The sequence below is a fragment of the Chryseobacterium sp. genome, assembly GCF_029240215.1.
Taxonomy (GTDB): Bacteria; Bacteroidota; Bacteroidia; order Flavobacteriales; family Weeksellaceae; genus Chryseobacterium.
Window position 1 is genome coordinate 288,357 of record NZ_JARBTK010000003.1, and the last position, 57,671, is coordinate 346,027.

At 33.8% G+C, this 57,671-nt stretch carries 54 protein-coding genes, 3 tRNA genes and 1 riboswitch (1 of these 58 only partly in view); of the genes, 30 read left to right on the top strand and 27 right to left on the bottom strand.

Going from position 1 to position 57,671, the window contains the following annotated elements; all coding sequences use genetic code 11:
- Positions 1-18: 18 nt before the first annotated feature.
- Positions 19-1,167, bottom strand: coding sequence for a methionine aminotransferase (locus K0R77_RS08470; protein WP_300351106.1), 1,149 nt, complete (start codon positions 1,165-1,167; stop codon positions 19-21).
- 193 nt (positions 1,168-1,360) lie between these two features.
- On the opposite strand from K0R77_RS08470, the gene K0R77_RS08475 reads away from it, so the two are divergent.
- Genes K0R77_RS08475 through K0R77_RS08490 form a run of 4 tightly spaced genes read left to right on the top strand, consistent with a single transcriptional unit; the run spans position 1,361 to position 7,017 of the window.
- Entirely contained in the window at positions 1,361-3,241 is a 1,881-nt protein-coding gene (locus K0R77_RS08475; protein ID WP_300351109.1) for a DNA topoisomerase IV subunit B, read from the top strand.
- Positions 3,242-3,281: 40 nt separating this feature from the next.
- Entirely contained in the window at positions 3,282-3,761 is a 480-nt protein-coding gene (locus K0R77_RS08480) for a hypothetical protein (protein WP_300351111.1), read from the top strand.
- 10 nt (positions 3,762-3,771) lie between these two features.
- Positions 3,772-6,351: a DNA gyrase/topoisomerase IV subunit A gene (locus tag K0R77_RS08485; protein WP_300351724.1), complete on the top strand. Its 2,580-nt coding sequence runs from the start codon at positions 3,772-3,774 to the stop codon at positions 6,349-6,351.
- A 12-nt stretch (positions 6,352-6,363) separates the two neighbouring features.
- A complete protein-coding gene (locus tag K0R77_RS08490) occupies positions 6,364-7,017 on the top strand; it encodes a rhomboid family intramembrane serine protease (protein WP_300351113.1) in 654 nt (217 codons plus the stop codon).
- Positions 7,018-7,058: 41 nt separating this feature from the next.
- On the opposite strand, the gene prmC is transcribed toward K0R77_RS08490, so the two are convergent.
- The 4 genes from prmC to K0R77_RS08510 are packed head-to-tail and all read right to left on the bottom strand — an operon-like array spanning position 7,059 to position 9,996.
- Positions 7,059-7,910 (bottom strand): peptide chain release factor N(5)-glutamine methyltransferase, encoded by an 852-nt coding sequence (prmC, locus tag K0R77_RS08495; protein WP_300351115.1) that lies wholly within the window; start codon positions 7,908-7,910, stop codon positions 7,059-7,061.
- Positions 7,910-8,668, bottom strand: coding sequence for a peroxide stress protein YaaA (yaaA, locus tag K0R77_RS08500; RefSeq protein WP_300351118.1), 759 nt, complete (start codon positions 8,666-8,668; stop codon positions 7,910-7,912). The genes prmC and yaaA overlap by 1 nt, the downstream gene beginning before the upstream one ends.
- Positions 8,669-8,671: 3 nt before the next feature.
- A complete protein-coding gene (locus tag K0R77_RS08505) occupies positions 8,672-9,376 on the bottom strand; it encodes a type II CAAX endopeptidase family protein (RefSeq protein WP_300351121.1) in 705 nt (234 codons plus the stop codon).
- Positions 9,377-9,384: 8 nt separating this feature from the next.
- Positions 9,385-9,996, bottom strand: coding sequence for an L-threonylcarbamoyladenylate synthase (locus K0R77_RS08510; protein ID WP_300351125.1), 612 nt, complete (start codon positions 9,994-9,996; stop codon positions 9,385-9,387).
- Positions 9,997-10,095: 99 nt separating this feature from the next.
- On the opposite strand from K0R77_RS08510, the gene K0R77_RS08515 reads away from it, so the two are divergent.
- The 4 genes from K0R77_RS08515 to K0R77_RS08530 all read left to right on the top strand — a co-directional run bounded on the left by K0R77_RS08515 (position 10,096) and on the right by K0R77_RS08530 (position 11,068).
- A tRNA-Met gene (locus K0R77_RS08515) sits at positions 10,096-10,168 on the top strand.
- A gap of 39 nt (positions 10,169-10,207) precedes the next feature.
- Positions 10,208-10,280, top strand: a tRNA-Met gene (locus K0R77_RS08520).
- Between the two features lie 39 nt (positions 10,281-10,319).
- A tRNA-Met gene (locus tag K0R77_RS08525) sits at positions 10,320-10,395 on the top strand.
- Between the two features lie 274 nt (positions 10,396-10,669).
- A complete protein-coding gene (locus K0R77_RS08530) occupies positions 10,670-11,068 on the top strand; it encodes a hypothetical protein (RefSeq protein ID WP_300351128.1) in 399 nt (132 codons plus the stop codon).
- A gap of 49 nt (positions 11,069-11,117) precedes the next feature.
- Here the strand turns inward: K0R77_RS08530 and K0R77_RS08535 are convergent, their stop codons facing one another.
- Complete coding sequence (locus tag K0R77_RS08535) at positions 11,118-11,687, bottom strand: hypothetical protein (protein ID WP_300351131.1); 570 nt, start codon at positions 11,685-11,687, stop codon at positions 11,118-11,120.
- 321 nt (positions 11,688-12,008) lie between these two features.
- Between K0R77_RS08535 and K0R77_RS08540 the strand changes: the two genes are divergently transcribed.
- The 4 genes from K0R77_RS08540 to K0R77_RS08555 all read left to right on the top strand — a co-directional run bounded on the left by K0R77_RS08540 (position 12,009) and on the right by K0R77_RS08555 (position 16,128).
- Positions 12,009-12,374: a BlaI/MecI/CopY family transcriptional regulator gene (locus tag K0R77_RS08540; RefSeq protein ID WP_300351133.1), complete on the top strand. Its 366-nt coding sequence runs from the start codon at positions 12,009-12,011 to the stop codon at positions 12,372-12,374.
- Between the two features lies 1 nt (position 12,375).
- Positions 12,376-14,334, top strand: coding sequence for a M56 family metallopeptidase (locus K0R77_RS08545; protein WP_300351135.1), 1,959 nt, complete (start codon positions 12,376-12,378; stop codon positions 14,332-14,334).
- Positions 14,335-14,402: 68 nt separating this feature from the next.
- Positions 14,403-15,230, top strand: a complete 828-nt coding sequence (locus K0R77_RS08550; protein ID WP_300351138.1) for a GLPGLI family protein — start codon at positions 14,403-14,405, stop codon at positions 15,228-15,230.
- Position 15,231: 1 nt separating this feature from the next.
- On the top strand, positions 15,232-16,128 hold the full coding sequence (locus K0R77_RS08555; protein ID WP_300351141.1) for a GLPGLI family protein: 897 nt from the start codon (positions 15,232-15,234) through the stop codon (positions 16,126-16,128).
- Positions 16,129-16,189: 61 nt separating this feature from the next.
- Here K0R77_RS08555 and K0R77_RS08560 read toward each other — a convergent pair whose 3' ends face one another.
- The 8 genes from K0R77_RS08560 to K0R77_RS08595 all read right to left on the bottom strand — a co-directional run bounded on the left by K0R77_RS08560 (position 16,190) and on the right by K0R77_RS08595 (position 24,124).
- Positions 16,190-18,046 carry a peptidase M61 gene (locus K0R77_RS08560; protein ID WP_300351144.1) on the bottom strand — a complete coding sequence of 619 codons (1,857 nt, stop codon included), beginning with the start codon at positions 18,044-18,046 and terminating at the stop codon, positions 16,190-16,192.
- Between the two features lie 104 nt (positions 18,047-18,150).
- Positions 18,151-19,782 (bottom strand): M1 family metallopeptidase, encoded by a 1,632-nt coding sequence (locus K0R77_RS08565; protein ID WP_300351147.1) that lies wholly within the window; start codon positions 19,780-19,782, stop codon positions 18,151-18,153.
- 56 nt (positions 19,783-19,838) lie between these two features.
- A complete protein-coding gene (locus tag K0R77_RS08570) occupies positions 19,839-20,237 on the bottom strand; it encodes a hypothetical protein (RefSeq protein ID WP_300351150.1) in 399 nt (132 codons plus the stop codon).
- A gap of 12 nt (positions 20,238-20,249) precedes the next feature.
- Positions 20,250-21,002, bottom strand: coding sequence for a methyltransferase domain-containing protein (locus K0R77_RS08575; RefSeq protein ID WP_300351152.1), 753 nt, complete (start codon positions 21,000-21,002; stop codon positions 20,250-20,252).
- Positions 20,993-21,730: a DUF2071 domain-containing protein gene (locus tag K0R77_RS08580; RefSeq protein WP_300351155.1), complete on the bottom strand. Its 738-nt coding sequence runs from the start codon at positions 21,728-21,730 to the stop codon at positions 20,993-20,995. Before K0R77_RS08580 ends, K0R77_RS08575 begins: the two co-directional genes overlap by 10 nt.
- Positions 21,724-22,107 (bottom strand): DoxX-like family protein, encoded by a 384-nt coding sequence (locus K0R77_RS08585; protein ID WP_300351158.1) that lies wholly within the window; start codon positions 22,105-22,107, stop codon positions 21,724-21,726. Before K0R77_RS08585 ends, K0R77_RS08580 begins: the two co-directional genes overlap by 7 nt.
- Positions 22,108-22,252: 145 nt before the next feature.
- On the bottom strand, positions 22,253-23,077 hold the full coding sequence (gene tatC, locus K0R77_RS08590) for a twin-arginine translocase subunit TatC (protein ID WP_300351162.1): 825 nt from the start codon (positions 23,075-23,077) through the stop codon (positions 22,253-22,255).
- Between the two features lie 87 nt (positions 23,078-23,164).
- Positions 23,165-24,124: a KpsF/GutQ family sugar-phosphate isomerase gene (locus tag K0R77_RS08595; RefSeq protein ID WP_300351164.1), complete on the bottom strand. Its 960-nt coding sequence runs from the start codon at positions 24,122-24,124 to the stop codon at positions 23,165-23,167.
- A 158-nt stretch (positions 24,125-24,282) separates the two neighbouring features.
- On the opposite strand from K0R77_RS08595, the gene recQ reads away from it, so the two are divergent.
- The 5 genes from recQ (at position 24,283) to K0R77_RS08620 (ending at position 30,509) form a co-directional block, all read left to right on the top strand.
- Positions 24,283-26,487 carry a DNA helicase RecQ gene (gene recQ / locus K0R77_RS08600; protein ID WP_300351167.1) on the top strand — a complete coding sequence of 735 codons (2,205 nt, stop codon included), beginning with the start codon at positions 24,283-24,285 and terminating at the stop codon, positions 26,485-26,487.
- Positions 26,488-26,527: 40 nt separating this feature from the next.
- Entirely contained in the window at positions 26,528-27,613 is a 1,086-nt protein-coding gene (locus K0R77_RS08605) for a glycosyltransferase (protein WP_300351170.1), read from the top strand.
- A 70-nt stretch (positions 27,614-27,683) separates the two neighbouring features.
- A complete protein-coding gene (locus K0R77_RS08610; RefSeq protein WP_300351173.1) occupies positions 27,684-28,034 on the top strand; it encodes a hypothetical protein in 351 nt (116 codons plus the stop codon).
- A gap of 110 nt (positions 28,035-28,144) precedes the next feature.
- On the top strand, positions 28,145-29,548 hold the full coding sequence (gene lpdA / locus K0R77_RS08615; RefSeq protein WP_300351176.1) for a dihydrolipoyl dehydrogenase: 1,404 nt from the start codon (positions 28,145-28,147) through the stop codon (positions 29,546-29,548).
- A 136-nt stretch (positions 29,549-29,684) separates the two neighbouring features.
- Positions 29,685-30,509, top strand: coding sequence for a S1-like domain-containing RNA-binding protein (locus K0R77_RS08620; RefSeq protein ID WP_300351179.1), 825 nt, complete (start codon positions 29,685-29,687; stop codon positions 30,507-30,509).
- A 58-nt stretch (positions 30,510-30,567) separates the two neighbouring features.
- Here the strand turns inward: K0R77_RS08620 and K0R77_RS08625 are convergent, their stop codons facing one another.
- On the bottom strand, positions 30,568-34,482 hold the full coding sequence (locus K0R77_RS08625; RefSeq protein WP_300351182.1) for a T9SS type B sorting domain-containing protein: 3,915 nt from the start codon (positions 34,480-34,482) through the stop codon (positions 30,568-30,570).
- A gap of 179 nt (positions 34,483-34,661) precedes the next feature.
- Here K0R77_RS08625 and K0R77_RS08630 point away from each other — a divergent pair, with 179 nt between their 5' ends.
- From K0R77_RS08630 to K0R77_RS08645, 4 genes are all read left to right on the top strand, one after another.
- Positions 34,662-35,255 carry a TetR/AcrR family transcriptional regulator gene (locus K0R77_RS08630; RefSeq protein ID WP_300351185.1) on the top strand — a complete coding sequence of 198 codons (594 nt, stop codon included), beginning with the start codon at positions 34,662-34,664 and terminating at the stop codon, positions 35,253-35,255.
- 95 nt (positions 35,256-35,350) lie between these two features.
- A complete protein-coding gene (locus K0R77_RS08635; protein ID WP_300351188.1) occupies positions 35,351-36,706 on the top strand; it encodes a TolC family protein in 1,356 nt (451 codons plus the stop codon).
- 57 nt (positions 36,707-36,763) lie between these two features.
- A complete protein-coding gene (locus K0R77_RS08640) occupies positions 36,764-37,825 on the top strand; it encodes an efflux RND transporter periplasmic adaptor subunit (protein WP_300351191.1) in 1,062 nt (353 codons plus the stop codon).
- A 6-nt stretch (positions 37,826-37,831) separates the two neighbouring features.
- On the top strand, positions 37,832-41,020 hold the full coding sequence (locus K0R77_RS08645; protein WP_300351194.1) for an efflux RND transporter permease subunit: 3,189 nt from the start codon (positions 37,832-37,834) through the stop codon (positions 41,018-41,020).
- Positions 41,021-41,333: 313 nt separating this feature from the next.
- Here K0R77_RS08645 and K0R77_RS08650 read toward each other — a convergent pair whose 3' ends face one another.
- The 7 genes from K0R77_RS08650 to K0R77_RS08680 all read right to left on the bottom strand — a co-directional run bounded on the left by K0R77_RS08650 (position 41,334) and on the right by K0R77_RS08680 (position 45,592).
- The gene (locus K0R77_RS08650) at positions 41,334-41,780 is read right to left on the bottom strand and encodes a KTSC domain-containing protein (RefSeq protein ID WP_263002222.1); all 447 of its coding nucleotides are present in this window, start codon (positions 41,778-41,780) and stop codon (positions 41,334-41,336) included.
- A 143-nt stretch (positions 41,781-41,923) separates the two neighbouring features.
- Complete coding sequence (locus K0R77_RS08655) at positions 41,924-42,394, bottom strand: hypothetical protein (protein WP_300351200.1); 471 nt, start codon at positions 42,392-42,394, stop codon at positions 41,924-41,926.
- 116 nt (positions 42,395-42,510) lie between these two features.
- Positions 42,511-43,083 (bottom strand): hypothetical protein, encoded by a 573-nt coding sequence (locus tag K0R77_RS08660; RefSeq protein ID WP_300351204.1) that lies wholly within the window; start codon positions 43,081-43,083, stop codon positions 42,511-42,513.
- 21 nt (positions 43,084-43,104) lie between these two features.
- The gene (nudK, locus tag K0R77_RS08665) at positions 43,105-43,686 is read right to left on the bottom strand and encodes a GDP-mannose pyrophosphatase NudK (RefSeq protein WP_300351207.1); all 582 of its coding nucleotides are present in this window, start codon (positions 43,684-43,686) and stop codon (positions 43,105-43,107) included.
- A 35-nt stretch (positions 43,687-43,721) separates the two neighbouring features.
- Entirely contained in the window at positions 43,722-44,630 is a 909-nt protein-coding gene (locus K0R77_RS08670) for a TIGR01777 family oxidoreductase (RefSeq protein WP_300351210.1), read from the bottom strand.
- A gap of 21 nt (positions 44,631-44,651) precedes the next feature.
- Positions 44,652-44,990 (bottom strand): hypothetical protein, encoded by a 339-nt coding sequence (locus K0R77_RS08675; RefSeq protein WP_300351212.1) that lies wholly within the window; start codon positions 44,988-44,990, stop codon positions 44,652-44,654.
- Positions 44,991-44,995: 5 nt separating this feature from the next.
- Complete coding sequence (locus K0R77_RS08680) at positions 44,996-45,592, bottom strand: HPP family protein (RefSeq protein WP_300351214.1); 597 nt, start codon at positions 45,590-45,592, stop codon at positions 44,996-44,998.
- Between the two features lie 117 nt (positions 45,593-45,709).
- Positions 45,710-45,815, top strand: a riboswitch (TPP riboswitch).
- A 24-nt stretch (positions 45,816-45,839) separates the two neighbouring features.
- On the opposite strand from K0R77_RS08680, the gene pnuC reads away from it, so the two are divergent.
- Positions 45,840-46,436, top strand: a complete 597-nt coding sequence (gene pnuC, locus K0R77_RS08685) for a nicotinamide riboside transporter PnuC (protein WP_300351217.1) — start codon at positions 45,840-45,842, stop codon at positions 46,434-46,436.
- Entirely contained in the window at positions 46,423-47,454 is a 1,032-nt protein-coding gene (locus K0R77_RS08690) for a hypothetical protein (RefSeq protein ID WP_300351219.1), read from the top strand. The genes pnuC and K0R77_RS08690 overlap by 14 nt, the downstream gene beginning before the upstream one ends.
- 182 nt (positions 47,455-47,636) lie before the next feature.
- On the opposite strand, the gene K0R77_RS08695 is transcribed toward K0R77_RS08690, so the two are convergent.
- Positions 47,637-48,551 (bottom strand): helix-turn-helix domain-containing protein, encoded by a 915-nt coding sequence (locus K0R77_RS08695; protein WP_300351221.1) that lies wholly within the window; start codon positions 48,549-48,551, stop codon positions 47,637-47,639.
- 225 nt (positions 48,552-48,776) lie between these two features.
- Here K0R77_RS08695 and K0R77_RS08700 point away from each other — a divergent pair, with 225 nt between their 5' ends.
- The 3 genes from K0R77_RS08700 to hisS all read left to right on the top strand — a co-directional run bounded on the left by K0R77_RS08700 (position 48,777) and on the right by hisS (position 51,105).
- A complete protein-coding gene (locus K0R77_RS08700; RefSeq protein ID WP_300351223.1) occupies positions 48,777-49,109 on the top strand; it encodes a single-stranded DNA-binding protein in 333 nt (110 codons plus the stop codon).
- Between the two features lie 25 nt (positions 49,110-49,134).
- Positions 49,135-49,593 (top strand): HRDC domain-containing protein, encoded by a 459-nt coding sequence (locus K0R77_RS08705; protein WP_300351225.1) that lies wholly within the window; start codon positions 49,135-49,137, stop codon positions 49,591-49,593.
- 141 nt (positions 49,594-49,734) lie between these two features.
- Positions 49,735-51,105, top strand: coding sequence for a histidine--tRNA ligase (hisS, locus tag K0R77_RS08710; RefSeq protein ID WP_300351227.1), 1,371 nt, complete (start codon positions 49,735-49,737; stop codon positions 51,103-51,105).
- Between the two features lie 48 nt (positions 51,106-51,153).
- Here hisS and K0R77_RS08715 read toward each other — a convergent pair whose 3' ends face one another.
- The gene (locus K0R77_RS08715; RefSeq protein ID WP_300351229.1) at positions 51,154-51,444 is read right to left on the bottom strand and encodes a hypothetical protein; all 291 of its coding nucleotides are present in this window, start codon (positions 51,442-51,444) and stop codon (positions 51,154-51,156) included.
- Positions 51,445-51,553: 109 nt separating this feature from the next.
- Here K0R77_RS08715 and K0R77_RS08720 point away from each other — a divergent pair, with 109 nt between their 5' ends.
- From K0R77_RS08720 to K0R77_RS08730, 3 genes are read left to right on the top strand one after another with little or no spacing between them, the layout of a single operon-like run.
- Positions 51,554-52,090 carry a PH domain-containing protein gene (locus K0R77_RS08720; protein WP_300351232.1) on the top strand — a complete coding sequence of 179 codons (537 nt, stop codon included), beginning with the start codon at positions 51,554-51,556 and terminating at the stop codon, positions 52,088-52,090.
- 6 nt (positions 52,091-52,096) lie between these two features.
- Entirely contained in the window at positions 52,097-52,816 is a 720-nt protein-coding gene (locus tag K0R77_RS08725) for a hypothetical protein (protein WP_300351235.1), read from the top strand.
- A 33-nt stretch (positions 52,817-52,849) separates the two neighbouring features.
- On the top strand, positions 52,850-53,647 hold the full coding sequence (locus tag K0R77_RS08730; protein WP_300351237.1) for a bifunctional 2-polyprenyl-6-hydroxyphenol methylase/3-demethylubiquinol 3-O-methyltransferase UbiG: 798 nt from the start codon (positions 52,850-52,852) through the stop codon (positions 53,645-53,647).
- A 55-nt stretch (positions 53,648-53,702) separates the two neighbouring features.
- On the opposite strand, the gene K0R77_RS08735 is transcribed toward K0R77_RS08730, so the two are convergent.
- From K0R77_RS08735 to K0R77_RS08745, 3 genes are all read right to left on the bottom strand, one after another.
- Positions 53,703-53,945: a YtxH domain-containing protein gene (locus K0R77_RS08735; protein ID WP_300351240.1), complete on the bottom strand. Its 243-nt coding sequence runs from the start codon at positions 53,943-53,945 to the stop codon at positions 53,703-53,705.
- Positions 53,946-54,042: 97 nt separating this feature from the next.
- Complete coding sequence (locus K0R77_RS08740; RefSeq protein WP_300351242.1) at positions 54,043-54,885, bottom strand: isoaspartyl peptidase/L-asparaginase; 843 nt, start codon at positions 54,883-54,885, stop codon at positions 54,043-54,045.
- 56 nt (positions 54,886-54,941) lie between these two features.
- Positions 54,942-55,826, bottom strand: a complete 885-nt coding sequence (locus K0R77_RS08745) for a cyanophycinase (RefSeq protein WP_300351245.1) — start codon at positions 55,824-55,826, stop codon at positions 54,942-54,944.
- A gap of 197 nt (positions 55,827-56,023) precedes the next feature.
- On the opposite strand from K0R77_RS08745, the gene cphA reads away from it, so the two are divergent.
- Positions 56,024-57,671, top strand: partial view of a cyanophycin synthetase gene (cphA, locus tag K0R77_RS08750; RefSeq protein ID WP_300351247.1) — the 5' portion only. It continues 980 nt past the right edge of the window; 1,648 of the gene's 2,628 nt are visible here — the first part of the coding sequence; its start codon is at positions 56,024-56,026; its stop codon lies beyond the right edge, outside the window.

Below are 57,671 nucleotides of genomic sequence, written 5' to 3' on the forward strand. Positions count from 1 at the left end.
AAACTTTATTTTGTAAATCTAAAGTTTAGCCAGATTCTCAATTGCTCTTTCCAAAGTTTCCTGTTTCTTGGCAAAACAAAGTCTGATCACATTTTCATTCAGTCTATTTTTATAAAAAGAAGAAAACGGAACGCTCGCAACTTTGTGATTAATTGTAAGTTCCGTAGCGAAATCAAAATCATTTTTATCCAAAATTTTATTATATTTCAAAGCCTGAAAATACGTTCCTTCACAATTCAGTAACTCAAAAGAGGTTTGTGCTAAACCTTGTCTTAAAAAATCTCTCTTTTCCTGAAAAAATTGATTCAGCCCAAGATAATGTTCATCATTTTTCATATACTCAGCCAAAGCCATTTGAATCGGTGTGTTCACGGAAAAAACATTGAACTGATGGATTTTTCTGAATTCATCGGTTAATGCTTTCGGAGCTGCACAATACCCAATTTTCCAGCCTGTAACATGGAAAAGTTTCCCGAATGATGCGATCAAAAGACTTCTTTCTTTCAGTTCTGGATATTTGCAGATGCTTAAATGTTCTTTTCCGTCAAAAACAATATTTTCATACACCTCATCACTTAAAATCAGGATTGGAGTATCTTTTACGATTTTTATTAGTTCCTGAATATCATTTTCCTTCAAAATCTTTCCTGATGGATTGTTCGGGTTATTCAGAATGATCATCTTGGTTTTTTCCGAAACTAAATTTTTAACTTCATTCCAATCAATTTCATAATCGGGAGCTTTCATTTCGAAACGCTTGACAATTCCTCCAAAAAGTTCGACGGTTGGTTCATAACAATCGTAAGCCGGTTCAAAAATGATTACTTCATCATCTTTTTTAACAAAAGTTGCAATTGTTGTGAAAATTGCCTGAGTTCCTCCTGCGGTAATCGTAATTTCTGAATCAGGATGATAGTTTGTTTGATGGCTTTTTTCAATTTTTCTTGCAATTTCTTCCTTCAGACCAATCATTCCGCCCATCGGTGCATATTGGTTATACCCTTTTTGTATAAACTGATTCACAAGATCCAGTAATTCTGAATCAGGCATAAAATCGGGAAAACCCTGAGATAAATTGATGGCTTCATTTTCATTCGCCAATTGAGTCATCTGACTGAAAATGGTAGTGCCAACATTAGAAAGTTTAGAGAAGGGAAGATGTATCATGAACGGGAATTTTTTTACTTAGTTCGAATGTACAGTATTTTTTGAAATTTAATGATATGGTAACGTCAAAAAATGTTTTGTAATTAAAAATTAAAATTGGCATATTTAAGAGAAAAAATAATAAAAAAACGAATCGGAATATTGGGATATTTTTGTTCTATTTCGTACTTTTGTATGTTTGCTGAAATTACTTATGTCACAAGAAATAAACCCTGTATATTCCGAAGATAACATCAGAACCCTCGATTGGCAGGAGCACATCCGTTTACGTCCCGGAATGTATATCGGGAAGTTGGGCGATGGTTCCTCTGCGGATGATGGTATTTATATTTTACTTAAAGAAATTCTTGATAACTCGATCGATGAGTTCAGGATGAAATCTGGTAAGAGAATTGAAATAAAAGTCGATGACGGAAAAGTGACGATCCGTGATTTTGGTCGTGGAATTCCATTAGGAAAAGTCGTTGATGCGGTTTCAAAAATGAATACAGGAGGAAAGTATGACAGTAAAGCTTTCAAAAAATCTGTCGGTTTGAATGGTGTTGGTACAAAAGCTGTAAACGCCCTTTCAGATTACTTCCGTGTACGTTCTTTTCGTGACGGGAAAATGAAAATGGCTGAGTTTTCAAGAGGGATCATCACCGAAGATCACGCTGAAAAAGATACTTCAGACAGAAATGGAACTGAAATTTCGTTTGTTCCCGATGCCGATATTTTTCTTCATTTTAAATTCAGAAAAGAGTATATCGAAAGAATGCTCCGAAATTATTCTTACCTGAATCCGGGACTGAAAATTCTTTTTAACGGTGAAACTTTTTATTCTGAAAACGGACTTAAAGATTTGCTGGAAGAGGAACTGGAAAATGATGTGTTGTATCCGATCGTTCATTTGAGAGATAATGATATAGAATTGGCGGTAACGCATACTGATAAGTCGCAGACAGAAACTTATTTCTCTTTTGTCAACGGACAAAATACAACGCAGGGTGGAACGCATTTGAATGCTTTTCGTGAAGCATATGTGAAAACAATCCGTGAGTTTTTTAATAAAAACTTTGATGCTTCGGATATTCGTAAATCTATTGTTGCAGCAATTTCCATTAATGTTGAAGAGCCTGTATTTGAATCTCAGACGAAAACTAAATTAGGTTCCAATGATATTGGTCCGAATGGTCCTACTGTAAGGATTTTTATTATTGATTTCTTAAAAAGCAAATTAGATAATTTCCTGCACAAAAATCCTGAGATCGCTGAAGCGATTCAGAGAAAAATTTTGATTTCAGAAAGAGAAAGAAAAGAACTTTCAGGAATTCAGAAATTAGCAAGAGAAAGAGCGAAAAAAGTTTCGCTTCACAATAAAAAACTTCGTGACTGCAGACAGCACTACAACGATCAGAAAGCTGAAAGAAAAGCTGAAACTCAGATATTTATCACCGAAGGAGATTCTGCATCTGGATCTATCACAAAATCAAGAGATGTTGAAACGCAGGCTGTTTTTTCATTAAAAGGTAAACCATTGAACTGTTACGGCTTAACCAAAAAAGTCGTGTATGAAAATGAAGAATTCAACCTTCTTCAGGCAGCTTTGAATATCGAAGAAAGTCTTGAGGATTTAAGATACAATCAGGTTATTATTGCAACTGATGCCGATGTTGACGGGATGCACATCCGACTTTTAATGATTACCTTTTTTCTTCAGTTTTTTCCTGATGTGATAAAAAACGGCCATTTATATATTCTTCAGACTCCATTATTCAGAGTTAGGAATAAAAAGGAAACAAGATATTGCTATTCTGAGCTGGAAAGAGTGAAGGCATTAAACGAATTAGGTAAAAACCCTGAAATCACCCGATTTAAAGGGTTGGGAGAAATTTCGCCGGATGAATTTAAAAATTTCATCGGAAAAGATATTCGTTTAGAGCCCGTTGTTCTTGGGAAAGATCAGACTATTGAGCAGCTATTAGAATTCTACATGGGTAAAAATACACCCGACAGACAGGTCTTTATTCTTGAAAATCTGGTTGTAGAAGATTCAAATATCAGCGATAAAGAAATTTTCATTCAGGTAGAATAATTTTAATAAGAAAAACAAAAATAAAAACAAAACACAAACCATGAGATTAAGTAACCGTACCAAAACTCCCATTTACAATTTTATCAACACATTATTATTAATGATGTTATTAGGAGGGATTATAGGTTTTATATTAGAAAAATATAAATTTCAGATTTTAGGAGGTTTAAGCTATCTTTTGATTATTGTTCCGATTCTGCTGCTAATTCTTTATTATGTAAGCGGAAGACAGATCTTTGAATACGACAGCGATGGGGAAGCTCTTCATTTTAAAAACAGAAATGTTGTTCCGTTTCTGAACAGACCTTTGAATGACGAATTTCCCAAATATAAATTAATGAAATTTGAGACAATAAACATGTTGTTCTTTGTCAGGAGATTATATATTACCATTTCCAGTAAAAACAGCGGTTCTACGGTTTTGAAATACGAGATCTCATATTTAACACAAAAAGAAGTCAACGACTTAAAATTTTCGCTTAATAAAGTGACAAAAGCAAACAAAGAAAGAAGACATTAAGAAAATAATGATAGAAGAAAACTCTCACGAAGGCGAAAGCTTAAAAAAAGTTTCAGGACTGTACAAAGACTGGTTTCTGGATTATGCATCTTATGTAATTTTAGACAGAGCCATACCATCCGTTTATGATGGTTTCAAGCCTGTTCAGCGTAGAATTATGCACTCTATGCGTGAGCTTGAAGATGGAAGATATAATAAAGTCGCCAATATCGTCGGAAATACGATGAAATATCACCCTCACGGTGACGCATCGATTACGGATGCGATGGTAGGAATAGGGCAGAGAGAATTACTGATCGATACTCAGGGAAACTGGGGGAATATTTACACCGGAGATTCTGCTGCTGCGGCGAGATACATTGAAGCAAGGCTTACTCCTTTTGCTTTGGAAGTGGTCTTCAACCCTAAAACCACCGTGTGGTCAAAATCTTATGACGGCAGAAATAACGAACCGGTAGATCTTCCCGTAAAATTCCCCTTGCTTCTTGCTCAGGGAGTTGAAGGAATTGGAGTGGGGCTTTCCACAAAGATCCTTCCTCATAATTTTAATGAGTTAATCAATGCTTCAGTAGCTTATTTGAAAGGTAAAAAGTTTGAACTTTTCCCTGATTTTCTGACGGCAGGTTATCTTGATGTTTCAGAATACAACGACGGCCACAGAGGTGGAAAAGTGAGAGCCAGAGCTAAGATTTCTCAGGTAGATAAACATACTTTGATGATTTCTGAGCTTCCTTTTTCTAAAAATACGGGTGATCTGATTGATTCTATCATCAAAGCCAACGAAAAAGGGAAAATTAAAATTAAAAAAATTGAAGATAATACTTCAGACAAAGTTGAAATTCTGATCTATCTTCATAATGAAGTTTCGCCCGACAAAACCATTGATGCATTATATGCGTTTACTGATTGTCAGGTAACGATTTCTCCCAATGCCTGTGTAATTGTCGGAGATAAACCAATGTTTCTGAATGTTTCCGAAATTTTAAGAATGAATACCGATCACACGGTTTCATTACTTAAAAAAGAATTGGAAATCGAATTGAACGAATTACAGGAAAGCTGGCATTTTTCTTCATTGGAAAGAATTTTTATCGAAAACAGAATTTACCACGATATTGAAGAAGTAAAAAGCTGGGAAGATGTTTTGACAACCATTGCTGAAGGTTTAAAACCTCACACAGCTCATCTTTTGAGAGAGGTGACAGAAGAAGATATTCTGAGACTGACTGAGATCAGAATTAAAAGAATTTCAAGATTTGATTTAGACAAATTTAAAGAAAATATATTATCACTTGAAGGCAAAATTGAGCAGGTAAGACATCATTTGGCGAATCTGATTGCTTATGCGGTTGATTATTATTTAAATATTCAGAAAAAATACGGAAAAGGCAGAGAACGCAAAACGGAACTGAGAATTTTTGATACCATCGATGCAACAAAAGTTGCTGTGGCAAATGAGAAATTCTACGCCAATTTTGAAGAAGGTTTCGTAGGAACTTCGTTGAAAAAAGATCAGTTTTTATTTGACTGTTCAGACATTGATGACATTATCACATTCCGAAAAGACGGAAGCATGAAGGTCGTAAAAGTGGAAGCCAAAACATTCATCGGAAAAGACATTTTGCATGTTGCAATTTGGAAGAAAAATGATAAACGTACGGTCTACAATATGATCTATCGTGAAGGAATGCAGGGACCATATTATATGAAACGTTTCTCTGTAACAGGTGTAACAAGAAACACCGATTATCCTTTAGCTTCGGATGTAAAAGGTTCTGAAACGCTTTATTTCTCAGCAAATCCAAATGGTGAAGCGGAAACTGTAACGGTACTTTTAAAGCCCAACCCAAGAATCAGAAAAAATAAAATGGATATTGATTTCTCAGAAATAGGAATCAAAGGACGTGATTCAAAAGGTAATCTTGTGACCAAATATTCAGTTAAAAAAGTAGATTTAAAAGAAGAAGGTGTATCAACTTTGGCACCGCGAAAAATCTGGTTTGATGATACGGTAAGACGTTTGAATGCCGATGCTCGAGGAACTTTATTGGGAAGCTTTAAAGGAGATGATAAAATTTTAACCGTCAATTCTCAGGGTGAAGCAAAACTGATCAGTTTCGACCTTGGAAACCGTTTTGACGATGAATATATCATTCTCGAAAAGTGGAGACCACAACAACCAATTACCTGCATTTATTATGACGGCGAAAAAGATATTTATTTTATCAAAAGATTTTTGCTTGAAAATACGACCAATCCGCAGAACTTTATGCCATCCGAACATCCAAAATCTTTTATAGAAAGAATTTTGGTTTCAAATGGTACAACCGCAGAAATTATTTTTGCAAAAGATAAAGGAAAAGAACGTGATCCTGAAACCGTAAACATCGATGAATTTATTGGTGTAAAAGGTATAAAAGCCATTGGAAATCAGTTCACAAAATTTAAAGTAAAAACCATCAATATTACCATTCCTGAACCGGAAGAAGAAGAACCAGAAATCTATGACGAACCGGATTTTACCCCATCTACAGATGATGATGGCGGTACAATCGGGGATTTGTTTGAGAGTGGAAGCAGTGAAAATTAACAAGTAAAAGTTATGAGTATTTTAATATTAATTATTGCAATAACTGCTATTATAAGCTTTGTAGCTTTTAATAATCAGGCTATTTTTGAAAAATATAAATTTAATGTAGGAGCAATTCTTAATAGAAAAGAATATATCAGATTGCTTTCTGCTGGTATTCTGCATGCCGATATGATGCATTTGCTCTTTAATATGATGACTTTGTATTTCTTTGGACCTGTTATTTTAGAAGGTTTCGGTGCTGTAGGATTTATCATTATTTATATTGGATCAATTCTTTTAGGAAACATTTTTTCCTTATTTATTTATCAAAAACAACCTTGGTATTCTGCAATCGGGGCGAGTGGAGGAGTTTCGGGAGTTTTATTTGCAGCAATTGCAATGGCTCCGAAAATGAGTCTTTTTCTGTTTTTTATTCCGATTCCAATTCCTGGATTTGTATTTGGGCTTCTATATTTTGGTTATTCAGTATATATGATGCTAAATCCAAAACAATGGGATAATTTAGGACATGCTGCTCATTTAGGTGGAGCATTTTTCGGATTGGTGTATGCTATTGCCACTCAGCCGGAAGCAGCTTTGGAAAATTCTTTATTTATAGGAATTATGGCGATACCTCTCTTGTATTTATCTTACGAAATATTCATAAAGAAAAGAATCGGTTAGAAATAACCGATTCTTTTTTTAACTTTAATAACTTTCTTTTATTATTTTATTCCAAAAACAAATCGGTCATTCTCAGATAAATCCTTGATCAATTCTGATTTTGTGAGACTGTTTTGATATAATTCTAAAGTTTCAGGACCTAATTTCTGATTGATTTCTAGGAACAAAAGCCCGTTTTTATTTAAATATTTTTTGGCATCTTCGGCAATCTTTCTGTAGAAAATCAAAGCATCAGAAGTAGGTGAAAATAACGCTATTGCTGGCTCAAACCCCTTCACAGAATCTTCAATTTCTAATTCTTCCTCAATCCCGATGTAAGGCGGATTTGAGATGATCACATCATACATCTCATTCAAATCAAAATTCAAATAATCGGCATGAAATAATTTGATATCAAGCTGATGAAACTCCGCATTTTTTTTAGCGACCTCCAATGCCTTTTCAGAAAAATCGATTGATGAAACTTGTGCATCCGGAAAATATTTCTTTAAAACTAAAGGAATAACACCGCTTCCTGTTCCGATGTCTAAAATCTTTAAACCTTGAGGTTTCAACCCTGAACTTTGAATTTTGTGAATTGCCAATTCCAGCAGTTCTTCCGTTTCCGGACGGGGAATTAAAACATTTTCATTCACAAAAAAAGACATTCCGTAAAATTCCGTTTCTCCTAAAATATGCTGGTAAGGTTTTCCCGTTTTTAATTCTGAAACAATATCTTGAAGTTGATTTTCGTTATCATCAGATAACTGCTGATCAGACATCATTCGTTGTTGAATTTGATTTAAATCTAAAATTTTTTCAACAAAAATTGAATAAAGAAAATCTGTTTCAGAATATGTATATAGTTCTGAAAGTTCGGCTTTAAACTTATTTTTAAAATCTGAGATTGTCATTATCTTGTAAAAACCAATTTAGAATCCGTAGATTTTTCTTCGTCAATTCTGTAACCTTCATAGTTGAAAGCTTTCACATCATTCAAAGTTTTAGCTTGAGTTTCTGCGCAGAATCTCACGACCAAACCTCTCGCATGTTTTGTGTAAACGATGATGGTTTTGAGCTTTCCTTCTCTCAATTCGTAAAATTCAAAATCAATGACTTTATGATTGAGTTTTTTTCGGTCGATTACTTTTCCGTATTCGTTACTGGCAAGATGAAGGAGGATTTCGTTCTTTTTCATCTCAGAGTTTAGCTGTTCTGTCACTTTTTCAGTCCAGAAAGAGTAGAGATTTTTATACTTATCAAATTCAAATGGTCTTCCCATCTCCAGTCTGTAGAGCATTACTTTGTCGGAAGGTCTGAGCAATCCGTACAATCCGGAAAGCATTCTGTAGTTTTTCTGCAAATAATCGACTGCTCTTTTATCTAAAGTTTTAGCATCCAAACCTCTGTAGACCTCTCCTGTAAAAGCAAACATTGCAGGAGCAGATTCTTTTGCACTTGGTTTTGCTTTCCATTTTTGATTTCTTTCCCAGTTTTCATCTGCCAGCTTTGGCGAAATTTCCATGAGCTCAGAAAGATATTTTGGAGATTTATGCTTTAAAAAAGACTGTATAAATGCCGCTTCTTCAATGAATTTTGGAGTTGTACTTCTCAAAAGATCTGTCGAGTTTTCAGTGTTCATTAATTTTGCGGGTGAGGTTATGATTTTCATAATTTAAAAGGCAGATAATTGTTTAATATCAATCAGATTCATGAGCATTAAAGAGATAAAATCAAACATAAAATGACAGATGATCAGAATTTTGATGTTGGAATATTTTTTATAAAAAAGTGCAAATACAATTCCGATAAAAAATGGAACTACAACCTGACCGATCGTTCCGTAAGTACTGTGGAGAATCCCAAATAATAAAGCTGAAATAATAATTCCCAAAACAGGACTGCTGTATATTTTTTCAATTCTCGGCTGAATGTAAGCCCTCATCAACAATTCTTCAATAACTCCGGCTGTGAGACAGGTAAAGAATATCAGAAAATAATTATTTTTAAAAATTGAACTGAGCTGCACCAGTTTATCACTGATTTTTTCATGGGTAATCAGCATAATAATTCCATTTAAAAAAGCTCCTCCGATTGCACAGATAAGATAAAGACAAATTATTGCAACCAAATAAAAGGATGCAGAATATTTTTTGTCTTCCCATACAAAAAATGATCTGTTTTCAATGAAAAAATTATAGATCAATACAAGTATCAAAACAAACCAGAGAGAAAGTCTGTTATAAAAAAACAGATCAGCAGTAATAGTTTTAAAATGAAAAAAACCGTTGATTAAAGGAATTGAATAAAGCATTGCGAAGGCAAGAAGTACAAACGTGAGTACAATGCCAACAGAATATTTTCCGTTAAGACTCATCATGTATACTTCTAAATTTCACCTTTTCCCTGTCTGATTACTTCCGGTTCGCCTGAAGTAAGATCAACGATTGTAGATGCAATGTTATCTCCATACCCCGAATCGATTACAATATCCACAAGATGATCGTATTTTTCAGCGATCAGTTCCGGATCGGTAGAGTATTCGATGATCTCGTCATCATCTTTAATGGAAGTCGATGCAATCGGATGTCCCAGTTTTTCAACAATCAGTTGCGGAATAGAATGATCCGGAACACGAATTCCTATTGTTTTGTGATTTTTGTATGCCAATGGTAAACTTTTATTAGCTTCTAAAATAAAAGTGAAAGGACCCGGAAGGTGACTCTTTAAAAATCTGAAAACAGAAGTGTCAATAGGTCTTGTAAAATCAGAAAGGTGACTGAGGTCATTACATATAATTGAGAATTTTGTTTTCTCTAATTTCTGTTTTTTGATCTGAGCGAGCTTTTCCATGGCTTTAATATCAAAAATATTGCAGCCCAATGCGTAAACAGTATCAGACGGATAAATAATCAGTCCGCCATTGTTCAGGGTTTTAATCACCTCATTGATAAGGTTTTCCTGAGGATTATCCGGATAAATTCTTAATATTTTTGCCATAAACAAAGATACAAATATTTAAATTATTTTTGGGAAGTGCTTTATTTACAAGAAAAACTTGCGTTTTTGAAAAATATTCGTATATTTGCAATCCAATATCGCGGGATAGAGCAGTAGGTAGCTCGTCGGGCTCATAACCCGGAGGTCATCGGTTCGAGTCCGGTTCCCGCTACTAAGTTAAGTGCTTTCGGTAAGCACTCTAAAGATACACCGCGGGATGGAGCAGTAGGTAGCTCGTCGGGCTCATAACCCGAAGGTCATCGGTTCGAGTCCGGTTCCCGCTACTAAGTTAAGTGCTTTCGGTAAGCACTCTAAAGATACACCGCGGGATAGAGCAGTAGGTAGCTCGTCGGGCTCATAACCCGGAGGTCATCGGTTCGAGTCCGGTTCCCGCTACCAACAGGAGAATTACGAAAGTAGTTCTCCTTTTTTTTGTGCCATTAAGTTTGGAATGCTATTTGGAAGGAAATGTACTGAGCAAAATTATAAGGATGTTGAAAACAGCTTCTTTTGTTTAAAAAAATAAGAAAAAATAAGAATAATCGGAAAATTTTTAATAAACTTGAAGAATGAAATTTTAATTTGTTTTTTAAACTATACAGATGGTTATAAAGAAGCTAAGGGGAATTTTAGATAAAAAGAATATAATATTTATTACACAAAGAAAAAAATTATGGAAAATTTACCGCAAACAACTGTCGAAAAGATAGAAGCATTTATGAAAAAATGGTTTAAGCATTTTGATGATTTAGATGAAAACAGCTTCTTCCTGCAATATTTATCAGAAGATGTGAAAATGAAATTCCCGGGAAGTGATTTATTTATAGGGCATGAAGGATTCAGTAATTGGTTTACAGAATCTAAAAATAATCTTCTAGACAAAACAACTCATCATATTTCAGATATTGAAATAAAAGAAAGTGCTCAAAACCAGTTTGATATTACTTTTAAAGTAAGATACATTGCTGAAATGAAAGATAATAAAATTGATATGAATGTAAGGGAAGACTGGAAATTAACCTGGAATGAAGTCAACAATCAGCCTCTCATATCAGAATATTTAGTTAGCTAATAAAATAAAACAAAATAAAAAATCCCGCTTTGTAAAGGCGGGATTTTTTTTAGTTAGCTAAACTATCAAAATTCTGAAGTTTAAAATCATCAGACTTTAATTGCTCGAAGTAAGTTGATTTGTTGTTTCCTTTCATCTTCTTTACTGCACCTACAGCACCTGAGAAATCTTTATCAATTTTTGTGGCAATTTCTGTTGGCTTGAAATCAAGTTTTACACTGTCGTCTGCAACTCCTAAATATCCGTTTTTCTTGGTAATGTAGTTGATATAGTTTTCATAAATACCTAATGTATTTCTGAAGTATTGGGTATGATAATTCATACATTTTGTCGCTTTTTTAGATTTTCCTAAAATACAGCTTGCCATATTTCCTTTGTAAAGCTCAAATTCCTGAGACACCTTATCGTATTCGTTTTTCAAAGCTGCTTTTCCATTAGTCAAAATAGTTGCATCACCTTGTTTTTCACTGATCTTTTTCAAATGTTCCACAACAACGGGAACTGTGCTTTCGATTTTTGATTTTGCTTCGGTAACTGAGCCGAAAACTGATGACATCTGAGCCGATGTTAAGCTAAAAATAAACAATAATAAAACAGTAAGTAGATTATATCTTTTCATGAGAAATTTTTAAAGCACTAAAATAAATATATTTTCTCAGTTTAAGCAAGTAGATTTTAATTTTATTTAATAAAAATTAACAAGTTTTAAGAATTTGTAGCTTTATGAAGTTGATTGATGCTAAATATTCACGCATAAAATAAGCTTTGTTAAAAATTTAACATATTTTAATAAAAATTATTCAATTGATTATCAATGATTTATGTTAATGTTTTGTGTATCACTAAAAAAATAGTTTTTTGAATCAATTTAATTTCTACATTTGTATAACTAATTTATTAGTGATATTAGAAATACGTATTTAGAATTGAAAAAAAGATTATGAAAATTCAGAACTTAACGAAAGCGGAAGAGCAGGTAATGCAATATTTATGGAAAATCGAAAAAGGTTTTCTAAAAGATATTCTTGATCTTTTCCCCGAACCAAAACCTCATACCAATACCGTTTCTACAATTCTTAAGGTTTTGAAGGATAAAGAATTTGTTGATTATCATGTCTACGGGAGACAGCATGAGTATTTTCCTCTTGTTTCTAAGGAGCAATACTCTGGTAAGACGATGAAAAGTCTGGTTAAAAATTATTTTAAAGGTTCCTATAAAAGTGCTGTTTCTTTTTTGGTTGAAAAAAACGAAATGACCGTAGAAGATCTTGAAATGCTTTTAAACGAACTTAAAAACAAAGACTAATATGGAAACACTGATTTTATATTTCGGAAAAGTAATCATCTGTTCGGGTGTAATGTTTTTGTATTATCAGTTGTCTTTAAAAGACAAGACGTTCCATCATTATAACAGATTTTATCTTTTGTCGGCGATGTTGATCTCCATTTTGTTGCCGCTGATCAAAGTAGAAGATTTTACGATAGAGGTGAGTAATGATCTGTATTTGCTTATTAATAAAATACAAAATTTAAACACGAATAAAACAACAGACAATGATTACATTTATTTTAGAATTATTTTTTCAGCTTTGGGATTGGTGTCTTTCTATTTTTTAGGAAAACTAGTCTACGGAATTTTAAAAATATCAAAGTTTAAAAATCAGTTTCATAAAGAAACTTTCGAGGGGGTCAATTTCTATCAGACCAACCTTTCAGAAGCCCCGTTTTCATACTTTAAAAACCTGTTTTGGAAGAATTCGATCGTGATCAATTCAGACATTGGTAAGCAAATTTTGAAGCATGAGATGGTTCATATTGAGCAGAAACACTCATACGATAAAATTTTTATTGAGATCATGACCGCTGTTTTCTGGTTTAATCCGTTTTTTCATATCATTAAAAAAGAAATAAGCTTAATTCACGAATATCTGGCTGATAAAAAAGCCGTCAAAAAATCGGACACAAAAGCATTTGCGCAGATGCTTTTAGCAAGCCACTTTTCCGGAACACAGTTGCCTGCGACCAGTCCGTTTCTAAGTTCAAACCTTAAAAAAAGACTCAAAATGTTACAAAAACCCCAAACAAAATTCGGGTATGCGCGAAGAATATTTGCACTGCCGGTTTTATTTACTGTTGCCTTTGCTTATATGGTAAATGCGAAGAATAAGGAAATCACAGAAACCAATATCGAAATTGAAAAAACAGTTTCTGAAATTAAAAAAGATACCATTTCGCCAAAAAGCAATATCGACCAAATTGTAGAAAGACAGGAAGCCAAAATTTCAAAAGCCAACGAAAAGCTAAAAATTCAGGCTGAAAAGTTGAAAACGCTAAGCGAAAAATCAAAAGAAAAAGCTTTGGAACTTAAAAAAATAGCCAAAGAAAAAGGTGAAAACAGCTATGATTTTGAATTGAAAGCAAAAGAACTGAAGCAGCTTTCCGGTGAAATGGATAAGATTGTTGATAAAGACCTTGCCTATCAATTGGATTTTGATAAAATAGAGAATTTGAGAGCTAAATTACTTGCAGAAAATCCGGAGCTAAAATTTAAGAATCTAGAATTTAAAAGAGTTTTCCCTGATGGTGATAACTACAGAATCCAAATGGATGGAAATGAGCATGATATAGAAAAATTATTTGATTCTAAAGAATTCAGAGAAAATTCGGAAATGAGTGAAGTAAAGATTAAAGCTTTGAAAGAAAAAATGAATAATCCTGAATTTAGAGATAAATTAAATAAAGTCAATAAGCTGTATCTAAACGGAAGCGGAGTGTATTCAGGAAGTAATTTTCCAAAGTTTGAGGTAGAATCTCATTTTAAAAGCCCTTCAAATCTTTCTAAAAAAGATCAAAGAAAACTTGAAAAATTAGCCAAAGAAAAAGCTGAATTGTCAAGAAAACAAGCAGAAATTTCCAAAAAACAAGCAGAAATTGTAAGAGAAAAGGCTCAGAATAATCCTTGGATAATCTCTGTAGATGCTCATGCAAAGCCAAATGTAAAATATGCAGTAAAATCAAGTTACATTGACGGGACTAAGCTGAATGACAAAGCTATAGCAATTGCGAAAACATATCAAAAAGATGGTTTCAAAAATCTTGTAAAATCTGACTTAGATGATAACATAAAAATTTATATTAACGGTAAATCTGTTTCAAAAGAAGAAATGAATAATCTTAATCCAAACGATATTTCATCAATTAATGTCAATAAATCAAATTCTAACGGAAAGCAGACCGGAGAAATTCATATAAAAATAAAAGATTAGATCAAGTGGAAGAATTGGTGAAAGAAAATATTCTGAAGCCAAAACAAGAAAATTCTCACAAAATAAAAATGAAATTAATTGCAGCTTTGAGTTTACTTATCATCGGGATATCGGCTAATGCACAAAACAAAAGATTCTCGTATGAGTATAAATTCATTCCGGATTCTACGAATATTTCAGATGTGAAAACCGAAATTATGAATTTGGATGTGACCGCAGAAGGATCAAAATTCTACAGCTATACAGTTTACAACTCAGATTCCATTATGAAAGTTGATCTTGAAAAACAGCTGTCTGCAACGGGTGCAATTAATATAAAATCTGATATGCGAAAAGGCTTGGTACAGTACAGTATCTCAAAAAAATATCCTAAGTATGAAGTCTTTTTGCATAACAGAATTCTTTCAGACTTTTATAAAGTTTCCGATGAAAGACCGATAGAATGGAAAATAAGTTCCGAGAAACAGAAAATTGGTGAATGGATGACACAAAAAGCAGAAACCGATTTTGCAGGAAGACATTGGATTGCTTGGTTTACGACTGATATTCCGATTCAGGACGGACCTTACAAATTTCACGGACTTCCTGGTTTAATTGTCAGATTGGAAGACCAGACAAAATCTCATCTTTTTAGTTTACAGGGTGTGAAAAATATCAACTCTATCCCCGGAGATGTTTTCGGAGCGAAAGAAATTGCCGTCAATTCAAAACAATACAGTAAGTTGCTTAGAGATTACGAAAATGATCCTACGAAAGGTCTCAAACAAATGCAAATGGGAGGTGTAACGATGATTATGAAAGACGGTCAGAATAATCATATGAAAGATCAGGAAGGGCGTCTGAAAGCCGCTATGAAAAAAAATAACAATAAAATAGAACTCAATACAGCCAAATAAAATGAAAAAAATATATTTTGGATTACTATTAGGAATTTTCTGTTCCGTTTCGGCACAAAACCGTTTTTTTTATGAGTATAAATTCATTTCAGATTCTACCGATAAAGCAGATGTGAAAAAGGAAATGATGCTTTTGGATATTGATAAAAACGGATCAAGCTATTACAGCCAGGATAAATTTGTAGCAGATTCAACATCAAAAGCTGATCTGGAAAAGCAATTGAAACTCAATCCGAACAATATCAATATCTCCAGAAGAGACAAACCGGGAATGGTTTCTTATAAAGTTACGAAGCAATATCCCGACTTCAAAACGTATCTTTTCACAAGAATTTCCAGTGACAGTTATAAAATTGAAGAAGATCAAAAACCTGAATGGAAAATTCTTCCGGACAAACAGAAAATAGGGGAGTATAATTCCCAAAAAGCTACAACAAATTTTGGAGGAAGAGAATGGACGGCGTGGTTTTCTACAGATTTACCATTTCAGGACGGGCCTTATAAGTTTTATGGACTTCCGGGTTTGATTGTGAAGATCGAAGATAAAACAGGTTCTCATTCGATGACGTTGGTAGGAAATAAAACGATTGCAATTGCTGCCGATAAAGAAACTGAGCTTCCACAGGGAATTCAGATCTACGGAATGGGCGGAAAAGATATTGAAATCAACAAAAGCCAATTCAAAAAAGCTTGGAAATCTTATGTCAATGATCCAACAAAAAATATGCGTGAAATGATGATGAAAAATACCGAAACAAATAAGGTGGTTTTCAAAACAAAAACTGCAGACGGAAAAGAAATTTCAGATCCTAATCAGGTCTTCAGAGAAATGGAGAAAAAAGCAAAAGAAGGTTTTAAAAAGAACAACAATCCTATCGAACCAGATTTGTACAAATAAGATTTAAAATATTTATAAAATAAAAATGCGAGGAAAATTTTCCCCGCATTTTTTGTTTGTTTTATTTTTTACCAGTTAACCATTGGTCTTGAAGCTTCTTTTCAGCTGATGTCGGGTTTGCTTTAAACTGTAATGTTTCCATTATCATTTTGTCTAAAACCGCCTTTCCTTTAAGATCGATCTTATCAGATTTATCACCGTTTTTTCTCAGAATCGTTACAGTAACATTTTGTCCGTCTTTGATCGTTTTAGAATAGTTAATAAATTCTTGTACGTTTTGAATATTAATTGTTTTACCGTCCAAAGCAAGCACCTCATCAGTAATTTTAAACCCTATACTTTTTGCGAATGGCGACAAAGCTGAGTTTTCGTCAAATACAAAAGTATTGTTTTTATCATTATAACCTGTTTGGTTCGGATCTTTTATCATCCAGAAAATCGGCGGAGTTTCTTGTTTGTTGATTTCTACACCAACTTGAGATAAATATTCTGCATATGGCGTTGGTTGATTTCCTGCAATGTATTTATTGTAAAAATCTTTTACTTGAGGATATCCTGTAATAGTCACCAATTCGTCAATCAGTTTGTCATCTTTGAAAGGTTTGTTTTCACCAAATCTCTGCGACAGTTTTCTGATCATGTCACGATAACCCATTTCACCGTTTGATAATTTTCTCAGTTCAATATCAAGACACATCGTCAGAAGCGTTCCTTTTTCGTAAACATTTCTGTACTGATCTTTGTATTCATCCAGCAAAACATTTTTACTCATTACCGTAAACGGCATTGTATCGTTATAGCTTTTTGAATTTTTGATTTTATCACTCATTCTCTGAAGAAACTGATCTTTTGTGATTAAACCCTCTTGAATTTGAAATAAATTGGCAAAATATTCAGTTCCGCCTTCATACATCCAAAGATGCTGAGACATTTTCGGATCTGCATAATCGAAGTAATGAATTTCTTCAGAATGCGTTTTTAGAGGATTTACAGTATGGAAAAACTCGTGAGAAACTACATCTACAATCGACTCATCAATGGCTTCTTTCGGCATCATTTCGTGTAAAACTACACTGGTTGATTCATGATGTTCTAATGCTCCGAAACCTTTAATTTGCGGACCTTCTGTTCCTGCAAGATAAAGCATGATCGCATATTTTTTGTTGGTATTCATGTCTCCCAAAAATTTCTTTTGAGCTACAACCATTTTTTCAAGATTTTCTTTAAAATCTGCCGCTTTATATTTTCCTGTTGGTGAATAAACACCCAAAACCAAGTCCATTCCACCAGCATTGAAAGTGATGAAATCAGGTTTTGAATACATCAAAGGAGAGTCTGTCAGTTTAGCATAATTTGCCAAAGTGAAAGTATCGGTAGCTTCAGATTTATCCTGATCTACCAACGCCGTTGTTCCATAGAAATCGGTTGGTTTCTGAATAATCAGTTGATACGGAACATCCTGCATATTATCAATGTACCCAACAAATCCGTGAGTATTGACCATATAAATTTTTCCTTGCTCAATGTCGGTTCCGGATGGTGAAAATACTGCTTTATGCTTATCGGTATTGTTTTCCTCGTCAAAACTGTCATTTACTAAATATGTTACTTTAGTTAAAGCCTGGGCATTTTTTAAAGAATATGTATTGTCACCAACTTTTGTAAAAGCCAATTCTTTTCCTTTATTATCTAAAAATTTGATTCCTTCTATGAATCTTCCGTAATCATCCACAGAATAAGTTCCCGGAACGGTTTTAGGAAAGTGAAATTTCACGTCTCCAGATTTCATTTTCGGAAATTCCATCGTTACGGCAACTTTGTCGTCTTTTACGTTTACCAGATCGATGTTTGCTTTGATCGACTGCGCATTAACGAAAGCTGCTGCAAGAATTCCTAAGCTAAGTGCTGTTTTTTTCATTAGGTTTATTTTATAGATAAGTAGTTGATAGAAAATTGAATTTGTTACAGAACACCTTTGGTTTTTTGTATTAAAATTTTCATAAAAAGAAATAAAGGTAATATTTACTGCATCTTATTATATCTCACATAATAATTCTTATTAAACTCGACAGGAGTTCCGTTTTTCAGTGAAGTTTTCTGCCAGGATTCAGTAGGAGAAATCGTCTGATCACCAAATTTTACAGGAAGATTCAGATTTTTTACCACGTTGGTGAAACGGTATTTCAGTTCCGTTCCCTTCTGAGAATATTCTAAAACCGGAACTTTTGTTGTTCTTAAATATTGATTAAAAACGCTTGAAAAATCAATCCCTGATTTCTCAGAAATGTACTTTTCAATCTGTTCGGTGGTTACGGTTTGATGGTAAAAATCTTTATTCAAGCCTCTTAAAATCTGTCTGAATCTTTCATCATTATTGATAACCTGTCTTATGGTGTGAAGCATACTTGCGCCTTTCGGATACATATCGCCGCTTCCTTCATTTCGTACGCCATATTTTCCGATGATCGGAATGTCGTTGGCAATATTATTCTGAATTCCCTGAGCGTAAATATCTGCAGATTTTTTATCCATATAATTTTCTGTGAAAAGCACTTCAGAATACATGGTAAAACTCTCATGAATCCACATATCAGCCTGGTCTTTTGCAGTAATATTGTTGGCAAACCATTCGTGACCGCTTTCGTGAATGATGATGTAATCCCAGTTTAAGCCGACTCCTGTTCCGGAAAGATCATTCCCTAAGTATCCGTTCACATATTGGTTTCCGTAGGCAATATTGCTTTGGTGTTCCATTCCTAAGTACGGTGAATCTACCAATTTGTAAGAATCTTCGTAAAAAGGGTAAGGTCCGAACCAATATTCAAAGGCTTTTAGCATTGGTTTTACCTGCTGAAACTGTTTTTTTGCTTTATCTAAATTATAATCGATGACCCAATAATCAAGATCAAGTTTTCCCTTTTCGCCGTTATAAGAATCTTTAAAATTGACATATTTTCCAATATTCGGAATGATAGAATAGGCATTAATCGGATTTTTAACTTCCCACGTGAAAATGTTTTTCCCGTTTTCGATCTTTTTTTCTGTCAGTTTTCCGTTTCCGATTCCTACCAAATCTGGTGGAGTTATAATTTTCATTACAATTCCGTTTTCCGGTTCGTCACTCCAAATGTCTTTTACCGGAAGCCAGATAGAAGCGCCGATTCCTTCATCAGCAACACTCATCCACGGATTTCCCTTTTCGTCCTGAGTGAAAACCCAACCTCCGTCCCAAGGCGCATTTTGTGCAATTGTGGGATTTCCGGAATATATTACGTCAATCGTATATTTTTCTCCTTTTTTGAAATTTTTATTGGCTGTAATAAATATGAAGTCGCCATCTCTTTTAAAATCATTTTTTGTAGGGAAACTGCATTCTATTTTATCGGCTTTCATTGGTCTTTGAAGATCGATTTGAAAGACAGGATTTGTAACATCTCTTATGATTTCAAAACTGATTGTATTGTTTCCTTTTATGCTTTTCTGAGCAAAATCGGGTTCTACCGACAATTCATATTTTCTGACATCCCAAAAATTCCTGAATTCTGTGTTTGAACCTTTTAAAGTATCTTGTTTTGTAAAGGTTTTATTTTGTTCAAAAAACTGCCCGAAAGCTAATCCTGAAGTAAATAATATAGAGTATGGAATTTTTTTCATAAGATGTCAAATTTTGCCGTTTTCAAAAATATAAAATTTAATTTCAATAATCTATATCAATGAATGAAATATATGATCCAAAAAACGAAACTAATGTAGATCCAAAGCATTGAAAAGATGATATGTACCGTTGTTTCAAACAATTTGCCTTTCCACAATTTTGATGAATATCCGAAAAACTGAATGATCAGTCGGGCAGTCCAGAAAATTGCTAATCCGAATATTATTTTTTTACCGAGATTGGTTTCAATTAATTCATTTGCAGAGGTGAGACAGAGTAAACCCATTAAAAATACGGTCAAAGCAATGAAAATAGTGTGAACTTTCATGATCTGACGGTTGATCAAACTCAATGATCTGAATTCTTTTTCCCATTCAAAATATTTAGGAAAAATAATATGAATCAATGCTAAAACAATGAAAATAATCCCGATGACAATTAAATGAATATGCATTATAAAGAATTTTTAAGGTTTGCAGATAAAAATGGACATAAAGGGGGTAAACTTTACTTCTTCAAAAGTTTTAAAACCGGAAGCTTTAAAAGCATTTCTCCAGACTTTTTTAGAGAAAAAATGGGTAAATCCTACAGAGAAGGCTAAGAAATTCGGAAAATCACGTAAATGTTCTACCATAATAATCTCTCCTTTAGGCTTGCATACACGATGACATTCCTTTAAAAATTGAATTTTCTCTTCATTTGATCTGATCTCGTGCACAGCTGAAAGTAAAAAAATGAGATCAACAGAATCGTCATTCATTGCTATTGAATTTGATTGCATCTGTTGTGTGTCGGGATAAACCAGACTTACTTTTCTTGCTCTGATAATTGCCGGTTCGGTATGTCTATCCGCATCATAAAAATCAAAAACCTTCAGATTGGCATTCGGAAAATTGTTTTTAATAATAAAGCTGGTTTCGTCAAAACCTGCATTGATGTTGAGTATTTGCTTCAAATTTGATTTGTCGATTGAGCAATCTTTCAGCCATTTAAAATCATAATATCCTGAAAAGTCATAAACATATGCTGAGACAATTAACGGCATGACCAATCCGTAAATGAATGCAGCGACGATGATCCAAAACAGAATATCTGACCAGCCTAAGATTTGGTGACTGATGATAATTAAAGCTAAAATTCCGATTCCAATGATATAGAAATGTCGGTTAAAGCTTAAAATATTCAAAACACCCTGAAATTTTCTTCTGTTTATTTCCATGATTCTATTTTTCCTTTTTTCCAGTAATATGGAATGTTTTTAATGATAAAAGCGTTGGCTAAGATTTGATTTTTAAGCTGTAAAGTATTTAAAAATTCAAATTGATAGTCCAAAACTTTCACAGGTTTGGGTATCCAGTTTTGTCTTACGCCTTCAATGATCAGAACTTCTTTTGTTTTTTCGTTATAGGTGAAAGTGAACGGTAACGGTCCTGCAAATCGTCTTGCTTCTTTCCAGTCTGCGAACGGAGAATTTTTAGGAAGAGAAACATTTTCTTCGGTTTGACTCAGTTTCACATTGAATTTTGACTGAATTGAATGAATTTCTCTTAAATTTTCTTTTTCAGTTTGCTGAATATCGGTTGTCGTATAATTGTAATGGGTGAAAATATTTCCCATGAGTTCCATTTTCCTTTTATCGGTTTCAGATTTTAGAATGTATAAACCACGTAACTTTTTACCCGTATTATTGGTATACCGTACAAATATGCGATAGCCAATCAGGAAAAAATCGTTTCCGAGAAATTTCAGAAAACCTTTCGGGCGTAAATCTTTTGTCTGAACCATTGCTGCAGCTACAAAAGCCCATTTGTCCTGAAAAGTATCCAACTCCAGACATTCAGGAATAAGATGCTGTAATTCTTCTTTCGGAACTGCAAATGTAAAAACAAGCGAACTTTCAAAAAAAGCTTCTACAGCAAACGGATGGTTTTTTAAAAATTTCAGCATGATATTGAAGTTTTAGTTTTTAAATAAAATTCATTAAAGTAAATGAGAAGAATAAAAAGGAAAGCGAAAAGTGAATTGTAATGACCCCAGAGTAATAAGTCAGGAACTACAATAAATTCTAGTATATTCATGAATGCAATGACGATGATTTGTATGACTGAATTAAGTTTTGATTTAATTCCTGATAAAATCCATACCGCCATGATTATTTCTGAAAATCCGATGAGGACAGTTAAAAATCTTGAATGGTCGTGGCTTAGAATTCTTGAAACAATTTCCTCGTGACGAGGAACAAAGTTCAGAACTTTACAAATAAGACCGTTAATGAGCCAGACCGCTGCAATGAAATAACGTAAGATCTTATAAATTTTATTCATTTTAAAAGTGTTTTAATTTCTAAACAAATATAAATAAAACTTTTTGAACTTTCAGTAATTATTGAAAATTAATTATAAAAAAATAATTTATCAGATTTTTAGTCCAATAAACTATTTATTTTTTAATTATATTTTATGATCAATTTTATCTTACAGCAGGAAGTTTTGCTTCTCTTTTCTGAACTTTTTTATAAGTGTAAGCACACATTAAAATACTGAATTCATAGAGGAAAAGAAGCGGTAAAGCTGCCATCATCATACTCAAAACGTCGGCAGGAGTGATAATTGCGGCAACGACCATGATTAAAACAATTGCGTGTCTTCTGTATTTTTTCATGAAAGCAGGATTCAAAATTCCGATGCTTGTTAGGAAATAGATTAAAACGGGGAAAAGAAAAACCACACCCATTCCTAAAACTACCTGCAGGAAAAGAGTTGTATAATCACTCAAATCGTAAAGTGGAATGATAATGTCTGAAATTTTAAAAATAACTCCAAAATTTACTGCAAATGGTAATATTAAATAATATCCGCACAAAACTCCCGTCATAAAAAGAATCCACACAGAATTGATAATAAAGATTGAGTTTTTTCTTTCATTTGGGTGTAAAGCCGGACTGATAAATCGCCATAATTCCCAGACAATGTAAGGAAAACCAATTACAAGACCGCCAAAAATAGAAACCGCCATCATCACATTAAACTGTTGATATAATCTCTGTACACGCACCGGAAATTCTTTGGGAAGTTCAATACTGTCTTCACCCAAAATCATTCTGGAAAAATGATTAACAATTTTAAAAGTAGGAAAATCATTTCTGGTAGGTCCGAAAAAAACGTGATCCATAATCCAGTTGATGTTGAATCCAACGACTACGGCAGCAATAATAATAGCGATAATTGAACGGATAAGATGACCTCTCAGTTCACCAATATGCCCAAAAAAGGACATTTCTTTACCTTCACTCACAGATTTTTTTTTAATGTTGTCAAATTTATGAAAAAGATGTTACAAATCGGAAAATAGAATTTCGAAGGTTAATCTTTTAATTTTTATCTAATTAATTCCTTCGTCCAAAAGTTTATGAATATCAATAATCCCAAAATACTGACCGTTGTCGGTAACAATCAGCTGTCCGATATTGTTGTCTTTTAAAAGTTTCATCGCTGCTTTTGCCAAAAAATCCTTTTCAATGGTTTTAGGATTTGCAGACATGATATCTTTAGCCAAAACTTTAGAAATATCGTCACCGTTCAGCAACATTCTACGCAAATCTCCATCAGTGATGACCCCAACGATTTTTTCTTCGTTCGTGACAACCGTAATTCCGTGGCTTGAAGCACTGATCGAGATAATTACGTCTCTGATTGAAGATTCTTCAGTAACCTGAGGTTTTTGTGATGAAACAAACTGCTCAACTCTTGCCGTTAAATTTTTACCCAAACTTCCACCGGGATGAAATTTTGCAAAATCATTTTCTTTGAAATCATTAAGCTCCATTAAACAGATTGCCAAAGCGTCTCCTAAGGCCATTTGTAGAGTGGTAGAACTTGTAGGAGCCAATTTATTCGGGCAGGCTTCCAGATCAACATGAGTATCAAGAATAACATCAGAATATTCTGCCAGTTTACTTTTTCGGTTTCCGGTCATTCCTATTAAAGAAGAAGAATAATCTTTCAGATAAGTTACAAGATTGGTGATTTCGGGGGAATTCCCTGAATTGGATATACACAAAACAACGTCCTGCTTCTGAATAACCCCCAAATCGCCGTGAATAGCTTCTGAAGCGTGCAAAAACTGTGACGGAGTTCCTGTAGAATTTAAAGTGGCAACGATTTTATTTCCGACGTGAGCAGATTTCCCAATTCCTACGACAATTAATTTTCCTTGTGCAGAATGAATGATTTCTACTGCCTTTACAAAGTCATCGTTTATTCTGTTTTTTAATTTTTCTAATTCTGCAATTTCTATAGCTAACGTGCTCTTGGCGATTGAAATAATGTTTGATGTATCCATTTTTCCGATATGATTTCTGTCTAAAATATTCCAAAGTGAAACTGCATTTTTTAAGAATTTTTAACGCAGGTTTTATTTTTATTAAATCTGTTTACTTTTATTTTCAGTAAAAAAGTTATAACTTTGGGTTAGATGCAAATTTAGCAATACAAATTTAGATGAGCGCAAAAAAAGCCAATTTATCAGGCGAGTTAAAGAAATACTTCGGTTTTTCTACTTTCAAAGGTCAGCAGGAACTTATTATTGAAGAACTGTTACAGGGCAAAGACATTTTTGTCTTGATGCCTACAGGAGGAGGGAAATCTTTGTGTTATCAACTTCCCGCCCTTATTTCAGAAGGAACTGCTATTGTAGTTTCTCCATTGATTGCTTTAATGAAAAATCAGGTAGACGCCGTGAACGGTTTGTCTTCTGAAAATGGAGTAGCTCATGTTCTTAATTCTTCTCTTAACAAAACTCAGACCAAACAGGTTTTTGATGATATAAAAAGCGGAAAAACAAAACTTCTCTATGTAGCTCCGGAATCTCTGATCAAAGAAGATTATCTTGAATTTTTCAGGGATGTCAAAATTTCATTTGTTGCCATTGATGAGGCACACTGTATCTCAGAATGGGGGCACGATTTCAGACCTGAATACAGAAATTTAAAATCAATAATCGACAAAATTGCCGATGTTCCGGTTATTGCTCTTACGGCAACAGCAACTCCAAAAGTTCAGGATGATATTCAGAAAACTTTGGGAATGACGGATGCTTTGGTTTTTAAAGAAAGCTTTAACAGAGCTAATTTATATTATGAAGTTCGTCCGAAAGTAAATGTTGATAAAGAAATTGTAAAATTTATCAATAAACATAAAGGAAAATCTGGAATTGTTTACTGTTTGAGCCGAAGAAAAGTAGAGGAATTTTCTCAGCTTTTACAGGTTAACGGAATCAACGCTCTTCCTTATCATGCGGGTTTAGACCAAAAAGTAAGAGTGACGAATCAGGATAAATTTCTAATGGAAGAAGCCGATGTTATCGTTGCGACTATTGCCTTTGGGATGGGAATCGACAAGCCAGATGTGCGTTTTGTGATTCATTACGACTTTCCAAAATCTCTTGAAAGTTACTATCAGGAAACAGGTCGTGCAGGAAGAGATGGGGGAGAAGGTCACTGTTTGGCATTCTACGATCCGAAAGATATTGAAAAATTAGAAAAATTCTTAGCTCAGAAGCCTGTTTCGGAGCGAGAAATTGGATTACAGCTTTTAAATGAAGTGGTAGGTTATGCCGAAACTTCCATGAGCAGAAGACAATATATACTGTATTATTTTGGAGAGACTTTCGACCCGGTAAAAGGTGAAGGAGCCAATATGTGTGACAACGCATCAAATCCGCTAAAATTAAAAGATGCAACTAAGGATCTTGAAAAAGTTCTGGAACTGATCAGGGAAACCAATGAAAAGTTCAAATCTAAAGATCTGATTTCTGTAATTGTTGGAAAAGAAAATGCAGTTACAAAATCTTATAAGCTTGAGCAGACTTCATTTTTCGGCTTTGGAAAAGATGAAAAAGACAATTACTGGAAAACGATTTTGAGACAGGCAACCGTTCAGAATTTTTTACAGAAAGATATTGAAACCTATGGTGTTCTGAAAATTTCTCCAAAAGGTCATCAGGTTATCGAAGGAAAGTTCAAAGAATCTTTTTTAATAGCTGAAGACCGCGAATTTGATCTTTCACAAACCAAAGCAGATAGTGACCAGGTACAAATGCAGGCAGCTGGAGGTTTGGACCAGAATTTATTTGGTCAGTTGAAGGAACTCAGAAAAAAAGTTGCCAAAAAGCATGGAATTCCACCCTATACGGTTTTCATGGACCCGAGTTTGGAAGACATGACCGTTCAGTACCCAATTACGCTCGAAGAAATTGCAAAAATCTACGGTGTTGGCGAAGGAAAGGCAAAAAAATACGGTAAAGAATTCGCTGATTTTATTTCTAAATATGTTGAGGACAATAATATAGAACGTACTCAGGATATGGTACTGAAAAATGTGGCAAATAAATCGAGCCATAAAGTTTTTATTATTCAAAGCACTGATAAAAAAATTGACCTTGAAGATATTGCAAGAGCCAAAAATCTCTCGATGAACGATTTATTGAAAGAAATGGAAAGTATTGTTTATCAGGGAACAAAACTGAATATCGATTATTATATTGAAGAAAATTTTGATGAAGATATTGTAGATGAATTCATGGAATTTATGACAGAATCTGAAAGCGACAGCATGAAAGTTTTGCTGGATGAATTTGGAGATGAACTTTCTGATGAAGAAGTCAGAATGTTGAGAATTAAGTTTATCAGTGACGTTGCCAATTAAAAAATACAGCCTTATCTAAATCTAGGGTAAGGTTTCTATTATGAAAAAGAAAATTTCTGTCATGTTTATTCTGCCGGATCTTGAAACCGGAGGTGCAGAAAGAATCGTTACCACCATCGCAAACCATCTTTCAAGAGATAAGTTTGAGCCTAAGATTTTGCTTTTACGCAAACAGGGCGGTTACTTAGATTTTCTTAAAAATGATGTGGAGATTATTGACATCAATACTGAAAGAATCAGACATTCGTTAAAACCTATTTTAAAAGAAATTTACCGCAGAAAACCAGATATTGTGTTTTCCGGATTTGGTGAAGTAAATGCATATTTGTCTTTATTTATCAAACTTTTTCCAAAAGTAAAATTCATTGCTAGAGAAACCAATGTTGTTTCGGAACACGTTACTAAAAAAGAGATCAGATTTTTCTATAATTTCTATAATAACTATCAGCAGATCATTGCACAGAGTGATGATATGATGAATGATCTGATTAATAATTTTAAAATCCACCGTTCAAAAATCATTAAAATTAATAATCCTGTTGATTTTGATTTTATTGATGACAAACTCCAGTTTTCCCATAAACCTGAAAGCTTTAAATACAATTATAAAAATGTTGTAGCCATTGGAAATTTATCCGCCAGAAAAGGTTTTGACAACCTACTGAAGGTGTTTTCAAGATTAAAAAATGAAAAAATCATTCTTCACATTTTAGGTGACGGAAAAGACCGGGAAATTCTTCATCAGATGAAAGATTTTTTAGGCTTAAAAAATGTCGTTTTCCACGGAAGACAAGAGAATCCTTATGAGTTTTTGAAATTTGCCGACTTGTTTATTCTTTCTTCAAGATATGAAGGTTTTCCCAATGTTTTGTTGGAAGCAGGAGCTTGCGGAACGTATTCTTTAGCCAATAATTGTCCTGGCGGAATCAACGAAATTATTCAGAATGATATCAACGGTGAAATTGGAAATATCGATAATCATGAAGATTTTGCACAGAAAATTTTGTCAATTTTACAGCAGAATTACGATAAAGAATGGATTGTTAATTCCATAAAATCAAGGTTTTCAAAAGATATTATTTTAAATAATTACGAAAAGGTTTTGTTGGATTTGATGAAGAAATAAAGATTTATTAAGTTCATAGATTTTTATATTTCCTTAAATTTGACTTTCAATAATTTAAAACAAAAATTTCATGAATAAAATCCAAAAGTTGGGATGTATATGCGAAAAACCTGAATTACATCACACGGATTACAGAACTTCAGATGTAGGAATAGATGAAACTAATGGAAGATATGCTGAGGTAAGTATTTTACAATGCAAACTGTGCCAGAGAATCTGGCTTAAATATCTTGTGGAATTTGAAAGTTTTACAAAATCAGGGAGATGGTACAAAGGAATTATTGCAAAAAAAGAAGTTGCCGGAATGAAACCCGAAAATGCTGTTGAATATTTGGAAAATCTTGACTGGTATATTTATGGAGGTTCTTATTTTGAGAGTACAGGAACATTCGGACAAGGGAAACTGAATGTTGATTTATAATATCTTCAAATTTTTGCTTTAAACTTGACAAATCTCACTTTGCAGCGTGGCAATTTATCAGTAAATTTGTAATGATCTAAGAATAGCTAATAATAAATTATAAAAATAAAATGAGTCAATTCGATGTTACCGTAATAGGTTCTGGTCCTGGAGGTTATGTAGCTGCAATACGCGCTGCGCAATTAGGTTTCAAAACAGCAATTATTGAAAAATATTCAACTTTAGGCGGAACTTGTCTTAACGTTGGATGTATTCCTTCAAAAGCACTTCTTGACAGTTCTGAGCATTTCGAAAACGCAAAACACAATTTTGAAAACCACGGAATTATCATTAATGAGCCAAAAGCGGATATCGCAAGAATGATTGCGAGAAAAAATGAAGTGGTTGAGCAGACTACAAAAGGAATCAACTTCTTGATGGACAAAAACAAAATTACCGTTTTTGAAGGTCTTGGAAGTTTTGAATCTGCAACTCAGGTTAAAGTTACAAAAACCGACGGTTCTGTTGAAACGATCGATTCTAAATATACAATCATTGCAACAGGTTCTAAACCTTCATCTTTGCCTTTCATCACTTTAGATAAAGAAAGAGTAATTACTTCTACGGAAGCTTTAAATTTAAAAGAAATTCCTAAACATTTGGTAGTAATCGGAGGCGGGGTAATCGGTCTTGAATTAGGTTCAGTTTATTTGAGACTTGGAGCTCAGGTTACTGTGGTTGAATTTATGGACAAAATTATTCCTACTATGGATGGAGCTTTAAGCAAGGAATTGACTAAAGTTCTTAAAAAACAAGGTATGAAATTCATGCTTTCTACAGCAGTTTCAGCGGTTGAAAGAAATGGAGATACTGTAAAAGTCACTGCAAAAGATAAAAAAGGAGAAGAAGTAACTATAGAAGGAGATTACTGCCTGGTTTCTGTAGGTAGAAAGCCTTACACAGACGGCCTTGGATTGGAGAAAGCAGGTGTAGAATTGGATGAAAGAGGAAGAGTGAAAACAAACGACCATTTACAGACAAACGTTGCAAATATTTATGCAATCGGTGATGTAATAAAAGGGGCAATGTTGGCTCACAAAGCTGAAGAAGAAGGAGTTTTTGTTGCTGAAACTTTGGCAGGACAAAAACCTCACATCAATTATAACCTGATTCCTGGAGTAGTTTATACTTGGCCAGAAGTTGCCGGAGTTGGTAAAACTGAAGAGCAACTGAAAGAAGAAGGTGTTGCTTACAAAATCGGAACTTTCCCAATGAGAGCTTTAGGTAGAAGCCGTGCAAGTGGTGATGTTGATGGTTTGGTGAAAATCATTGCAGACGAAAAAACTGATGAGGTTCTTGGTTTCCATATGATCGGAGCAAGAGCTGCTGATTTGGTAGCAGAAGGTGTAATCGCAATGGAATTCCGTGCAAGTGCAGAAGATATCGCAAGAAGTTCTCACGCTCATCCAACTTACGCAGAAGCCGTGAAAGAAGCTGCTTTGGATGCTACAGGTAAGAGAGCATTGCATATGTAAGATTTTTTTTAAAGATTTAAAAATTAAGACTGTTACTTTTTGTAGCAGTCTTTTTTTATGTTTAATAAAACTCAAACCTACCAATCTTAAAACTCTCCAACTTATTCCGTACCTTTGCCAACTAAATTTATCATCAATGCAACTCGGAAAAACTCAGACGTTAAAAATTTCAGAAAAAAATAGTTCAGGATGGATGCTTGAATCAGAGACAGGCGAAACCGCTTTTATGTCTAAAGTTTTCATTCGTGAGGAAAAAGAAATTGGCGATGAGATTGAAGTTTTCGTTTACCAGGATGATCATAAACTAAAAGCAACGACCGAAACTCCTTTAGCGGAAGTTGGTGAATTTGCCGTGATGAGCTGTGTACAAAGCCTTCCAAGTGGTGCATTTATGGATTGGGGAATCATCAAAGATCTTTTTATTCCTTACAAACAGCAGAAGACAAAAATTATTGAAGGTAAAAGATATCTTGTTAATCTTTACGTTGATGACGAACTGGAATTAATTACCGGAACCACAAAATTCAAAAGAAATCCACAATATGAAAATCTGCCTTTCCAGAAAGGTGACAAAGTAGAGCTGATCATGATGAATGAAAGTGAACTTGGATGGAATGTTGTCATCAATAAAAAATATATCGGATTGGTCTATACATCTGATGTTTACAAAAAATTGTATCCGCTTTCTGAAGAAGAAGGCTACATCAAAACAATCCGTGAAGACGGAAAAATAGATGTTTCGCTTCAGCCTGAAGGTTTTGAAAATATCGATGAATTTAAACAGAAAATCCTCACCAAATTAGACGAGAATTTTGGTCTTCTTCATTTGTCTGATAAATCTTCACCGGAAGACATCAAAGCAGAATTGCAGATGAGTAAAAAGAACTTTAAGAAAGCAATCGGTGGTTTGTATAAAGATAAGATTGTTGATCTTTCTGATGATAAAATCAAGTTATTGTAAACGAAATTAATTTACCAAAAATATAAAAAAGGAGCAGAAATTTCTGCTCCTTTTTTATTTAGTTTCTGTTCTTAATTAAAAGCCAGCCGTTATAAACTCTTCCGTCTGAAACTTTGATTGTATACCAGTAATTTCCTGTAGCAAGAGGATTTGAATTGTATTTTCCGTCCCATTCGAATGGTTTTTTGGTAATTGTTTGTTTAAAAACAATTAAACCTTTTCGGTCGTATACTAAAATCTCCGTACTTGAGTAATTTTCCAGTCCTGCGATTCGCCATTTATCATTTGTCCCGTCTCCATTAGGAGTAATCATATTCGGAATATTGAATATTGAGAAATTTTTCTCTCCGATAATACATCCCAATTTTGTTCTCACGTAGACTTTATACTCACCTAAAGTCAGATTTGAAAAAATATTAGAATTTTGCCAGTTTTGATTATCTAAAGAGTACTCATAATTTCCGGGTGATGACATGATTACCGTTGCAGCATTATTTGCAATATTTACCGAAACAATTTCTCCCAAAACTGAATAAGTTAATTGAATACTGTCTGTATTTTCACATCCGAAACTATTGGTGACTTTCACCCAGTAAGTTCCCGGAGTTGAAACGGTAATAGTCTGATTGGTTGCGCCTGTACTCCATATATAGCTTACAAAACCACCTCCGGCATCCAATGTTACCGTTTTTCCTCTACAAAAATCAAAATCTTCAGGAAGTGTAATTGCAGGTTTGGGATTTAAATGCAATTCTAAAATTATATTGATAAAACATCCATCTGCGGTTGCAACTTTTACATTAATAATATTGGTTCCGATATTTAAAGTATAATTTGAAGGATTTGCAATCGGATTTCCAAGTTGATCTGTGTAAGTGAAAATGTAGTTATTCGGATTTGCAATTATATTTGACTGGTAGGTTGTCAAATTCACAGCCATCGTATTTGCTGTAGAAGTATTACATAAAGTTTCTCTGTAATTATTTGCAGGAACGTTATTTTGTGATAAAGTAACAGAAATACTCAATTTTTCAGACTCGCAATTGTTGAGCGTTTGTGTCACAAAATAGGTTTGCCCATGAACCAATGGGGTAGTGAGTGGCAAAATATTTCCAGCTGAATCATAATAAATCAAAGTCGTGCCGTTAGACACTAAATTTGATAATTTAGGATTTGCCGATGAACAGAAGTCTTGTGTCAAAGCTGCTGTTGGTTTTGGGGTGTTGTTTACGGTTACTTGAATAGAAATTTTAACACTTTCGCAACCATTGATTGTTTGTGATGCAAAATAATTCTGTCCGTTCACAAGTGAAGTAGTTAAAGGCAATATATTATTTGCTGAATCATACCACTTTATATTTTGACCTGTGATCTGAAGATCCGATATTTTTGGTTGATTGGTTGCACAGAATATTTGTGTTGCATTTGCTGTTGGAAGCGCCACTGCTGAGATAATTACATTCTGATTTTGTATAGCTGTATTACCATTCCCATCATTATAAGTCCAATGAACAATGTGTGTTCCTGGAGTTGAGTATGAGAGTGGATCTGTTGTTGTAGCTGTAATTGTTCCTGCACAGTTGTCAGTTGCAGTCGGGAAAGTAGAAATTACAGTGTTGCAATTTCCTGTAATGTCCGGAAGTTGTGCAATAATTGGAACAGGAGGAACATTGTCTCCCACTATAACATTTACAGTAAAACTTCCGTCACAAGCTCCACTTCCTGTAATTTGGCAAGTATATGTTCCTGCATTTGCTGCTGTAGCATTTGGAATTGTTGGATTTTGTAGATTAGAGGTAAATCCGTTTGGTCCTGTCCAATCATATGTTGTTCCGCCAGTTGCAGTTAATTGAATATTTGAATTAATGCAAACGGGGGAGTTTGAAGCAACCATTCCAGTCGAGGTACAATCTTGGAATTTTGCAATGAAAACATCATTAGAAGGATGTCCTCCAGTTTGTTGAAATGTTCCGGGAGTTGCAATACCTGTAGTATTATTACTCGACATACCTGTAAAGTAAATATAATTTTCATTATCTTTAGTAATATACCCTAATTGTGTTCCTCCGTTTCCACCGTAGAAAGTTCCCCATTCTTTTATATTGTTTTGATTATATTTAATCATATATGTCTTTATGTAAGGTCCTGATGTAAGCATATATGCATTTGGAGTTGCAATTCCCTGTTGATTTATTTGAGCGGAAAGACCTGCCATAAATACATTTCCTGTATCATCAATATAAGCTGATAACTGAGTCTGATGTTGAACTGGATAACCTGCTTTGACAATAGTGTTGTTGGCAAGGTTTATTCTCCAAATACCTGCAACAGTATAAGGATTGGCAGTGACTACCGGAAATTCACCCGCCAAAATTAATGTATTGTTAACAATTCTCGCTTCCCAAACATATTCCTGAATAGAGTCACCGTAATAACTTGATCGCAAGAGAGTTCCTGATTTTGAAAATTTTAAATATAATCCGTCACTTACTCCTCCAAATGTAGATTGAAAAGGATTTATCATTGGAATATTTTGAGAACGGGTAGCTCCAATTATTTCTAAGTTTCCAACTGATGAAAATATATTAAAAATTGAAGTTGAGTGATCTGATCCTCCAAAAAATGATGACCAAACAGTATTTCCTGTTGTAGCATCCAATTTAATGATGTAACCATCGGTGTAACCACTCGGACTCAATTTTGTAGGTTGTGAAGCATTTAATACAGGAAAATTAGGACTCATTGTATGTCCTCCGATAAAAACTTCATTGCTGTTATAAGAAACCGTAAACAGATCTTCCGGTGAGTTTCCAATGAAATGTTTTTGATAAATCAAAGCTCCGTTCTGATCGAATTTTGCTAAAAAAATGTCATCGTTACTTCCTATTCTATTTATTTGACCTCCAGCATAGACATTAAAGTTCTCGTCAAAATCTATACTCTCAAATGAATCATCTCTTAGTGTTCCAAAATAAGTTCCCCATAATTTCTGTCCATCTTTCGTTATTTTCATTAGAAAAGCATCAAATGCACCAACAATATTTGTTTGAGAAACTCCAGAAGTCGCAATATTTGTGTTGCTATTGGTTGCTCCATAAAGATATCCTTTATTTTGAATATCGGTTTTATATCTACCGTAATCTTCGCCAAAACCACCTGCGTAGCTTCCCCAAATTCTCGTAGGAACAGGATCAATGACAATTGTTTTATTTGAAACATCAATTTGAGAATTAAATCCAAAGACCTGTTCACCTAAATCTTTAAATGATACTGTGATATTTTCTCTGCTTTTTCCTTCAATCCAGCTTTGCGGAATGTTTTCCTGCATATCTCCGAAACGAACTTTCATTAGAAGTTTATTGTCTTCGATAGAAGCCGGAGCACCGTTAAATTTCATTTTAATATCAGAAACTTTTCCTCCCGGATTTATAATGAAATTGTATTCTATTGGTTTTAAACTATCTTTAGGTTTGAAGAACACTAAATCGATATTGTTGTAAATATTTTTATATACAACTTTTTGATAGCGATGAACATTTGTTACTCCATCTGGTTTATGTGTCAGATTATAGTAATTTTCATAATCAGCTGATTTTCCCTCCGCAATTATTTTAGCATCCTTGTTAGAATTAATCAGGTCAATATCTACTCTGTGAAAAAGGTTTTCATAGGTATATTCTTCAATATTAAAATCTGTTTTGTTAACCGCAAGATTTTCTCGGTCTTTATTAAAATTAGGATTTAGAGTTTTTTTTGTTTCATAAACATCATAAGAAAATCCATTAGAACGTAACTGAACATTCAATCCCGCAGAATGATATAAGTATTTCACATTTTTGTTTTCATTTCCATCTTGATCAATGATCTGACCTTTATTTTCATAGAAATGATATTCATTGTTTTTCTGAAATTTCTTCTGCCCAAACAAAAAAGTACAACAAAAAAGAGTGAAAACAAATAAAATTTTTCGCATCGGTTATTAATTTCCGCAAATATATTAAAATCATTCGCTTTTGAGAGTTAATAAATCATGAACAGGTGAAAGTATCTATAAATATGATTCATATCATAATAATTCTCTTAATTATTTTGTTTAACAATTTTGTCAAAACAAATGATTGATATATATTTGCACAAAATTGTTTAACAAAAATGTCAAAACAAGAAAAAAAAGATCAAACACAGGAATTAATCAAGGAGACTGCGAAGAATTTATTCTTTGTTCAGGGGAAATTTAATGCAACTACTCAGGAGATTGCAGACGAAGCTGGTGTCAACCGTACGTTGATCAACTATTATTTTCGCTCAAGAGATAATTTGATTCAAATCATTTTCGATGAAGCTCACAGAGTTGAAAAGGAAAAATCTGAAATTATTATGAATTCTGATCTTCCATTTAAAGATAAAATTGCAAAATTCATCGATGGAAGTTTATCTACAAGCCTTCAATACCCATACCTCGAAACTTATATTGTATCGCAAATCAACAAAGGAAGCTGTCATAAAAAAGATGTAGAAGAAAAAGAATTAAAAAAGCTTTATGAGGATATCGAAAAGGAAATGCAATTGGGTAACATCGAAAAAATGGCACCTGTACAGTTTCTTCTCAATATGGTTTCGCTATTGGTGTTTCCAAGTGCGGTTCGCCCCTTATTTTTAGAGAATTTAATGATTACTGATAAAGAATTTGATCAAATCATTTCGGAACGAAAAGATATCATCCTTAACATGCTTTTTAAAAATTAATTAAAAACTGTTAAAGTATTTATAAAACTGAATCGTCCTTTAGGGATAAAGTACCTCAGGAAAGCAACTATAAAAAAATAAACGAAGTATAAATTATGAATAGAAAACGTATAACTGCAAAAAAGCTAAAAATTGGGATAGCTGCAGCATTTATGATTTTCGGCTCTTCATCTGCCTACGCACAACAACAGGTGTCGTTGCAGGAAGCCATTAAGCAGGCTTTGCAAAATAAAGCAGAGGCTAAAAAAGCGGCTTTGCAGATCAAAAAAGCTGAGTACAAGATCGCCGAAGCGAGAGCAGGTGCATTGCCACAGGTAAGCGCTACTGCAGGATTGACTTACAACCCGATCATTCAGGAATCATTATTAGAATTTGGCGGACAAAGAATCCGTGCACAATTGGGACAACCTTGGAGCTCAAGTGCAGTGGTTACTGTAAATCAGGCAATTTTTGACCAAAGAGTTTTTACGGGTCTTAAAGCTGCAAAATCTACAAGAGAATTTTATGTTTTAAATGCCCAGCTTTCTAATGAGCAGATTATCGAAAATGTTGCAACTGCCTATTATCAGGTTTTCGTACAGGAAGAAAATCTTAAAACATTAAACGTAAGTTACACCAATACCGAAAAAGTAAGAAATGTAATCAAAAGTCTGGTTGAAAATGGTTTGGCAAAAGGTATTGATTTAGACAGAACCAATGTTCAGCTCACCAATATCAGTGCCAACAGACAGCAGTTGGTAAATGCGGTTGAGCTTTCAAAAAATTCACTCAAATTTTACATGGGAGTTCCTATTGAAACCGATATCGAGCTTGAGGAAAAAACAATTGAGCCAAAACCTGAATTGGTTGCCGGAACTGTAGATTTAGATACAAGAACAGAAGTGAAGGTTTTACAGAAAAACAGAGAACTTTTGCAATTTAATAAAAAAGCGACAGAAGCTTATCTATATCCGACAGTTGGTTTACAGGCAAATTATGGTTGGGGAGGTCAGGGTTCTAAATTTCCTTTGACGAATGGTATCAATAATGGAGTTCTCTGGAGTGATTATTCAGCAATTGGTTTAAATATAAATATCCCGATTTTTACCGGTGGTGCTACAAAATCAAAGATTCAACAGGCTGAAATTGATATTTTAGATATTGATCAGGATATTCAGAATACACAGCTTTCTTTAAGCCTTGACTATAAAAATGCAATCACGAATATTGAGAATTCTTTAATTAATATCGAAAGCATGAAAAATAACGTTACTTTGGCCGAAAAAGTTCAGAAAGACACTCAGGCAAACTATCAGTACGGTTTGGCAACGTTGACAGAGGTTCTTGATTCTGAAAATGCTTTGACAGATGCAAAACAGAATTATACAACTGCATTATTAGATTACAAACAGGCTGAAATTAAATTAATCAAAGCCAAAGGCGAACTTAATACATTACAAAACCCACAATAAACTAGAATGAAATCTTTTAAATAGATTCCATTGACATTAAAATAATCATTATTACAAATGAAAAAAACTTTAATATACATCATCGTAGCTGCAGTACTTATCGGTTTGGCAGCCTGGAAAATTTCCGACAACAAAAAGAAACAGGAAACTGAAGTAAAAGAGGTTGCAAAGCAGGTTGATAAGATCAACGTCAATGTAATTACTGTTACCAGAGAAAATATCAACACAGATTATTCGGCAAATGGAACTTTTATCCCAAAACAGGAGATGAATCAGTCTGCTGATATTTCAGGACGTGTGGTAAGTGTTTTCGTTAAAGAAGGATCTAGAGTTGGGGCCGGACAGGTTTTAGCAACAATCAAAAGAGATGCAATTGAAGTAGACGTTACTCAGGCTCAGAATAATTTGCAGAATGCCATTGCAGATAATCAGCGTTACGAAAATGCTTACAAAACAGGAGGTGTTACAAAACAACAGCTTGACAACTCAAGATTGCAACTGAAAAATATGCAGGCTGCAGTAAGAGCACAGGGAGTGAAAATCAATGACACAAGCATCAGAGCCGGAATCAGCGGTACGATCAACAAAAAAATGGTAGAGCCAGGAATGGTGGTTGCACCGGGAACAGCCTTATTCGAAATTGTAAATATCAACAGCCTGAAACTGTCAGTTTTGGTAGACGAAAGCCAGATCGGAAGAATTGCTTTGGGCCAGGAAGTGGCAATCAATGTGAACGTTTTACCTGAAGAATCTTTCACAGGAAGAATTACATTTATCGCTCCGAAAAGTGATGCTTCTCTTAATTTCCCTGTAGAGATTGAAGTGCAGAACAGAGGAAACCTAAAAGCAGGGATGTACGCAACAGCTTTATTTAAAACAAATAACGGAGCAGAAACTCAGAATATGCTGACTGTTCCTGCTGAAGCTTTTGCAAATGGTGTAAGTTCAGGACAAATCTTCATCATTCAGAACGGTACTGCTAAAATGATTACTGTGAAAACCGGAAAAGTATATGGCGACAAAGTTCAGATCATCAGCGGACTGAATGGTGGCGAACAGGTAATTACAAGCGGACAGATCAACCTTGATAACGGTTCAAAAATCAATATCGTAAAGTAACAGAAGATGAAGTTAGCAGAAATATCCATTAAAAGACCATCCCTGGTTATCGTATTGTTTACGATTCTGACTTTGGGAGGTTTATTAAGTTACTCCATGATGGGGTACGAGTTGATTCCGAAGTTTGAAACCAATATGGTGACAATTTCTACCGTGTATCCCGGAGCTTCACCTGCAGAGGTGGAAACTTCGGTGACCCGGAAGATTGAAGATGCCGTAGGTTCTTTGGAAAACGTAAAAAAAGTAGAATCTTCTTCATACGAAAGTTTATCGGTAATTATGGTTCAGCTGAACACAGGAGCCGATGTAAACTATGCTCTGAATGATGCACAGAGAAAAGTAAATGCAATTTTGGCGGATCTTCCGGAAGATGCAGATCCCCCATCCCTACAAAAGTTCTCATTAGATGATCTTCCGATCATGACTTTGAGTATTACCAGTAACAAACTGAATAATAAAGAGCTTTACGACCTTTTAGATAAAAAAATAGAGCCTATTTTCTCCCGTGTAAACGGTGTCGCTCAGGTTGACCTTGTTGGTGGGCAGGAGAGAGAAATTCAGGTAAGTTTAGATGAAAAGAAACTGCAGGGTTACGGGCTTTCTATCGGAGATGTACAGCAGGCAATTCTTTCATCCAATTTAGATTTCCCTACGGGAGCTCTTAAAACAAGAACTTCAAGATCTACCATCAGACTTTCAGGAAAGTATAGAAATGTAGAAGAGATGAATAATCTTGTGGTTTCTAATAAAGACGGAGCGCAGGTTCGCCTTTCTGATATTGCGACAGTTTTTGATACACAGAAAGATGTAGAGAAAGTGGCAAGATTCAATCAGAACCCTACTATTTTGATGCAGATAAAGAAACAGTCAGATGCCAATGCGGTGTCGGTTTCAGAATCGGTTCAGAAGACCATTGCTCAGGTTCAGAATAATTATAAAGCTCAGGCTGTCAACGTTAGTATTGTAGATGACTCTACAAACTTTACTTTAGAAGCTGCAGATCACGTAATTTTCGATTTATTCCTTGCGATTATTTTGGTGGCAGTAGTAATGTTATTATTCCTTCACAACATCAGAAACGCATTCATTGTAATGGTTTCGATTCCGGTATCTTTGATCGCAACCGTGATTGGGATGTATTTAATGGGATATACCTTAAACTTAATGAGTTTATTGGGACTTTCATTGGTAGTTGGTATTCTTGTGGATGATGCGATTGTGGTTTTGGAAAACGTTTACCGTCACATGGAAATGGGGAAAAGCAGAATTCGTGCAGCGTACGATGGAGCTTCGGAAATCGGATTTACGGTAACGGCAATCACGATGGTAATTGTAGTGGTATTCTTACCGATTGCGATGAGCTCAGGATTAGTTTCTGATATCCTGGCGCAGTTTTGTGTAACAGTGGTTATTGCGACAATGTTCTCATTATTGGCCTCATTTACTATCATTCCTTGGTTATCTTCAAGATTTGGTAAATTGGTTCATTTGACTGGTAAAAATCCTTTTGAGAAATTTATCCTTTGGTTCGAGAAACAATTGGAGAAATTCACACATTGGATTTCCGGAATTCTTGAATGGGCTTTAAAATCAACATTAAGAAGAGTTATGACAGTAGTGGTAACATTCATTATTTTGATCTCTTCATTTATGTTGGTGGCATTCGGATTCATCGGAGGTGAATTCTTCCCTAAAATGGACAGAGGTCAGTTTCTTGTTCAAATGGAATTACCAAAAGATGCTTCTGTAGAAAAAACCAATCAGGTTACTTTAGCTGTTGAAAAGTATCTTAGAAATGATAAAGATGTTGTAGATATGATCACCACAGTTGGTCAGCAGTCATCAGGATTTGGTGGAGCTCAGGCAACATTGTATCAGTCAGAAATTCAGGTGATCTTGGTAGATAAATCTGAGCGTAATGAAAGTACAGATATCAAGTCTGCAAAAATTAAAAGAGCTTTAGAAGAAAAATTCACAGGAGTTGAATTTAAAACAGCACCAATCGGATTAATGGGAGCAGATAATGCACCGATTGAGATGGTAGTAACAGCTCAGGATAACGCAACGGCAAATAAGGAAGCAAACAGAATTTTAGCTTTACTTAAAAAAGTTCCGGGATCTGTAGATGCTGAATTATCAACTGACTCCGGAAACCCGGAAGTGCAGGTAAATATCGACAGAGATAAAATGGCTTCTTTAGGCTTAAATCTTTCAAGTGTAGGACAAACGATGCAGACTGCATTCAGTGGAAATACAGACGGAAAATTTAGAGCAGGAGAGTATGAGTACGATATCAACATCCGTTTTGGTGATGCCAATAGACAATCGATTGATGATGTAAGAAACCTGATGTTTACTAATCCGCAGGGAGAGCAGATCAGACTAAGTCAGTTTGCAGATGTGAAAATGGGATCAGGACCGAGTTTGTTGGAACGTAGAGATAAAGCACCATCTGTAAAAGTAAAATCTAAAGTAGTAGGTCGTCCTGTAGGAGATGTTGCTAACGAATGGGCTGCTCAGTTTATGGAAAACGAAAAAACAAAACCTGCAGGAGTAAGTTACATCTGGAGTGGTGATATGGAAAACCAGACAGAAGGTTTCGGTACTTTAGGAATCGCTTTATTGGCGGCTATCGTATTGGTTTATCTGGTAATGGTTTCGTTGTATGACTCGTTTGTTTATCCGTTTGTGGTATTGTTCTCAATTCCTTTAGCATTGATCGGAGTAATGGTAATCCTTGCGATCACCGGAAATTCACTAAACATCTTTACGATGTTGGGGATGATCATGTTGATTGGTTTGGTAGCGAAAAATGCGATTATGATTGTCGATTTCGCCAATATGAGAAAAGCAGCCGGATCAAATACGCACGACGCTTTGATTCAGGCCAACCACGCACGTCTTCGTCCTATCCTTATGACGACGATTGCGATGATCTTCGGTATGATCCCGATTGCGATTGCAAAAGGAGCCGGAGCCGAGATGAACAACGGTCTTGCTTGGGTAATCATCGGAGGTCTGACTTCTTCATTATTCCTTACTTTGATTATTGTTCCTGTAGTGTATTCACTATTTGATTCAATTCTTAGAAGAATGGGTAAAGGCGAAAAAGTAGATTATGAAGCTGAAATGAAAGCTGAATATGAACACAGAGAACTAAGTGAAGACGGATTTACTCCGAAACACGTAGATTAATTTAACAGCTTTAGTTAACCTAAAAGCGCATCAGAAATGATGCGCTTTTTTTGTTTTAATGTAATACAATATTTTTCCATTCAGTTTGTCATCCCGTAGGGATCTAAACCCGAATCTCTCAAAACTAAGATCTAATAACTTTGTATAGATCCCTACGGGGTGACAAACTAAACGTATGACTTTATTGAATTGAATACCTTTGCGATGTCAGCTGAGCTCTCGAAGTATCTTTGCATATATAAATCTATATTTTATCCAAAAAAAAGACTTCCAGAATGAACTGAAAGTCTTTTTTTATATTGTATATGGGAAATTAGTCCGCCATTACCTCACCAGATTTTCTAAAGATAAAATTTCCATAAATGTGTCTTCTGGCAAAACGGCTTGGAGAGTCAGCGTTCACCATTTTGATATAGGTATTTCTTGGAACTCCGATGTATTCAAACATTTTCCCGTTCAGATGCTGAACTTTCAAAATCGATTTTTCAAGATAAAAATCCTGAATATTAGATTTCGTGATCGTTTCAGTATATTCTTCTTTGTATTTTTCCTGAGTTTCGGGGTTGATGCTTACCAAAAAGTGATAGGCTTCAATGATCGATTTGCTTTTTTCTTCTGCAGCCAGTTTCCCTTCTTCATCATTTATAAATTTATCAGGATGCGTATCTTTCATCGTATTCCTGTAAATTGTTTTTAAATCTTTTAACGTAGCAGTATTATCTACTCCAAGAAGTTTTCTGTGTTCGCCTATTCTTTTCATAATGGATGATCCTTTTTACGGGATGCAAAATTAGGCTTTTTAATTGAGAAAATTGTAAGTTTTTGATTATTAATTTGTTTGGGAACAATATTTTAATTAAATTTAATAGAACATTTGATGAAAGAAGTTCTAATGAAGTATTATTAACTCTTATTAATGAAGATGATTTCAGGATTCTTACCATCAAGATCTCTTTTTGATCTGCCAAATAATCCAACTTCAAGATCATTTGGAGATTTGTTTTCAATTTCAGTGGGAGAAACATAGGTGTACATTCCGTATCCGTGACCTGCAACAATCCAACCTTCGGTTTTTAATAAACGGATTGTATTGAAATCTCCTGCAGGTCCTCCTGCAAACACAGGTCCGAATTCTTTCATCATAGCGATTGCTTCATCATTAATATTTTTCACCTGTGTAATATCATCAAAAATAATGTAGGTGCCATTTTTGAAAAGTACCCAATCCTGAAATTTAGGGCTTATTGATAATTTAACATTTTCAATTAATTCTTTCTCACTCATTTTATTGGATTGTTTTTTGGGAGACTGATTATTTATTGTGTCATTAATTTGTACTTCAGAATTAATATTTACAACCTCTTTATTCTCCATTTTTGGATTACAAGAAAATAGTAAAATTAATATTGAACTTACATAAATATTTTTCATGATTTTATTTTCTTTTGAAATTCAGCAAAAGTCTTAAAACTTTTCAAAATCAAGTTTTTTTAGTTTTCCTGATCCAAATAGGTCAGTTTAGCTTCTTTCAAAAACTCATCAAAACTCATTTTTTTTGCAGCTTTAGAATTGGTCAATTCAAAAAAATAAATAACTGAGTTCGGAAGATTTCTATTTCTGGTTGATAATCGGAATCGTTTTACCTTGTCATTTACATTTAAAAATGGAAGCTCGGTAATTTTCACCGAAATATTATTTACATCAAAAGACGCTTTCGGATCTTTTTGCAGTTTTAAAAATCTTTTCTGAGTTTTGTCGGTCGTTTCATCGAGAAATTTATTCATTTGATAATCGGTCAGAAGTTGCGGATAAATCAATCCTTGCTGCAAAAGCGGAACAGTAAGTTTATCAGATTTGTCGAAGAATGTCACTTTATCATCAAAAAGAACCTGATTGTCTTTTGTCGTTATTTTTCCTTCAAATTTTTTATAATTTTTCTTTTTGTATTCATTTTTAAAATGCTCAGCAGCGTGTTGATCTTTTGCGTTCAAAACTTCTTTTTTCTGACCCAATGCAGCGACAGAAAATAATAAACCTAGTATCACATAAAATTGCAGTTTCATAATCTCTATTTTTACAATATTTTATAATCTATTTTTAATACGCAAATGTTGAAGGAGCATGATCGTTTTTGCATCTTTGATCTCACCAGAATCGATCATTTCGAGAGCTTTTTCAAAATAAATTTCAAGAACTTCAATATCTTCACCTTCATCTTCAAGACCACCGCCGTTTGTAATTTTCATTTCGCTTGAATATTCAGCAATAAAAAAATGGAGGATTTCTGTCACAGATCCGGGCGACATATACGCTTCAAAGATTTTCTCGACTTTTGAAATCTTATAGCCGGTTTCTTCTTCAGTTTCCCTTTTAATGCATTCTTCAGGATTGTCATTATCCAGTAAACCTGCACAGGCTTCAATCAGCATTCCTGTAGAATTTCCGTTAATGTAAGTCGGCATACGGAATTGTTTTGTGAGAATGACCGTTTTTGAAGTTGTATTATACAGTAAAATTACCGCACCGTTGCCTCTGTCATACGCTTCTCTGCTTTGGGTTTCAACCTTTCCGTCTTTCTTATGAATATTGAAAGTGATCTTTTTTAAAGTATACCAGTTATCTGAGAGAATTTCGGTTTTTTCAATATGTACGTTTGGATTTTGCATAGATTTTACAATCTTGATAAGATAAGTTTTTTTAATTATTTTTTATTTAAAAGGTCTTTCAGAGCTGATTTTAATTCCGGAAATTTAAATGTAAATCCGGCGTTTTGAAGTTTTTCCGAAGAAGTTCTGGAGCCTTCAAGCAATACGACAGACAATTCACCGAAAAGGATTTTCATCATAAATCCAGGAATATTGGGCATAAACGTGGATTTGTCTAAAACTTCCGCAATTTCTTTCGTGAAATTTTCATTGTCAGTATGTTGAGGTGCTGAAGCATTGTAAGCTCCACTCATATTTTCGTTTTTTAATGCAAATTTATATACCTCACAAAGATCATCCATATGAATCCACGGAATGTATTGTCTTCCGGTTCCGATCGGCGATCCGATGCCTAATTTTACTGGAACAGCCATCTTTTTCAAAGCGCCATCTTTTTCAGAAAGTACAACTGATGTTCGTATTTTTACGACTCTTTCTGCGATACCTTTTTCTGAAAATTCGTCTGCGGCTTTTTCCCAAAGAATAACGACTTCACTCAGAAAATCGTTCCCTTTTTCGTCTTCCTCTCTGAATATTGTTTGTGAAGTTATCGCACCGTAAATTCCGGTTGCTGAGGCAGAAATAAAAGATTTAAGCCGGATGTTTTTCTTTTGTAAAGTTCTGAAAATCAATTGTGCAGAATCAAAACGGCTTGAGATAATTTCTTTTTTGCGCTCATCGCTCCAACGTTTTTCAGATATATTGGCTCCGGCAAGGTGAATAATATGATTGACGTTTTCAAAAGCTTTTTCATCAATAGTTCCTTTTTCAATATTCCATTCAAAATCATTTTCATGTTTTTTAGTTCGTGTCAGAAAGCGAACAGAATATTCGTTTTCAAGTTTTTTAGCTAAAACTTTTGCGACAGATCCGCTGGCTCCGGTGATTACTATAATTTCTTTCATGTATTGATTTTGGGGATTCTTTTAATTCTTAACAATTAAAATATAATCTTCATCTAAAATTTTATAACCCTGATCGTAAACAAATTTGTATTCCGAACCGTTTTTATAAATCTTTATTTGTGTAAAATAATTAAAATCAAAACCTAAGCCATCAAGTTTAGATTTGACAATTTTGGTTTTTCCTTCGATATTGATTTCGCTCAAGATACGGTAATTTCTGCGGAGTTTATTGTTTACATTCCGCATCAGATTGCTCGAATCTTTATTTTGCTTGTTGTTGTAAGCATTTCTACAGGCATCATTGCAGAATTTTTTATCAGATCTTCCAATGATTTTTTCTCCGCATTCAAGACAGTTCATAATAATTAATTTTTCAAAGAGTGTTTGTGTTTTTTATGAAAAAGTTTTTTCCATTTATTGCTTGTAGGATAACTTCTGTTTTTTGTGATATTATTAAAAAATAATGCTACCAAAAGTAAAATAATACACCCAGATAAAACAGGAGACAACACGTACCAATATCCCAATTCAGGAATTTTACCTGTTGATGTCACCGCAATCAAAGCTGTTGCTCCACCAGGAGGATGGAGTGTTTTGGTATATTGCATTAAAACAATTGAAAGTGCAACAGCCAAAGGAGCGGAAAGCCATAAAATATCCGGAACAATCTTATAAATGGTAACACCTACCAAAGCTGAAAGTACATGACCACCGACAAGATTTCTCGGTTGAGCCAGTGGACTTTGAATCGCTCCGTAAATCAGGACACTTGATGCTCCAAAAGAACCGATCAGAAATACATTTTCCTGTTCGAATAAATACTGTGACTGCAAAAATGCAATAATTCCGATTCCGAAAAATGCGCCAAGAAACGACCAGAAATGTTCTTTATAATCAACGAGTGTTTCTTTATAAATCACATATTTTGATACACGGTAAGTTCTTCGCAGCGTCTTCTTCACAGTTTGGTATTAAAATTTAAATATACAAAATATCCATTTGAAAACGGATGGCAATTTCATTTGACAAATAATTTAGCTTGAATTAATTTTTTATTCTCAGAAAAAAGTTCCAATTTTGCGCCATCAATGGGGTGCTGCATGATTGCGGCTGAGATGATACCCGGGAATCTTCCACACCTGATCCGGATAATACCGGCGTAGGGAATTTGATTTTATCATCTCATCATTTAATTTTATAAAAGTTAATTTGATGCAGGAAATTTTACAACAGACAACCTTGCCTGAATGGTTTGGGGTCTTCTTTTCGGTTTTTCAGGTTTTATTGGCTCGAAAAAACAACTCAAACAATTATCTGTTTGGTATTGCAGGAGTTTCACTCACGCTTTATGTGATGATTACATCTAAACTTTATGCAGAGTTTACGCTCAATCTTTACTATCTCGTAATGAGCATTTATGGATGGCTTTACTGGAAATTTGGCAAGCGAAAATCTGAGACGGTAATCTCTGAAACAACAAAGCAGGAAAAATTAATTACTGCCGGAATTGTTATTGGAACTTTCAGCCTTTTCTGGTTTTTTCTGACACATTTTACCGATTCTGATGTTCCTGTTTGGGATTCTTTGGTCAGTGCTTTTGCCTGGGCAGGAATGTGGTTGATGGCAAGAAGAAAAATTGAAAATTGGATTTTATTGAATCTGAGTAATATTATAGCAATTCCTTTATTGATTCACAAAGACCTTTATTTGTACGCTTTTTTAACGGCTTTCTTGTTCATTGTTGCCATTTCAGGATATTTGGAATGGAGGAAAATAATTTATAAAAAAGAGAATGCTTACACCTGAAGAAATCAGAAAAGAAATGTTAGGAGCTTCTGAAGTTTCTGTGTCAATCATGAATCAAATTCATCATGAAAGATTGCTTCAGATTTGGGTTCCGAAAATCTATGGCGGATTAGGATTTCGCTTACGAGAAGGTTTGTCTGTTTTATTTGATTGGTCAAAAATCGATGGAAGTTTAGGTTGGATGTTAACATTATGTTCTGGAGCCAATTTTTTTTCGAGAAATTTACAACCAAATATTGCTAAAGAATTATTCTCAAACCAAGAAACCTGTTTTGGCGGAAGCGGAATGATAGGCGGAACTGCCGAGAAACAAGGCGACGGAACTTTCACGATCAACGGACTTTGGCATTTTGCAACCGGAGCGCCACATTTGAGTCATTTTACTTTAAATGCAAAATTAACTGAAAATGGAAATCCTTTATTGGATGAATCTGGTTCTGAAATCATTCGTTCATTTGTTATTCCTAAAGATCAGGTAGAAATTATTTCCAACTGGAAATCGATGGGAATGAAAGCTACCGGAACATATTCTTTTAAAGTTGATCATGTAAAAGTTTCGGAAGATTATAGTTTTGTTTACGATAAATTTTTCACGGATGATGTTTTAGATAAAATTCCATTCAGGATTTTTGCAGATTTGACTTTGCTGGTTAATTATCTTGGAATGGCGACACATTTTTCTGATGAAGCAATTAAAATACGACCACAACTTAACTTGAATGCATTTAATCAAAAAATAGAAGGGAAAAAAGAAACATTGCTACGTTTTGCCAATGAAATAGAAGTTTTATTGAATGATTGTGAAATAATTTCAAATGAAAAACAATTGGAAATACACGACTTTTCGACAGATGCCGTTAAAAGTTTATCTCATCAGATTTTGGAAATTTATTTTCAGTTGGGACTTCGGGCAACACATACAGATTCTGTAATTTATCAGATTTTTTGTGATTATTTTACGGCGACGCAGCATTCTAATTTTAGGAGGGAGTTTGATTTTGTAGTTTTGGATATTTGAAGTTTTCAATTTCATTTTTACATTTTCAAATATTTACTATTTCTTCATTTTTTACTAGTACGGAAGTATTATGATAAGAAACAATAGCATTTTTTTTATTCATATTCAGCCTCAATAAAACTGTCTTTGTCTTCTTTAAAAATTGTTAAATTTCTTTTTAAAGACAAGTATTATTTATATTGCTATTTAATAGTTTTGATTTTAATTTCTTTTAAATTGATTTTGCCCGCATTTGGTTCTGCATTATCAGCAAAGACTACCCATTTTATTTCAAAATCAGTTTCAAGGAAATTCCTATTTAATTTAATTTTTTTTATTTCAAATTTTAATCTCGGTAAAATTGGATCATAGCGAGATGGGCCATATTTTTTTTCACGATTTAATCCTGTAAATGTTATATCGACTAGATCTCGAATTGTATTATCGCATGAATATTCAAATTTTTCATCAATCAAAGAATCTTCATTTTCCTTTAAAAACATTTTGTTGAAAGTAAAATAAGCATTTATGTAATTTGCATAAACTTTTCCATTGTTACATGCATTAACATAGAGATAATAATATTCTCTATTTTCATTTTCTATTTTAAGAATTTCAAATTCTAAATCTATTTTAGGATATTTATTTCTATTGAGAATATCTTTAATTTCATAATCATACATTGGCTCAGAATTGAAATTAAATCTTTTATAATATTTTCTATCATTAGCTTGGTGAGCAGTATCGCTTTTTGGTATTTCAACCACATATATTACGTCATTTGGTTCGCTTATAGTAATTGGAGTTATTAATATGCCTTGAATTCTTGGGGTAATTCTTCCTTGAATTATTTGCTCAATCCATTCTTTAGAAATGACATTTCTATTTATTGAATCAATTTTATCTGGGATATGTTTATTTATTATATCTTCTTTTATACCATAAATTATTGTTCCTCCATCAGAATTTGCAAATGCAGAGATATCCTTAGATAATTCGTTCGCTTTTTTTTCGTTTTTTTCGAGTGAACCTGCTGCCTTATAATCAAGATGTAAATTTTCTTCAATTTTATTTTTGATATGTTCATTTATCAATTCTAAACTCCAATTTTCTGACATAGATATTTTTTATATATTCTTAATAAGAACTCAAATATACTTAATAAAAATATCAAGGTTAAAATATTGTTAATCTTTTATAAAACCATTTTCAAACGACTACAAGCGAATTCAAATAATTTTCTACCGATTAAATTTTCAAACCTGATGAATCTTTGCAACAGAGATTTGAGAAAACAGTGAACGTCTCTTATCTGAATTATTAATCTAAAAAAACATAAAATTATGTCACTAAGAAACAAAGTAACATTAATCGGTTACACAGGAAAAGAAGTAGAAATGATGACTTTCGACAATGGAACATTAAAGTCAACTGTATCGTTAGCTACGAATGATCATTACACCAATGCAAAAGGTGAAAAAGTAGAAGAAACACAATGGCACAGTCTTATAGCGTTTGGAAAAACGGCAGAGATCTTTCAGAAATATGTTCCTAAAGGTAAAGAAATTGCCATAGAAGGTAAAATCACATACAGATCGTATGATGATAAAGACGGAGTGAAAAGATACATTACAGAAATAAGAGTAGATGAAATTTTGCTTTTAGGCGGGAAATAAATGTTCAATTCTAAAATCACAAATGATGAATATAAAAGTTTTAAAAGTGAGAATTGCAGACGAATTTCTGCTTCAGGATCAGAAAATGATTGATGATTTTCTGAATAATCACGAGATCATAAAAGTGGAAACTGCTTTTGTGCACGATGAAAGTTTCTGGTCTGTCGTTTTATATTTTAACGAATATAAAAATGTAGTAACCAAAAATATTGTCAAAGATTCAAAGACGGCAAAATATTCTGCAGAAGATGAAATGCTCAATGATGATGAAATTAAAATTTTGGATGCTTTGAAACTCTGGCGTTCTGAAAAAGCAAAAGAACAAAATCTTCCGTCATATTTTATTGCCACCAATAAAGAATTGATTTCTGTCGCAAAATATAAACCTGCAAAGAAAGAAGAACTGCTTGACATCAAAGGTTTCGGAAAACATAAAATTGAAAATTATGGCGAAGAGATTTTGGAAATCCTGGAAAGTGTCTGAAATTTAAATAACATAAAATACAAATGATTAAATGAAAGGTCGGTTAGTAAAATCTCCGGCTTTTTATTGATTTAAAAGTCCTTTCAATTCCTTATTTTTGCAAGCAATTACTCATTATTTATTACATATTACCCATAAAATATGAAGCCAAGCTTAGCAAAAGGAACGAGAGATTTTACATCACTGGAAGTTTCAAGAAGAAAATACATCATCAATATATTACAGAAGAATTTTGAATTATTCGGATTTCAGCCTTTGGAAACTCCAAGTTTTGAAAATCTTTCAACATTGACAGGGAAGTATGGTGAAGAAGGAGACCGTTTGATTTTTAAGATTTTGAATTCAAGCATTAACGAAGCTAAAGATGATAAGAAAGTTCAGATGCAGAATGATTTTCAGAAAGCTTTAGATAAACCTTTCAGTTCAGAAAGTCTTACTGATAAAGCACTTCGTTACGATTTGACTGTACCTTTCGCAAGATTTGTAGCTATGAATCATGGTAAACTGACTTTTCCTTACAAACGTTATCAAATTCAGCCGGTTTGGAGAGCAGATCGTCCGCAAAAAGGAAGATTTAGAGAATTTTATCAGTGTGATGCCGATGTCGTAGGAAGCAAAAGTCTTTGGCAGGAAGTTGATTTGGTACAATTGTATTTAAAATCTTTTGCTGAATTAAAAGTTTCAGTTACGATTCACATCAACAACCGAAAAATTCTTTCAGGTTTGGCAGAATATGCAGGAATTACAGATAAACTGATTGATTTCACAGTTGCTTTAGATAAATTAGACAAAATAGGGAAGGATGGAGTTGTGAAAGAACTTTTAGAAAGAAATATTTCACAGGATTCTATTGATAAACTAGATTTCTTATTTAGTCAATCCAATGATGCTTTAGAAAATCTTCTTCAGCTAAAAGAAAAATTTGCAGGAAACGAAACAGGATTAAAAGGTGTCGAAGAATTGGAATTTGTTTTGACTCAATCTGTAAATTTAGGAGTTGATATTCAGAACTTGGTTTTTGATATTACTTTGGCTCGTGGATTAGATTATTACACCGGAGCAATTTTCGAAGTGAAAGCTGATGAAGCACAAATGGGTTCTATCGGCGGTGGCGGAAGATATGATAATTTGACTGAAGTTTTTGGAGTGAAAAATGTTCCGGGAATCGGAATTTCTTTTGGGTTAGATCGAATTTATCTGGTGATGGAAGAATTGAATCTTTTCCCTGAAGAAGCTGCATCAAATGTAGAATATCTATTTGCGAATTTTGGTGGTAAAGAAACGATTGAAGCATTAAAATTAATCATCCAATTAAGAGAAAAAGGAATTTCTGCCGAGCTTTATCCTGAAAGTACAAAAATCAATAAACAATTTACCTACGCAGAAAAGAAAGGGATTAAAAATCTGGTTTTCTTAGGTGAAGAAGAAATTAAAAATAAAACAGTAACCTTTAAAAATTTGGAAGCTGGAGAACAAAAAACGGTTTCTTTGGAAGAGTTTTTAGAGAAATAGAAATAAAAGAAGATCGTTATTAAATCATAATAACGATCTTTCTAATTTTTAGTACTTACTGTTTTTCCAATTATCACTAATCCATTTCATAATGTTTTCCTGACTATGAATATCGGATGGAACTTCATCTCTAATCATTTTTTCAATCTTTGTAGCTGATGATTTGTTTGTGAAATTCCATAGTTCACATAATTTGTTGATGAAATAAAGAATTTCATAACCCTCCATTCTGTTTAATAATGTGCTGTCTGGTTTGCCCGTAATTTTAGGGTTATCAGATGCTAGTGTTGTCCATGAATAATCTGTAAAATAAAGATCACTCCTATTAATTAATCCCATAATAAAAATTTTATTCAAATATATTTTGACTTAAATTATTTTCCTTACGGCTTTCCATAATGTAAAATAATTAAATTTGCTATGATTAATAGTTAAAACAAAAATACCAATGAGCGAAAAATCAAGACTTGAACAAATAAAAGACGAACTCGAAAAATTAGATATAAATCCCACATTTTTTGCAAGAAAAGAAATCCGTGAATTACCAAATATTCTTTCTGCAGACGAAAAAATAATCTATTTGGTCGAAGGAAGAAACAAAACGACAAAGCATCACATTGTACTAGTTGGAACCGACAGAAGACTCATCTTTATCGATAAAGAATTCATGTACGGACTGAAAGTTGAAGACTATTCTTATGATAAAGTAGCTTCCATTCAGTACGAAACTTCATTGATGTTAGCATCAATTGATGTGAATGTTTCTGGAGATATCGTAGAAATCGATGGAGTAGGAAAGTATGAAGCAAAATTGTTTTGCGAAAAAGTGAGAGATTTCATGTCCCGTCCGAAAGAATTTTCTCAATCTAAATTTGAACCAACTATTCTTGACCAGTTGGAACAGTTAGGAAGGTTAAAAGAAAGCGGTGTTTTGAATGAACAAGAATTTGTTGAGCAGAAAAAGAGACTGCTTGAAAAATTGTAGAAATATATGCTGAAAATTATTAATGCAAAGTGGTATTATTCAATTGTAATAAGCTTATTGATAAGCATTATTTGTCTTTTTGGATTTTCAATTCCCAATCAATACATTTTTTATCTTTGTTGTTACATTCCATTTTTGGTCTTTTTTGTAACAATTATTTTGGGAATAATAAGGGTATTTAAAAAAGAATATCTTACAGGTATATTACAATCTTGTGTTGCTTTTATTTTAGCTATCATAATATTCGGATTCTTTTCATTTTTTCTAATGTTTTACCCAAATGATTTCTTCGCAAACAATTTAGAAATTCCTAAAAATATAAAATTTGAAAAGCCTCTTGAAATTATATACGAAAAAGATAAACCTAAAATAAATGTCACTAAAGAAGATGTTATTTTATATGATTATTTCCAACCGGGTATTTATAAATATGATATTTTCTTAAACGGAATTGAAAAAGGAAGTGTTTATTTAAAAATCTTTGAAATTACAAATAATGAATTGCTTTCAGAAAAAGAGATCAAAGAAAAAGGTCAAATAGAGGTTGAAAATCATACAGATAAATTAAAGAGATTTGAATTAAAAGGAGATTTTAAAATTTATGAAGGAGATTGGGGAGACTTTTATGGAAGTAGAATTGAAGTTTGGTTTAAACCACAAAATATCAATAAGCCAGAAAGAAAATTACTGACAAAAAACTATATTGTTCAAGGTTGGATGAGATAGAATTAATTTAAAATTAGCAATAAAATTTAAATCATGGAAAACTATTTAGAAATCAATAAAAACTCATGGAACGCAAGAGTAGAACCTCATCTGGAATCAGATTTCTACTTTGTTGAAGAATTTCTTAAAGGAAGAACTTCACTCAATTCTATCGAACTCGAACTTTTAGGCGATATAAAAGGCAAAAGTATTTTGCATTTGCAGTGTCATTTTGGTCAGGATTCTATTTCGATGTCAAGGTTGGGCGCAAAAGTTACAGGGATTGATTTGTCAGATAAAGCGATTCAGGCAGCGAAGGATTTAACTGAAAAATGCGATACTGATACGGAATTTATCTGTTCAGATGTTTACGATCTTCCCAATATTTTAGATCATAAATTTGATATCGTTTTTACGAGTTACGGAACAATAGGCTGGTTGCCGGATCTTGATAAATGGGCAAATGTTGTCAGTCATTTTTTAAAACCTGACGGGGAATTCATCATGGCAGAATTTCATCCTGTAGTTTGGATGTATGATGATGATTTTAATGGAGTTGTTTACAATTATTTTAATGAAAAGCCAATTATAGAAACCTCTGAAGGAACTTACGCAGATACTTCGGCAGACATTGTGCAAGATTATATTTCCTGGAATCATCCTTTGTCTGATGTTTTACAAAATCTGATCAATAAAAATTTAATTGTTGAAAAATTTCAGGAATTTGATTGGTCACCATATCCTTGTTTTAAGCATGTTGATGAGTTTGAAAAAGGAAAGTGGAGAATCAATAAATTCGGAAACAAAATACCAATGGTTTACTCCATAAAAGCAAAGAAAAAGTCATCTTAATTGATGACTTTTTCAGTATATGAATGTAAATAATATTAAAATATGTTATCTGATCTTAGATATTTGAAGCAGTGTCTTCAACTTTAGTTTTAGCTTCATCAAATTTACTCTGAGCTTGTGAAGCAACATCATTTGCTTTAGATTTCAGATCATTCCCCCATTTGTTAAGGTTATCTTTTGCACTGTTGATTTTGTCTTTTACAGCTTGTTGCTCTTCCGGAGTAGATTTTTTGTATTTCCAATATGCAAGAGCTCCAATTCCTAGTAATGCTAATAATCCATTTGTCTTATTTCCCATGATTTCTGATTTTAAAAGTTATATTAAATTGTTATATAACTAAGTATGTAAAATACGTGCCAAAAAATAAATGGGATTGATAAATAAATGTTAAAATTTAATTAAATATTTCAAAATGTTCTCCATCAAAACTTGCGAATACCATTGTAGGATAAGAATCCTGATGATATACATTTCCATACTTATCAATAGCAATTGCTCCTGCAAAACCATCGATTGTTTTTAATTCTGCAAAAGTTTTATCAAAAGCCTGTTTTATATCCATTCCATCTGTTACTCTTGTGACGATCTTGGTTGAGGTTGCATTGCTCACAATATCTTCGCCGACTCCTGTACAGCTTACGGCACAGAATTCATTAGCGTAATTTCCTGCAACTGTTGCTGAATCTGAGATCCTTCCCGGAATTTCAAAGCCTTTTCCTCCTGTTGAAGTTGCAACAGCCAATTTTCCGTTTTTGTCAATTGCGACACAGCCAACCGTTCCTTTTCCGCCGTTGTTTAATTTTGCTTCGTATTCTTTTCTTCGCTGAGGAATTTCAGTTGAAAAGTCTTCAAAACCATGTTCAGTAGCGTAATTTTTAGCACCACTTCCACCCAAAACTCTGTCATCTTCTTTCATTAATTCTTTAGCAACAAAAATTGGGTTTTTCACATTCTGAATATTGATTACTCCGCTCATTTTCTGAGTTTCACCATCCATAATTGCAGCACTCATTCGAATAATTCCATCGCTTTGAATCTGTGAGCCAATTCCGGCATTATACAATTCATCGTCTTCCAAAAGTGAAACAGCATAAGCAACGGTATCAAAAGCTGAGTGTGATTCAAGATATTCGTAAGCTTTTTTAGCAATCTCCTGTAAAGAATTTTGCTTGGCGATTTTCACGTCATGACTTTGATCGCTTTCAGAGAAAAAACCGCCGTGTATTATGATTTTCATAGAGTTTATTTACTTTTAAATATATAAAAAAAGTGAAGAAATCTTCACTTTATACTTTATGTTTGAGGTATAGGATTAAACTGCGAATTTTCAATCGTTAATTTTCTTGTTGTTAAATCATAATGATCGTTCATAGACATTACGTGAACAGTAAGATTATCAATTGAAATTGGCTCACCCAAATTGATATTGGTAAGATTGGTGTCTTTTATAAATCTTCCGTCAACAATGATGACAAGTCCGGATCCTACAGCCGTCATTGTATCATTATAAATAAAAAGTCCGGTATCTTCACCTAAACCAATTCCTAAAGTTCTCGGATTGTTGACTACAGCCTGAAAAAGACGACCAATTCTGCCTCGCTGTACAAAGTGTGTATCAACGATCACATTGTCTATCAAGCCTAATCCTTGCGTAGTTTTTATTTCTCCTTTTAAAAGAGCTTCAGAACTGCTTCCCTGATAAATCATGTTTTCAGAAGCCGCAGCCGCACCCGCAGAAGTTCCGGAGTAAATAAAATCCTGCTCCATATACTTCAGTAAAATAGTATCGTGAAATCTTGTTCCGCCAAGAATAGAGGTCAATCTCAACTGATCCCCGCCCGTAAACATTACAACATCCGCAGCATTGGCTCTTGCAACAATAGCATCCGAGTTTGCCTCTTCACGGTTGTGAATATCAAGAATGTTAACATTTTTTGCTCCTAAAAATTCAAAAGCTTTTTTATATTCGGCACCCACAATTTGAGGGATCTGTGATGCGGTAGTGATGACCTCAATGATTGAGTTTTCTTTGTTCTTAGATTCGGTAATGATTTTTCTTAAAATTCCTCTTTCAAAGAAGTTAAGGTTTTTTTCAATATTCTGATCGTAATCGGTTTCAGAGAAACTGCCTTTATTAACAGCTCCACCGATAATAATTAATTTTCCAACAGGTTTCATAGCTGGCAAAGTTAGAAAATTATTAATTGTTGAGAAAATTTCAAGAGAGTTTTAATGTATTTGTATTGATTTTAAATTGATTGCAAAGTTTAAAGTTTTTTAATAAATCTTTAATGACACTGTGGTTTTTTTTAAGGTTTTACATTATCTTTGATTTTAAAAGATAATTTTATTAATATAAATTTCGACACTAAATTATGAAAATTGAGAAGATACAAGCTTTGAGGGGTCCTAATATTTGGAGTATTAGAAGAAAGAAGTTGATACAGATGCGTTTGGATCTTGAAGAGATGGAGAATTTTCCTACCAATAAAATTGAAGGATTCCGTGAAAGAATAGAAAAGCTGCTACCTTCTTTAATAACCCACAGATGTTCTGAAGGTACCCACGGAGGATTTTTTCACCGTATAGAAACCGGAACATGGATGGGGCATGTTATAGAGCACATCGCTTTAGAAATTCAAACTCTTGCAGGAATGGATTCCGGATTTGGAAGAACACGAGAAACAAAAACTCCGGGAGTATATAACGTTGTATTTGATTATATTGAAGAGAATGCTGGTGTCTACGCTGCTGAACAGGCTGTAGAAATTGCCCGTGCTTTGATAGATGGAAATGATTACGATATCAATGCATGTATTCAAAGACTCAAAGAAATCAGAGAACGTGTACGTTTAGGTCCTTCTACAGGAAGTATTGTAGAAGAAGCGGTTTCCAGAAAAATCCCATGGATCAGATTAGGAAGTAATTCTTTGGTACAATTGGGTTACGGAGTCAATCAGCAAAGATTTCAGGCCACAATTACCGGGAATACAAGCTCGATTGCAGTAGATATTGCATGTAACAAAGAACTGACTAAAAGAATGCTGCACGAGGCTGCAATTCCTGTTCCGACAGGTGATTTGGTAATAAATGAAGAAGGATTACAAAATGTTATTCAAAAAATTGGCTATCCGATCGTGATAAAGCCTTTAGACGGAAATCATGGAAAAGGTTCTTCGATCAATGTGAATGATTGGGAAGTTGCAAAAATTGGTCTGGAACATGCTCAGAAATATTCTAATAAAGTAATCGTTGAAAAATATGTTACAGGATATGACTTCCGTGTTTTGGTCATTAATAATAAAATGGTTGCGGCGGCCAGAAGAGTTCCTGCCCATGTGGTTGGTGATGGTGAGATGAATCTTCAGCAATTGATTGATAAAGAAAATCAAGATCCGAGAAGAGGTTACGGGCACGAAAATGTTCTTACCGAAATTGCTGTTGACAAAGACACAACAGAATTGTTGGATAAACTTTATTATACTTTAGAAACAGTTCCTCAGAAAGGAGAAGTTGTTTATCTAAAATCAACCGCCAATCTTTCTACAGGTGGAACTTCCATTGATGTAACCGATATGGTGCATCCGGAAAATATTACAATGGCAGAAAGGGTTTCGAAGATTATCGGATTAGATGTTTGTGGAATTGATATTATGGCAGAAAATCTTACTCAGCCATTGAAAGAAAGTGGTGGAGCGATTATTGAAGTTAATGCTGCTCCGGGCTTCAGAATGCACTTAGCACCAAGTGAAGGTCTTCCTAGAAACGTTGCTGCGCCGGTTGTTGATATGCTTTATCCACAAGGAAAACCGTTTACGATTCCAATTATTGCAGTTACGGGAACGAACGGGAAAACTACAACTACAAGATTGATTTCTCATATTGTTAAAAATAATGGCTACAGAGTAGGTTTCACAACTTCAGACGGTATTTACATTCAAAATACAATGTTGACGAAAGGGGATACTACGGGACCGATTTCTGCTGAATTTATATTAAAAGATCCAACGGTAGAATTTGCTG

Coding starts and splice junctions, on each gene's coding strand:
- K0R77_RS08470 (WP_300351106.1), bottom strand. CDS start 1,167: ATGATACATCTTCCCTTCTCTAAACTTTCTAATGTTGGCACTACCATT.
- K0R77_RS08475 (WP_300351109.1), top strand. CDS start 1,361: ATGTCACAAGAAATAAACCCTGTATATTCCGAAGATAACATCAGAACC.
- K0R77_RS08480 (WP_300351111.1), top strand. CDS start 3,282: ATGAGATTAAGTAACCGTACCAAAACTCCCATTTACAATTTTATCAAC.
- K0R77_RS08490 (WP_300351113.1), top strand. CDS start 6,364: ATGAGTATTTTAATATTAATTATTGCAATAACTGCTATTATAAGCTTT.
- prmC (WP_300351115.1), bottom strand. CDS start 7,910: ATGACAATCTCAGATTTTAAAAATAAGTTTAAAGCCGAACTTTCAGAA.
- yaaA (WP_300351118.1), bottom strand. CDS start 8,668: ATGAAAATCATAACCTCACCCGCAAAATTAATGAACACTGAAAACTCG.
- K0R77_RS08505 (WP_300351121.1), bottom strand. CDS start 9,376: ATGATGAGTCTTAACGGAAAATATTCTGTTGGCATTGTACTCACGTTT.
- K0R77_RS08510 (WP_300351125.1), bottom strand. CDS start 9,996: ATGGCAAAAATATTAAGAATTTATCCGGATAATCCTCAGGAAAACCTT.
- K0R77_RS08530 (WP_300351128.1), top strand. CDS start 10,670: ATGGAAAATTTACCGCAAACAACTGTCGAAAAGATAGAAGCATTTATG.
- K0R77_RS08535 (WP_300351131.1), bottom strand. CDS start 11,687: ATGAAAAGATATAATCTACTTACTGTTTTATTATTGTTTATTTTTAGC.
- K0R77_RS08540 (WP_300351133.1), top strand. CDS start 12,009: ATGAAAATTCAGAACTTAACGAAAGCGGAAGAGCAGGTAATGCAATAT.
- K0R77_RS08545 (WP_300351135.1), top strand. CDS start 12,376: ATGGAAACACTGATTTTATATTTCGGAAAAGTAATCATCTGTTCGGGT.
- K0R77_RS08550 (WP_300351138.1), top strand. CDS start 14,403: ATGAAATTAATTGCAGCTTTGAGTTTACTTATCATCGGGATATCGGCT.
- K0R77_RS08555 (WP_300351141.1), top strand. CDS start 15,232: ATGAAAAAAATATATTTTGGATTACTATTAGGAATTTTCTGTTCCGTT.
- K0R77_RS08560 (WP_300351144.1), bottom strand. CDS start 18,046: ATGAAAAAAACAGCACTTAGCTTAGGAATTCTTGCAGCAGCTTTCGTT.
- K0R77_RS08565 (WP_300351147.1), bottom strand. CDS start 19,782: ATGAAAAAAATTCCATACTCTATATTATTTACTTCAGGATTAGCTTTC.
- K0R77_RS08570 (WP_300351150.1), bottom strand. CDS start 20,237: ATGCATATTCATTTAATTGTCATCGGGATTATTTTCATTGTTTTAGCA.
- K0R77_RS08575 (WP_300351152.1), bottom strand. CDS start 21,002: ATGGAAATAAACAGAAGAAAATTTCAGGGTGTTTTGAATATTTTAAGC.
- K0R77_RS08580 (WP_300351155.1), bottom strand. CDS start 21,730: ATGCTGAAATTTTTAAAAAACCATCCGTTTGCTGTAGAAGCTTTTTTT.
- K0R77_RS08585 (WP_300351158.1), bottom strand. CDS start 22,107: ATGAATAAAATTTATAAGATCTTACGTTATTTCATTGCAGCGGTCTGG.
- K0R77_RS08595 (WP_300351164.1), bottom strand. CDS start 24,124: ATGGATACATCAAACATTATTTCAATCGCCAAGAGCACGTTAGCTATA.
- recQ (WP_300351167.1), top strand. CDS start 24,283: ATGAGCGCAAAAAAAGCCAATTTATCAGGCGAGTTAAAGAAATACTTC.
- K0R77_RS08605 (WP_300351170.1), top strand. CDS start 26,528: ATGAAAAAGAAAATTTCTGTCATGTTTATTCTGCCGGATCTTGAAACC.
- K0R77_RS08610 (WP_300351173.1), top strand. CDS start 27,684: ATGAATAAAATCCAAAAGTTGGGATGTATATGCGAAAAACCTGAATTA.
- lpdA (WP_300351176.1), top strand. CDS start 28,145: ATGAGTCAATTCGATGTTACCGTAATAGGTTCTGGTCCTGGAGGTTAT.
- K0R77_RS08620 (WP_300351179.1), top strand. CDS start 29,685: ATGCAACTCGGAAAAACTCAGACGTTAAAAATTTCAGAAAAAAATAGT.
- K0R77_RS08625 (WP_300351182.1), bottom strand. CDS start 34,482: ATGCGAAAAATTTTATTTGTTTTCACTCTTTTTTGTTGTACTTTTTTG.
- K0R77_RS08630 (WP_300351185.1), top strand. CDS start 34,662: ATGTCAAAACAAGAAAAAAAAGATCAAACACAGGAATTAATCAAGGAG.
- K0R77_RS08635 (WP_300351188.1), top strand. CDS start 35,351: ATGAATAGAAAACGTATAACTGCAAAAAAGCTAAAAATTGGGATAGCT.
- K0R77_RS08640 (WP_300351191.1), top strand. CDS start 36,764: ATGAAAAAAACTTTAATATACATCATCGTAGCTGCAGTACTTATCGGT.
- K0R77_RS08645 (WP_300351194.1), top strand. CDS start 37,832: ATGAAGTTAGCAGAAATATCCATTAAAAGACCATCCCTGGTTATCGTA.
- K0R77_RS08650 (WP_263002222.1), bottom strand. CDS start 41,780: ATGAAAAGAATAGGCGAACACAGAAAACTTCTTGGAGTAGATAATACT.
- K0R77_RS08655 (WP_300351200.1), bottom strand. CDS start 42,394: ATGGAGAATAAAGAGGTTGTAAATATTAATTCTGAAGTACAAATTAAT.
- K0R77_RS08660 (WP_300351204.1), bottom strand. CDS start 43,083: ATGAAACTGCAATTTTATGTGATACTAGGTTTATTATTTTCTGTCGCT.
- nudK (WP_300351207.1), bottom strand. CDS start 43,686: ATGCAAAATCCAAACGTACATATTGAAAAAACCGAAATTCTCTCAGAT.
- K0R77_RS08670 (WP_300351210.1), bottom strand. CDS start 44,630: ATGAAAGAAATTATAGTAATCACCGGAGCCAGCGGATCTGTCGCAAAA.
- K0R77_RS08675 (WP_300351212.1), bottom strand. CDS start 44,990: ATGAACTGTCTTGAATGCGGAGAAAAAATCATTGGAAGATCTGATAAA.
- K0R77_RS08690 (WP_300351219.1), top strand. CDS start 46,423: ATGCTTACACCTGAAGAAATCAGAAAAGAAATGTTAGGAGCTTCTGAA.
- K0R77_RS08695 (WP_300351221.1), bottom strand. CDS start 48,551: ATGTCAGAAAATTGGAGTTTAGAATTGATAAATGAACATATCAAAAAT.
- K0R77_RS08700 (WP_300351223.1), top strand. CDS start 48,777: ATGTCACTAAGAAACAAAGTAACATTAATCGGTTACACAGGAAAAGAA.
- K0R77_RS08705 (WP_300351225.1), top strand. CDS start 49,135: ATGAATATAAAAGTTTTAAAAGTGAGAATTGCAGACGAATTTCTGCTT.
- hisS (WP_300351227.1), top strand. CDS start 49,735: ATGAAGCCAAGCTTAGCAAAAGGAACGAGAGATTTTACATCACTGGAA.
- K0R77_RS08715 (WP_300351229.1), bottom strand. CDS start 51,444: ATGGGATTAATTAATAGGAGTGATCTTTATTTTACAGATTATTCATGG.
- K0R77_RS08720 (WP_300351232.1), top strand. CDS start 51,554: ATGAGCGAAAAATCAAGACTTGAACAAATAAAAGACGAACTCGAAAAA.
- K0R77_RS08725 (WP_300351235.1), top strand. CDS start 52,097: ATGCTGAAAATTATTAATGCAAAGTGGTATTATTCAATTGTAATAAGC.
- K0R77_RS08730 (WP_300351237.1), top strand. CDS start 52,850: ATGGAAAACTATTTAGAAATCAATAAAAACTCATGGAACGCAAGAGTA.
- K0R77_RS08735 (WP_300351240.1), bottom strand. CDS start 53,945: ATGGGAAATAAGACAAATGGATTATTAGCATTACTAGGAATTGGAGCT.
- K0R77_RS08740 (WP_300351242.1), bottom strand. CDS start 54,885: ATGAAAATCATAATACACGGCGGTTTTTTCTCTGAAAGCGATCAAAGT.
- K0R77_RS08745 (WP_300351245.1), bottom strand. CDS start 55,826: ATGAAACCTGTTGGAAAATTAATTATTATCGGTGGAGCTGTTAATAAA.